The organism is Amycolatopsis sp. NPDC048633 (genome assembly GCF_040650695.1).
Lineage (GTDB): Bacteria > Actinomycetota > Actinomycetes > Mycobacteriales > Pseudonocardiaceae > Amycolatopsis.
Genome location: NZ_JBEZHS010000031.1, coordinates 61,937 through 118,575, shown reverse-complemented (window position 1 = coordinate 118,575; position 56,639 = coordinate 61,937). Strand labels below are relative to the sequence as shown.

Here is a 56,639-nt window from a genome sequence, read left to right as displayed (position 1 = left end):
CGGTCGGTCAGAACACACCAGCCGAGACCCGGATCAACTACGGTCAGGTCTCAGCTGCCTGAAAAACCGGTGTCCGTCTCCCGGGGGCAACTCCATCAGAGGCGGGACAGCAGGCGGTCCCGCGCCACCTCGAGGTGGTCCGTCATCGCCTTTCGGGCCTTCGCCGCGTTCCCCGCCACCAACGCGTCCACGATCACCCGGTGCTCGGCGATCGTCTGCTCGCCGAACGGCTGGTTGTAGTTCAGCCGGAAGAAGTGCAGGTGGCAGTGGGTCCGGGCGAACGCCTGCTCGACCGCCACGTTCCCCGCCAGGTGCAGGATCAGCTCGTGCAGCCGCGCGTCGTGCGCCGTCAACGCCTTGTAGTCGCTGTACGCGTCCTCCACCGGGGCCGCCGGGCACGTCGCCAGCTCGGCTTCGAGCAAAGCGACGTTCGCGTCCGACATCGCGGACGCCGCGCGGGCCGCCGACGGGGGCTCCAGCAGCAGCCGCAGCGCGTACATGTCGTCGACTTCCTTGCGGTTCAGCAGTTCCGTCACGCGGTAGCCGCGCAACGGCAGCCTGCTGACCAGTTCCTCCGACTCCAGCCGCGCCAGCGCTTCCCGCACCGGCGTGCCCGAGACGCCGAGCTCCCGCGCGATCTCGTCGATGTTGACGCGGGCGCCGGGCTCGATGCCGTCGTTCATGATCAGCGCCCGGATCTGCTCGTAGACGCCGTCGGCCAGCACCTGCCTGCTCGGCAGGGCTTCGAGGCGTCGACCCGCCACCATGACTCCCCTCACACGTCGTGACTACAGGCTACTGCTTGCCCAGCACAGTCCGGCTCTTCGACGCCATCTCGGCGAACACGTCGTCGTCGCGCTGGTGGGCGAAGTACGCCTCGAACAGCGGCCGCTCCGCGTCCTGCAGCGCCGCGCCGTTGCCGTAGACGACCGCCGGGACCAGCGTGCCGTCCTTCAGCATCGACGTGAACACCGACAGGTCGACGCCCTGGCTCTTCATCGCCGCGGCCGAAGCGTCCATCGACGCCGGGATCGACGGGAAGAAGGTGCCGCTCGCCCCGGCCGCCGACTGGCACTCCGGCGATCCCATGTACGAGACCCACTTCCAGGTCAGGTCGGGGTTCTTGGTGCCGGCCCAGACGTTGTTCCCGTTCGAATTGGACAGCACCGCGCGCTTGCCGGACGGCCCGAGCACGGTCGGCGCGATCACGACCTTCAAGGGCAGCTTCGCGAACGTCCCCGCCGTCCACGAACCCGCCGTCTCCATCGCGACCTTGCCCGAGCCGAGCAGGTCGGTGTCGCTGATGGTCGCCTGGCCGCCGGTGGTGAACGTGCCGATCTTCGGCGCGAACCCGCGGTCGGCCAGCGACCGCACCCAGCTCAGCGTCTTGGCGAACACCGGGTCGTCGTAGGTGAACCTCGTCGGCCACGACTGCTTGTCGGCCATCCGCCAGCCGGTCGTCATCGCGAACGAGCTCCACGTCGACTCGCCGATGAAGTCGCGCGAAGCGAGCTGCCCGGTGCCGTAGGTGGCGACGTGGTCCTTGTCGAACCCGGGCTGGTCGCCGCGGACGCCGTTCTTGTCCACGGACAGGTGAGCCGCGACCTTCTCGAACGTCCCGCCGTCGTCGGGGTTCCAGGTCAGCTTGGCCAGGTCGGCCGGGGTGTAACCGGCCTTCGTGATCGCGTCGGTGTTGTAGAACAGGCCGGTCGCGGACCAGTCGAGCGGGAGGCCGTACTGCTTGCCGTCGGTGAACTTCCACGCGTCGACGCCGACGGAGAACCGCTTCAGGTCGAACTTGTCGCGCGCGATCAGGTCGTCCAGCGGCAGCAGCTGGTGCTGGGACGCGTAGGCCTGGAAGTACTGGACGCTGTTCTGGAACGCGTCCGGCGCGGTGCCCCCGACGAACCCGGCGGTCAGCTTCGTGAAGTAGTCGTCCACGTTGTACTGCGTGATCTTCACCGTCGTGCCGGGGTTGGCTTTCTCGAACGCCGACGCGCACGTCTGGTAGGCCGCCGCCTGCTTGTCGTCCCAGGTCCACCAATTGACGGTGTTCCCACTGCCGCTGGCCGACCCGCCGCCACAGGCCGCGACCAGTGCTCCCAACGTCGCCGCCAGTCCGGCGGCCGCCACTACGCGAAACTTCATGTCAACTCCCTTGTGGACGCATGATGGGCTGAAATCCTTCGAGCACGGCCTGAACGTCGTCGGCGCCACCGGCATCGTGGCCGTTGTACTCCCAGACGGCGAGCTGTTTCTGTCCCTTGTAGACGCGGTAGGCGCCGAACACCGTCGACGGCGGCACGATGCCGTCCATCAGCCCGGCGCTGAACCACGCCGGTGCGGTCGCGCGCGCAGCGAACCCGACACCGTCGAAATAGGACAACACTTCGAACACTCGCGAGACCGCGTCACGGTGGTCGGCAAGGTATCGGGACAGTTCGACGTACGGCCGTTCTCCCCCGATCAAGCTGGCGCGCCGGAAGTCGCAGAGGAACGGCGCTTGCGCGTGCAGAGCCGCCACGTCCGGGACGAGCCCCGCCACGGCGAGCGCGATGCCGCCACCCTGGCTGTTGCCGAGCACCGCGACCCGCGCCGGATCGACGCCCGGAAGCGCCCGGGCGGCGTCGACCGCGCGCGCCGCGTCGGTGAAGATCCGCCGGTAGACGTAGGTTTCGCGGCTCTCGATGCCGCGGGTCAGGTGGCCCGGGTACGCCGGTCCGCTACCGACCGGGTCGGGCGTCACCCCGCCCTGGCCGCGCACGTCGACCTGCAGGTGCGCGTACCCGGCGGAGGCCCAGGTCAGCTCCTGCAGCGCGCTGCCCCGGCTGCCGCCGTAGCCGTGGAACTGGACGATCGCCGGCAGCGGCTCTTCGCTGCCGCGCGGCAGCCGCAACCAGGCCCGTTGCGGGTGCCCGCCGAAGCCGGCGAACGTCACGTCGAACACGTCGAGCGTCCGCAGGGGCGTGTCCACCGGTGTACACCGGACCCCGATGTCGTGCGCCCTGGCCTCGGCGAGGGTCGACGTCCAGAATTCGTCGAAGTCCGGCGGTGCTTCATAGGCGCTGCGGTACTCCCACAGCGCGTCGAGGCCGAGGTCGGTGAGCATCACAGTCCTTTCAGGACGGTCGATTCGCCGGTCCGCAGTCGCAGCTCGGTTTCCCGGCCGCGGTAGCGCACCCGCACCGGTTCGGCCGGATCACCCGACAACCGCCGCAGGACGGCGTACCGCAGCTCGCCGTCGCGCCACTCGACGTCGGCCGCGAGCCCGCCACGGCACCGCAGCCCCCGCGCTTCACCGGCAAGCCAGTCCGCGGGCAGCGCCGGCAGCAGCGTGACAACGCCGTTCTGGCTCTGCAGCACCAGTTCCGCGAGCCCGGCCGGGAAGCCGTAGTTGCCGTCGATCTGGAACGGCGGGTGCGTACTGAACAGGTTGGGCAGCAGCCCGCCCCACTCGGAGCCGTCGACCGGCGCGTCGCGGTGGCGGTCGCCGGTGAACGGCTGGACCGCCTCGCCGAGGAGTTTTCGCGCGGTCTCGCCGTCGCCGAGGCGGGCGCGCAGCGCGATCTTCCAGGCCCACGACCAGCCCATCGCGCCCGGCCCGCGCCGCTCGAGCAGGGCCCGCGCGGCGGCCGCGAGCTCGGGCGTCGCGACGGCGTCGATCTGCCCGAGCGGGTAGAGCGCCACCATCTGGGACATGTGCCGGTGCGCCGGATCCTCTTCCGGGGAGTCCTCGGCCCATTCCCGCAGCCAGCCGCCTTCGGTCAGGGCGAGGGGACGCAGGCGTGGCAGCGCGGCCTCGATCTCCGCGTACAGCGGGTCGTGGACGGCAAGCGCGTCCATCGCCGCGAGACTCCGCTCGAACACCGCCCCGATCAGCGCGATGTCCATGGTCACGGAGTACGTCAGCGACTCCTTCGTCCCGGCTTCGGAGAGGAACAGGTTCTCCGGGGACGTCGACGGGCACGTCTCGAGGTAGCCGTCTCGTTCCACCAGCCAGTCGAGGCAGAACTCCGCGCAGCCGCGCAGCAACGGCCAGGCCGTCGACGCCAGGAAGCCCAGGTCGCGGGTGAAGTCGTAGTGCTCCCAGGCGTGCTGGACCAGCCACGCGCCGCCCATTTGCCACAGCGCCCACGACGGGTTGCCGTGGCCCATGCCGACCGGCAGCGCCCAGCCCCACGGGTCGGTGTTGTGGTGGGTGACCCAGCCCCGCGCGCCGTACAGCTCGCGGGCGACGTCGGCGCCGGTGACCGCGAGCTTGCCGAGCAGGTCGAACAGCGGGAGGTGGCACTCGCCGAGCCCGGTCGTCTCGGCGGCCCAGTAGTTCATCTGGGTGTTGATGTTGACGGTGTAGTTCGACGACCAGGCCGGGCGGAGGTCGTCGTTCCAGATGCCCTGCAGGTTCGCCGGCGGCGCACCGGGCCGGGACGCGCTCGCCAGCAAGTACCGGCCGTACTGGAACAACACGGTCGCCGTCAGCTGTTCGTCCTGGCCGGACAACAGCTCGGCGACGTCGTGGGTGCCGCCTCGCCGCTCTCCAATCCGGAGCGAAGACGCGCTGAGGAGCGGCCGCAAGTCGGCCTCGTGGGCCCGGCGCAACTCCGCTGCGCCGGTCTCGATGGCCTGCTCGGCGAGCACGGCAGCCCGGCGCCGGTGCTCGTCGCGGGTGTGCTGGCGGTCGCCGATCCAGGCGTCGTACGCGCTGGTCGAACTGGCCAAGACGATCAAGACGCCGGACTCCGTCCGGGCGACCCGGACGGAAACCGCGCCGAACGGGTCGTATCCCTCGACGGTCCCGTACCGAAGTGGCTCCGCGGCCTGAGGCTCGTGCCGCGGCGCGCCGTCGATCGGGATCTCGATGCCGAGGTCGAGGCCATCCCGCGAGACCTCCCGCAGCGGTGTCGACACATCGACATCGACATCGGTCGTGCCGGACAGCGCGACGCACAACACCTGCGCGGGCCGGCTCACCCACGTCGTCCGTTCGACCTCGTGGCCGCCGATGGTCAGCTTTTCGGTGGTGACGCCGCTGTCGAGGTTGAGCGTGCGGCCGTGCGAGGTGCCTTCGGGCAGCGTCAGCCAGAGGTCCGCATAGGGCAGGAACTCCTGGCTGTACGGCCCTTCGAACGTCATCAGGAGTTCTTCGGCCCGCCGGAAGTCCTGCGCGAACACCGCCTCGCGCACCTCGGCGAGCCGGTCCGGCCCGGCGTCGATGTCCTTCAGAGCGGACGCGGGACCGTTCGGCGTGCCTGACCAGACCGTGGCGTCGTTGACCTGGACCCGCGTGCGGCCGGCGCCGCCGAAGACCATCGCGCCCAGTCTGCCGTTGCCGACCGGCATGGCCTCGGTCCAGTCGACGGACGGGTGCGGCCAGGAGAGCAGGAGATCCGTCATTTCAACCCCGTGAAGCCGAGGGAATTGACCAGCCGGCGGCCGAACACCACGAACAGCAGCAGCATCGGCAGCGCGGCGACGAGCGTGGCGGCCATCAGGCCGGCCCAGTCCAGCGCCGCCTGCGGCGAGGACTGCTTGAACACCGCGAGCGCCAGCGTCAGCGGGCGGACGGTGTCGTCGTTGGTGACCAGCAACGGCCACAGGTAGTCGTTCCAGGTGTTGATGAACGTCAGCAGACCGAGCGTCGCGATCGGCGCGGCGCTCATCGGCAGCACGATCCGGAAGCAGACACGCAGCGGGCCGGCGCCGTCGATGATCGCGGCCTCCTCGATCTCGGTGCTGAGTCCCTGCATGAACTGGCGCAGGAAGAAGATGTTGAACGCGGAGAAGAACGCCGTCGGCAGGATCATCCCGCCGAAGCTGTTGAGCAGGCCGAGGTCCTTGATCAGCACGAAGTTCGGCAGCAGCGTCAGCACCTGCGGCACCATCAGCGCGGTCAGCAGCACCGCGAACACGGCGTTGCGGCCCTTCCACCGCAGCCGCGAGAAGGCGAATGCGGCCAGCGCGGAGAAGAACACCGTGCAGACGGTGAGCAGCACCGCGTAGACGATCGAGTTCCGCAGAGCGGACAGCAGGTCGATCGACGCGGCCGACCCGCCTTGCGCGGCGGCTTCGGCGGGTGACGCCAGGCCGAGGGCGCGTTTGAACGCACCGAGCGTGAAGCCCACCGGCCCCGGCGAGGAAGGGTCCGTCGCGAGCGCGTAGTTGTTCGACAGCGCGGTCCGCACGATCCAGTAGAACGGGAAGATCGTGACGACCAGGACGAGCACGAGGTACGCCCAGGCGACGACCCGGCCCGGGGAGATCCGGCGCACGGTCCCTCCTAGTTGGTGTCGGACTCGCCGGCGCGAGCCATCCGGAGCTGGGCGAAGGTGACGGCGGCCAGCAGCACGAACAGGGCCAGCGACATGGTCGCGGCGTAGCCGAAGTCGAACTGGCCGAACGCCTTGTCGTAGATGTACATCTGGAGCACCTTCGACGCGTTCGCCGGACCGCCCTTGGTCGTCACCTGCACGATGTCGAAGATCTGGAACGAGCTGATCACGGTGAGCACCACGACCATCACCAGGATCGGCCGCAGCAGCGGCACGGTCAGGCGGCGGAACATCTGCAGCTCGCTCGCGCCGTCGATCCGGCCGGCTTCGTACACAGTGGACGGGATGGTCTGCAGCCCGGCGAAGATCAGCACCGCGTTGTAGCCCATGGACTTCCAGATGTTGAGCCCCGCCAGCGTCGGCACCGCCCAGCCACCCGAGCCGAAGAACAGCACCGGCTCGCCGGTGAGCTTCGTGATCAGGATGTTGACGATGCCGAGCTGCGGGTCGAGCATCCACGACCACACGAGCGCGGTGACCACGCCCGAGATGAGGAACGGCAGGATCATCAGCCCGCGCACGGTGGCCGACACCGCGAGCCGGTGCAGGATCACCGCCGTCACCAGCGAAACCAGCACGCCGAGGACCACCGACAGCGTGACGAAGTAGATCGTGACGAGCAGCGAGTGCCAGAACTCGCCGTCCCGGACCAGTTCCTGGAAGTTGCCCAGGCCGATCCAGCGCGGCTCGGTGAGGACGTGGAACTCGGTGAAGCTGAGGTAGAGCCCGCGCAGGGTCGGGTAGGCGAAGAACACCGCGAACCCGGCGACCGCGGGGCTGATGAGCAGCCACGCGATCGGCGCGTCCCGGCCCCTAGACGGTGATCTTGTCGACGTCATAGACGTAACCGGCCTGGTTGCCGATCTGGATGGTGTTGGCCCCGGCCCGCAGGTACACCGGGACGGTCACGGTCTGTGGCGTGTTCCAGTCGTTGTCGTTGCTCCCGGCGACCGGCAGCGGGAACGAGGTCCCGTTCACCGTGACGATGCCGGTCCGGCTGGAGTCGGCGTCCACATAGGACAGCTGCATCAGGTAGGTACCGGCCTTGGCGGCGGTGACGGTCGGCAGCACGATGTAGCCGCTGCCGCCGAGGTAACCGACCTTCTTGCCGTTGCTGCACGCGCAGTCGTAGACGGTCGCGCCACCCTGTGGACTGCCGTTTTCGGCCTCGTACGCCTTGGGTCCGTCGGCGGCCGGGGTGGTCACGCTGATCTTCTTGCTCGCCGCCGAGGGACGGCCGTAGCGCTGGTTCGCGACCACCGTGAAGTCGTACGACGTCGACGGCTTGAGACCGGCGACCGTCACGCTCGCGGTGTTCGTCGTGGCGACCTTCTTGTTACCTGCGAAGACGTCGTAGCTCTGCGCGCCCTTCGAGGCGTCCCAGGCGAGCGAGACGCTGGTGCCGGTGGCCGCGGTGCCGTGCACGACCGCCGGGGCCTGCAGCGCGTTGCGGTCGCGCGGGGTGATCTTGAACAGCCGCGAGCCGTGCGCCGGCAGGTCGCCGGCCGCGTCGCGGACGTCCTGGTGCGCCCACAGATCGCGGACCTGCACCGGGCCGGTGATGCCAAGCTGCGCGAGGTCCGCGGTGACGCGCGCCGGCGTCGCGGCGAGGTTGAACAGCGCGACCGTGTAGCTGCCGTCGGCGTTGCGGTTGTACCAGACCTGCTGGTCGGTCGTCTGGCTCACCGGCTTGGCCGGGACGCCGGCCTGGTTGAGCGCGATGACCTCGTCGTTGGTGAGCAGCTTGACGCCGTAGTCGTCGAGCTGGGTCAGGTCGTCGCCGATGTAGAGCGGCGCGGCTTCGATCGCCCAGAGCGTCATGTAGCTCTGCCGCTCGGCCGGGGTGAGGCCGTCCATCTTGCCGCTGCCGACGTCGACGGAGTCGAGGTTGTTCCAGTGGCCGGGGCCGGCGTCGGGGATCCACTGCACGACGTCGTTCCAGCGCTGCTTGACCGAGTTGTCCCAGGTCACGAGGGTGTCGCAGTAGCACTCGACGTCAGTGTCGACGCGCCAGCCGTTGGTGTTGGCCTTCCAGACGCCGGCCTGGCGGTGGCTCAGCGCCCAGGAGACGACAAACTCCATCGGGCGGCCGGTCTTGGCGATCGCTCGGTGCCACGCTTCGACGTCGGTGGTGTTGGTGTAGTTCTCGCCGCCCTTGAAGGAGCCGGGGCCGACGCCGTCGAGCTTGAGGAAGTCGACGCCCCAGCCGGCCAGCAGCGTTGCGACGGAGTCCACGTAGGACTGGGCGCACGGGTTCGTGAAGTCGATCTTGTAGGCGGAGTCCCAGCCGTTGGTCTTGCGCAGGTCGGAGTAGACCAGGTCCTTGGTGTGGCAGTTCGTGGTGCCAGCGATCGGCGAGTTACCGTCGTTGTAGGCCTTGAGGTCGAGACCCACGGCCAGGTACGAGCCGAGCTTCAGGCCCTTCTTGTGGACGTAGTCGGCGACGTACTTCATGCCGTCCGGGAACGTCGTGGGGTTCACGACCGGGCGGGCGTACTGGTCGAAGGCGTTCGACCAGCCGGCGTCGATGTTGACGTAGGTGTAGCCGTGCTGCTTGAACTTCGCGGCGAGGACGTCGGCCTGCTGGAGGACGTGCTGCTCGGTGAGCCAGCTGGCCGGGCCGGTCGGGTTGACGCCCGGGTAGTTCGTCGACTCGAGGCTCCAGCTGCTCCAGCCCATGTACGGCTTCTGAGCTACCGGCTTCGGCGCTTCCGGCTGGGCATCCGCCGCGGGGGCCGTGAGCAGGCCCGCGGCCACCATCAGTCCGGCGAGGGCACCCAGGGCCCGTCTGCCGCGTGCTGCCATGACCACTCCTTCGAGGTCGGTTGCGTCAAACATCAGAGGATCACGGCGTCGCTTGCGCAAACCGTAGATCCTATAGGATCGACGACTGGAGATTCTGGCTGCTGGAATCGGTGGATGTCAACGGCTTCGCCGGACAGAGATCGGACGAATCCGAACTGTCGGGGGTGGCGGTTAGGTTCGGGGCATGTTGACCACGCTGGCCGTCGAGAACTACCGCTCCCTGCGCGACCTGGTGCTGCCGCTGTCCGGGTTGACCGTCGTGACGGGGCCGAACGGCAGCGGCAAGTCGAGCTTGTACCGCGCGCTGCGGCTGCTGGCGGACGCGTCACGCAATGGCGCGGTGGCGGCGCTGGCGCGCGAAGGCGGACTGCCGTCGACGCTGTGGGCGGGCCCGGAGAACGGGGTGCGCCCGGGTGCGCGCGTCCAGGGCACGGTGCGCACGAAGGCGGTCGGGCTCCGGCTGGGGTTCGCGGGCGACGAGTTCGGCTACGCGCTCGACCTGGGGCTGCCGGTGCCGAACCGGGAGACGATGTTCAACCTGGACCCGGAGTTCAAGCGGGAGGCGGTGTGGGCGGGTGCCTCCCTTCGGCCGGCTTCCTTGCTGGCCGACCGAGCGGGGCCGTCGGTGCGCACGCGGGTCGCGTCCGGCGGGTGGGGTTCGGATGTCCATCAGATCCGGCTGTCCGACAGCATGCTGAGCGAGTTCGCGGACCCGCGGGCGTGCCCGGAGCTGCTGGTGGTGCGCGAGCGGATCCGGTCGTGGCGGTTCTACGACCACTTCCGCACGGACGCGTCGGCCCCGGCCCGCCAGCCCCGCATCGGAACGCGCACGGTCGTCCTGTCCGACGACGGCGCGGACCTGGCGGCGGCGTTGCGCACGATCATCGAGATCGGGCGCGCGGCGGAGCTGGCTTCGGTGGTGGACCAGGCGTTCCCGGGCTCGACGGTGGAGGTGCTCTCCCAGGACGGCGTGCTGTCGGTCCAGTTCCGCCAGCACGGTCTGCTGCGTCCGTTGTCGGCGGCGGAGCTGTCGGACGGGACGCTGCGGTTCCTGCTGTGGGTGGCGGCGTTGCTGACGCCCCGGCCGCCTGAGCTGCTGGTCCTGAACGAGCCGGAGACTTCGCTGCACCCGGACTTGCTCCCGGCCCTGGCCGGGTTGATCGCGACGGCGGCGAAGGAGACCCAGCTGGTGGTGGTCTCGCACGCCGCCTCCCTGACCCGCGCGCTGTCCGAAGTCGCCGAAGTGGGTGCGCTGGAGCTGGAAAAGGAGAGCGGGGAGACAAAGCTGGTAGGCCAAGGCCGCCTGGACCGGCCCTCGTGGCACTGGCCCACACGCTGACTCACGTATCCAGACGGTCGGCTCACGTACCCAGAGGGTCGGCTCGCGTATCTGGAGGGTCGGCTCACGAACCGACTGGCCAGGTACGTGAGCCGACCGCCTGGGTACGCGAGTTGGCTGTCTGGGTACGCGAGTTCGCCGGTTCGTGTCGGGTCCAACGGCCCTGGTGACCTTGCTGTCCGGGGCGGATCGTGGGTGGATCGTCCGCCGCGTCCGAAAGTGCTGATCATGCGTCCGTTCGCCATCGCCGGTCTGTTCGCCGTCGCCGTGCTGGCCGGCGGCTGCACGACCGCGCCCGCCGCGCAGACTCCTCAGCCGGTGCCGACCACGATCACCGCCGAACCCGTCACCGTCACCTCCACCACGACCGAAACCGTGCCCACGACAGTGACCAGCGTGGTCACCAAGGCAAAGTCCGCACCCAAGACCACCCGGCCCAACGCCGAGCACTGCCAGACCGGTAGCTGCCTGAACGCCGCCCGCGGACTCAGCCAAGAGCAAGTGATTCGCGAGCGGGACGCCTGGCTCGCCACCCACCCTGGCTGGTGCGCGGCCGGCGAAACCGGTGCCGTCGCGCCCTGCTGAATCCTCAGCGGCCCTTCGTGCTCTCCCGGATCTCCAACGCGAACGGCGTCTGGATGTCCTGCGCCGGCAACGTCTTGTCCCCCGTGATGCGCCGGTGCACGAGATCGATCGCCGCCTCGGCCAGTGCCGTCTTGTCCGGGGCGATCGTCGTCAACGCCGGCAGCGAAAACGCGCTCTCTTCGTTGTTGTCGAAGCCCACGATCGCCACGTCTTCCGGCACCCGCAGCCCCAGCTCCGCCACCGCCCGCAACGCGCCGATCGCCAGCAGGTCGTTGAAGCAGAACACCGCGTCCGGCGGCGAATCCAACGCCAGCAACGACCTCATCGCCGCCGCCCCCACCGAGCGGTGCCACTTCTCCGCGGGCGCCACCAGCGCGTCCGAATAGGACAGTCCAGCCAACGACAACGCCGTGCGATACCCGGCCAGACGCTGGGAAGACGTCCCGCGAGCGGGGTTGCGCCCGATCGCCGCGATCCGCGTCCGACCCAAGGACGCCAGATGGGACACCGCGGTCTGCGCCGCCAGGACGTTGTCGATCGCCACGTGGTCGATCGGCACGTCCACCGCGTGCTCGCCCAGCATCACCAGCGGGATCTCGCCCGGCGACGGGAAGTCCGCGGCCTCCAGCGCCTCCGGGTGCACCAGCGCGCCGTCCACCAGGTGCGGCCCCAGCGACGACAGCGTCTCCCGCTCCCGCGACCGCGTCCCCTGCGTCTGTTCGATCAGGACGCTCCAGCCGCGCTTCTGCGCCGCCGTGATGACCAGGCCGGCCAGCTCCCCGAAGTACGGGATCGACAGTTCCGGCACCATCAGCGCCAGGAACCCCGTGCGGCCGCGACGCAGGTTGCGCGCGCCGACGTTGGGCCGGTACCCGGTCGCCGCCAGCGCCTCCTCCACCCGCCGCCGGTTTTCCGGCTTGACGAAGGCATAGCCGTTCACCACGTTCGACACCGTCTTCACCGACACTCCGGCGAGCGTGGCGACGTCTTTGAGCGTCACGGTCACGGGCGGCTCCTTCTCAGGTGGTGAGCACGCAGCATAGCGACATTTTGCCGGTTTACAACGTTGTTCCAACGATGTAAAAAGTACCTCAAGGCTCCCGTGGTGACTCCGATCACCCCGGTGAGCGGGCCCCACCGTCGCTGCCCGAGGAGTCACCGTGCCGCTGTCCACCCGTCCCCGCCTGGTCCTGGTCACCGCGGCCGCCGCCGCGCTCACCCTCACCTCCTGCACCAGCCGGGAAGAGACCCCGGCCGCCCCCTCCAGCGGCGGCGGGCCGGCCGCGTCCGCCCAGTCCGTCGCCCCGTCCGCCGACGGCTGCACCCTCGACAAGACCGGGTACGCCAAGGTCGACCTGAAGACCGCGGTGGTCGGTTTCTCCCAGTCCGAAAAGGAAGCCAACCCGTTCCGGATCGCCGAGACGCAGTCCATTCGCGACGAAGCCGCCAAGCTCGGCATCGCGGGCGACAAGCTGCTCGTCACCAACGCCCAGAGCGACCTGAACAAGCAGATCAGCGACATCAAGTCGATGCTCGACCGCGGCGCCCAGCTGCTCGTCGTCGCGCCGCTGAACTCCGACGGTCTCCAGCCCGCGCTCGACGCGGCGAAGGCCAAGAAGGTCCCGGTCGTCACCATCGACCGCAAGGTGACGTCGCAGCCATGCACCGACTACCTGACCTTCATCGGCTCGAACTTCGTCGAACAGGGCAAGCGCGCCGCGCAGGAGATGGCGCGGGTCACCGGCGGCACCGGCAAGGTCGCGATCCTGCTCGGCGCGTCCGGCAACAACGTGACCACCGACCGCACGTCGGGCTTCAAGGACGAGCTGGCCAAGACCCCCGGCCTCTCCGTGGTCGCCGAGCAGACCGGCGAGTTCGACCGCTCCAAGGGCCAGGCCGTGATGGAGCAGCTCATCCAGAGCCACCCGGACATCACCGCCGTCTACGCCGAAAACGACGAGATGGGCGTCGGCGCGGTCAACGCGCTGAAGACCGCCGGCAAGGCGCCGGGCAAGGACGTCAAGGTCGTCTCGGTCGACGGCACCCGCAACGCCGTGCAGCTCATCGCCGACGGCAGCTACAACGCCGTGATCGAGTCCAACCCGCGCTTCGGCCCGCTGGCCTTCCAGACGCTGCAGAAGTTCGGGAACGGCGAGCCGATCCCGGCCAGCATCGTGATCACCGACGACCAGTACGACGAGACCAACGCCGCGCAGAAGGTCGGGAACGCGTACTGATGACGGCAGCCACCGAAGAGGACGTCGCCATGACGACCGCACCGGTGCTCGAGGTGGCCGGGGTGACCAAGCGGTTCCCCGGCACCCTCGCGCTCGACGACGTCAGCTTCGCGCTGCGACCGGGTGAGGTGCACGCGCTCGTCGGCGAGAACGGCGCCGGGAAGTCGACGCTGATCAAGGTGCTCACCGGCGTCTACCAGCCCGACGAGGGCGAGGTGCGTCACCTCGGCGAGCCGGTGACGTTCAAGCGCCCGATCGACGCTCAGCGGGCCGGGATCTCCACGATCTACCAGGAGGTCAACCTCGTCCCGCTGATGAGCATCGCCGGCAACGTCTTCCTCGGCCGCGAGCCACGCACCAAAGCGGGGCTCGTCGACTGGTCCCGGATGTACGCCGACGCCCGCGAGCTGCTCAAGGGCTACGGCATCGACGACGACGTCAAGCGCCCGCTGCACACCCTGGGTGTCGGCGCGCAGCAGATGGTCGCCCTCGCCCGCGCGGTCTCGACCGACGCCAAGGTCGTCATCATGGACGAGCCGACGTCGTCGCTCGAGCCGCGCGAGGTCGAGACGCTCTTCGAGGTGCTCAACCGGCTGCACGCCGAAGGCATCGCGATCGTCTACGTCAGCCACCGGATGGACGAGCTGTACCGGGTCTGCGAAAGCGTCACCGTCCTGCGCGACGGCCGGGTCGTCCACAGTGGACCGTTGAAGAGCCTGCCGCGCATCGAGCTCGTGTCGAAGATGCTCGGCCGCGAGATCAAGCAGATCCGCGAAGAGGGTGTCACGGCGTTCGGCGAGGAACACGACGTCGAGCGCGAGCCGCTGCTCAAGGCGGAGCACCTGGCCGGCATGCGGAAGCTGCACGACGTCTCGGTGAGCATCCGGCCCGGCGAGGTCGTCGGCCTCGCCGGCCTGCTCGGCTCAGGCCGCAGCGAAACCGCGAGGGCCATCGTCGGCGCGTTCCCCCTCGACGGCGGAAGTGTCTTGCTCGCGGGGAAACCGCTCAAGAAGGGCAAGATCGCCGCCGCCATGCGGGCCGGGATCGCGCTGCTGGCCGAGGACCGCAAGACCGACGGCATCATCCCCAACCTGTCGGTCCGCGAGAACATCGTGCTCGCCGCACTGCCGACGCTCTCGCCGTTCGGCCTGGTCAGCAAGGCCAAGCAGGACAAGGTCGTGAAGATCTTCATGGAACGCCTGCGGATCAAGGCGTCCAGCCCGGAGCAGAAGGTGTCCGAGCTCTCGGGCGGCAACCAGCAGAAGGTGCTGCTCGCCCGCTGGCTGGCCACCGGACCGAAGATCCTGCTGCTCGACGAGCCGACGCGCGGCATCGACGTCGGCGCCAAGGCCGAGGTCCAGGCGCTGATCGACGAGCTCGCGCAGGAAGGGCTCGGCGTGCTGCTCATCTCGTCCGAGCTGGAAGAGCTGATCGACGGCTCCGACCGCGTGGTCGTGCTGCGCGACGGCTCGGTCGTCGGCGAGCTGACCGGCGACCGCATCACCGAGGAGAACGTCCTGACCGCGATCGCAGCCGAGGCTGACAACGATGTCTAGCGCCACCCTGACCAAGACCCCGGACCGCGCGAAAGTCACGGCGTGGCTGCAGAACTACGGCGTCTACCTGGCCGTCGTCGTGCTGCTGCTGTTCAACGTCTTCTTCACCGAGAACTTCCTGTCCGCGGCCAACTTCCGCACCCAGTTGGTGCAGGCGGCGCCGGTCTGCATCGTCGCGCTCGGCATGGCGCTGGTGATCGGCACCGAAGGCATCGACCTGTCGGTCGGCTCGGTGATGGCGATCTCCGCCGCGCTCATCCCGCTCTACCTGGGCGCGGGCCCGCTGATGGCGATCATCGTCGCCGTCATCGCGGGTGTGGTCTCCGGCCTCTTCAGCGGATACCTGGTGGCGTACCTGGGGATCCAGCCGATCATCGCGACCCTCGCGTTGCTCGTCGGCGGCCGGGGACTCGCCCTGGTGATCGCCCACGGCCAGCTCGTCCAGGTGCGCAACCAGGAGTTCCTGGAGCTGGGTACCGGCGACCTCCTGGGCGTGCCGATCATGGTCATCGTCGCGGGCGTGCTCGCGGTGCTGGCCGGGCTGGTCGTGCAGCGCACGACGTTCGGCAGGCACCTGGTCGCGGTCGGCGGCAACCGCGCCGCCAGCACCCTGGCCGGGCTGCCGGTGAAGCGCGTGCTCATCAGCGTCTACGTCATCTCCGGGGCGCTGGCCGCGATGGCCGGCGTGCTGGCGACGTCCCGGCTGGCCGCCAGCGACCCGAGCGACGTCGGCCTGCTCATGGAACTGTCCGCGATCACCGCGGTCGTCGTCGGCGGCACCCCGCTGACCGGCGGCCGGGTCCGCGTGCTCGGCACCGTGTTCGGTGCCCTGCTCATGCAGCTCGTCCAAGCCACCCTGATCAAGCACAACCTGCCGGACTCGACCGCGCAGATGGTCCAGGCGGCCATCATCATCGTCGCGGTCTACGTCGCCCGTGAGCGGAGCAGCAAATGACCGCGACCCAGACCCAGGCCCGCAACGCGGCGTTCGCGGGCGTCCTGCAGCGTCAGGGCGCGGCTGTCGTGCTCGTGCTCGGCCTCGCCGCGTCGTGGTTCGCGTTCCCGCACTTCGGCACCGCGGACAACCTGCGCAGCCTGGTGCTGCAGGGTTCGTTCCTCGCGGTGATCGCGCTGGGCATGACGTTCGTGATCATCTCCGGCGGCATCGACCTGTCGGTCGGCTCGAACTACGCGCTCGGCGGCGTCCTCGCCGCGTACGGCGCGCAGTACGGGCTCATCGTCGCGATCCTGTTACCGCTCGCGGTGTGTTCGCTGATCGGGTTCGTCAACGGCATGCTCATCGCGCGCACCGGGATGGCGCCGTTCATCGTCACGCTGGCGTCGCTGTTGTTCGCCCGGGGTCTGTTGCTGGCCCTCACGTCCGAGGGTGCGACGACGTACAAAGTGGACCCCGGATCGGCGTTCCTCTGGCTCGGGCAGGGCACGATCTTCGGCATCGGCGTCCCGGTGTACCTGACACTCGTCCTGTTCGCGCTCGGCGGGCTGCTGCTGCGCCGCACCCGGTTCGGGCAGTCGGTGTTCGCCATCGGCGGCGCCGAGCAGTCCGCGCTGCTGATGGGCCTTCCGGTGGCCCGCACCAAGATCAGCCTCTACACGCTCAGCGGCGCGCTCGCCGGGTTCGCCGGCGTCCTCACCGCCGCGTACCTGCAGTCCGGCGTCACGGTGATCGGCGTCGGCACCGAGCTCGACGCGATCTCCGTCGTCGTCATCGGCGGCACGCTGCTCACCGGCGGCGCCGGGACGATCATCGGCACCCTCGTCGGCGTGCTGCTGCGCACGCTGATCCAGAACGTCATCAACCAGATCGGCACCCTCGACTCCAACTACCAGACGGTGGTGAGCGGGGCTTTCCTGCTCGTCGTCGTGGTGATCCAGCGCCTGCTGGCGCGTTCCCGAACCCGCTGAGCCCCGTCCCCCACCAGGAGGTCTCAACGATGTTCCGCCCTGCCCGAAAAACCCGGAGATGGCTGACCGCCGCCGCCGCGTTCGCCGTCGCGGTCGCCGGTCTCGGCACTGTGCCGGCGGCGGCGAGCGCCGCGCCCGCTGGACCCCAATGGCAACGGCTGACCCCGCCGCTGTCGACGCCGTGGACGAAGGACGTCTCGCCGTCGAACGCCCTCCCCGACTACCCGCGGCCGCAGCTGACCCGCGACAAGTGGCAGAACCTCAACGGCGTCTGGGAGTTCGCCAAGGCGACCCCGGGTGAGGCCGCGCCGATCGGGAAGACGCTCGGCGAGCGGATCCTCGTGCCGTACCCGGTCGAGTCCGCGCTGTCCGGGATCATGCGCCACGAGACGAACATGTGGTACCGCCGCACGTTCGAGGTCCCCAAGAACTGGCAGGTCGGCAAGGGCCAGCGGCTCCTGCTGCACTTCCAGGCCGTCGACTACGACGCCACGATCATCGTCAACGGCAAGACCGTCTCCCGCCACACCGGCGGCTACGACGCGTTCTCCGTCGACGTCACCGACGCGCTGACCACCGCCAAGAACCAGGAGCTCGTCGTCGGCGTCGCCGACCCGAACGACCAGGGCGGGCAGCCGATCGGCAAGCAGCGCCAGCCCGGCGACGGCATCTTCTACACGCCGTCCTCCGGCATCTGGCAGACCGTGTGGATGGAGCCGGTGGCCTCGGCGCGCGTCGACCGGCTCGACATCACGCCCGACGTCGCTTCCGGCTCGGTCACGGTGAACGCCGTGGTCGGCGGGCCGGTGAAGCAGCGCGTCGAAGCCGTCGCCTACGACCACGGCCGCCCGGTCGGGCGGGTCAGCGGGGACGCGAACAAGCCGTTGAAGCTCAAGGTGGACCGGCCGCACCTGTGGTCGCCGGACGACCCGTTCCTCTACGACCTGCGCGTCAAGCTGTCGGGCGGCGACGAAGTGGGTTCGTACTTCGGCATCCGGTCGATCAGCGTCGGCAAGACCGCCGACGGCAAGCAGCGGATGCTGCTCAACGGCAAGTTCGTCATGCAGGTCGGCCCGCTCGACCAGGGTTTCTGGCCGGACGGCATCTACACCGCCCCGACCGACGCGGCGCTGAAGTTCGACCTGCAGCAGGAGAAGGCGCTCGGCTTCAACATGGTGCGCAAGCACATCAAGGTCGAGCCGGACCGCTGGTACTACTACGCCGACAAGCTCGGGCTGATGGTGTGGCAGGACATGCCGGCGATGAAGGACGACGTCGAGCCGTCGGCCGCGTCGCGCGTCAACTACGAGTCCGAGATGAAGCGGATGATCGACCAGCACCGCAGCTTCCCGTCGATCGTCACGTGGGTGCCGTTCAACGAGGGCTGGGGCGACTACGAGGTCGGCCGCATCGCCGACGAGGTCAAGTCCTGGGACCCGTCGCGGCTGGTGAACGCCGAATCCGGCGTCAACTGCTGTAGGTCCGAACCGGACAGCGGCAAGGGTGACATCTACGACGACCACACCTACACCGGGCCCGGAACACCGGTGCAGACCGGGACGCGTGCGGCGGTCGACGGCGAGTACGGCGGCCTCGGTCTGAAGGTCGCCGGGCACGAGTTCGACCCGGCGGGCAGCTTCGCCTACGAGATGGAGCCCGACAGCGCGACGCTGACCCGGCGCTACGGCGAGCTGCAGCAGCGCCTGCTGCTGGTCGCCCAGCGGTGCGGCGTCTCGGCCGGCGTCTACACGCAGACCACCGACGTCGAGAAGGAGGTCAACGGCTTCTTCACCTACGACCGGCAGGTGAAGAAGATGGACTTCGCGGCGGTCCGCGCGGCGAACCTCGCGGTCATCAAGGGCGCCACCGGTGCCCCGGTGTCCGGCCCCTCGGTACCCGCGGGAACGCCGGGCATCGACGGCATCGCGGCGTACCCGTTCGACGAGAACACGGGCACGGTGGCCGCGGACGCGGTCGGCGACCACGACGCGACGCTCGTCGGCGGCGCGTCCTGGACCGAGGGCAAGAGTGGTTCGGCCTTGGCCGTCAACGGTTCCGGCCAGTTCGCCGACACCGGCGCGTCCCTGGTGAACACCGAAGGCAGCTACAGCGCGGCCGCGTGGGTCAAGTTCAACGCGGTCGGCGACGGCTTCCAGACCGTGGTGAGCCAGGACGGCGACAGCACCAGCGCGTTCTTCCTGCAGTACTCGGGCCAGGACCACCGGCTGGCGATGAGCTTCGTGGGCACGCGGGCCCTGGCGCCCACGGCACCGGAGGCGAACCGCTGGTACCACGTGGTCGGCGTCCGCGACGCGGCTGCGGGCACGCTGAAGCTGTATGTGGACGGGCAGTTGGCGGCCACGAAGAGCGTCTGCCTCGGCGACGCATCGACGGGCCACACGGTGATCGGCCGCGGCAAGTACGGCGGCGGCCCGGTCGACTACCTCGACGGGGCGGTCGACCAGGTCCACGTCTACGACCGGGCTCTGTCCGACGCGGACGTGAGCGCGTTGTACTCCAGCGGGAAGTAGGCAACCGGAAGCACTCCTGAAGCGTGTTGGGCCCGGGGACCGCGATCGCGGTCCCCGGGTCTCGCATTTCAGGGGGTGAGCCTTTTGGGCTCTCGAAGATCGTTCCTGCCCGCCAGAGCGGGCGTCCTCACACTCGTCACAGCGCTGGTCGCGACCGGCACGGCGGTGCTCACCGCGGCCCCGGCCTCGGCGCAGACGGTCACCGAGACCACGGCGTCGTCGTGGGCCTACGTCGACTCGGCGGCGCCGAAGGCGAGTTTTGTCAACCAGCCAGGGAACGCGCCGGTCGGCGCGCACACCTACGCCGGCGGCACGAACCACGTGTTCAAGTCCTACGTCACCTTCGACATCTCCGCGTTGAAGGGCAACCCGCTCGAGCGCGCGTACGTGAGCACCGGCGAAACCGCCGTCACTGACTGCGCCCACCCTCGCTCGACCGAGGTCTGGCTGACCGACCCCGCGAAGAAGCCGACCTGGAACAACCAGCCGGCGGAGCTCGTCAAGGCCACCGGCCCGTACATCGACTCTTCGTGCCCTTCGCGGCAGGTGACCTGGACGGTCACCGCGGCGATCCAGGCCGCGATGGACGCCGGGCGCACCACGGCGACCTTCGTCCTGCGCCTGCCCGAGGACCAGCAGAACGACCCGGCGTCCGGCCGTGAGTACAACCCGCGCGCGGTGCTCGGGCTCACCTTCGACAAGACACCGGGCAAGCCGTCCGGGCTCTCCGTCAACTACCAGGCGTGCACGGCGAAACCGACCGTGGTCTCGCGCCAGGCGCACCTGAGCGCCACGGTGCCCGACGGGGACGACTCCATCATCAACGGGGAGTTCGCGTTCTGGCCCGCCGACGCGCCGGACCAGCGCAAGACCGTCGGCACCATGGGCGCCGGCCTGAACGGCGAGATCTGGACCGACGCGGACTCGTTCCTCACCGAAGGCGTCACCTACGTCTGGCAGGCACGGGGTAAGGACTACCAGGGCGTCTGGGGACCGTGGAGCGGGACCTGCAAGTTCACCACGGACTTCACGCCGCCCGCGGCCGCCCCGGTGATCACCTCGGCCGACTACGCGGCCCAGGCACCTCCGGGCGCCGGCGGCACCGGTGTGCCCGGCACGTTCGTGTTCGACGCCAAGGGGGACAAGGACGTCGTCGGCTTCCGATGGGACGGCGGGTACGTCGCCGCCGACCGCAAGGGCGGCAAGGCGACCGTCCGGTACGCGCCCAAGACCAGCGGACCGGTGAGCATCGGCGCGGTGTCCGTCGACGCGGCGGGCAACCAGTCGCCGTCGGCCGGCTACCGGTTCTGGGTCGCCTCCAACCAGCCCGGAGTCACCTGCGCGCCGTTCGACGACTTCGTCGGTGTGGCGCGGACGTGCACCTTCACGCCCGTCGGCAGCACGCCGGTCACTGCGTACGTCTACCACCTGGGCAACCAGCCGGACGACACCGTGGCGGCCGGCCCGGACGGCACGGCGACGGTGCAGGTCACCCCGACCGACCCGGACCTCACCTACCTCCAGCTGTCCGTGCGGGCCCAGCTCGCCACCGGGTACCTGACGTCGGAGAGCAGTGAGACGGTCGTGAGCGAGCCCGGCGAGCCGGAGGTCGAGTCGCTGACCGCGAACCCGACCCAGGGCCTGCCCGCGCAGTTCCGGGTGCACGCCGTCCTGCCCGGGTCGGTCTCGTTCACCTACCACTGGAACGACGGCGAGATGAGCACCGTGCCGCTCGATGCGGACGGCACCGCGACCGTCACGCTCACGCCGGCGACGTCGTCGTGGGGCTCGTTCTACGGCTACACGACCACGGCTTCGGGCCAGAACTCCGGCTGGGGCGGCCTGAACGTCTCGGTCGCCTCGAACAAGCCGAAGGTGACGAGCGCGGAGTACCCGGAGGGCGGCGGCATGACCGGGGCGGTCGGCGTCCCGGGCACGTTCGTGTTCTCCTCGCCCGTGCCCGGCGCGGTGAGCTACACGTACGAGTTCGACAACGGGGTGCACGGCACGGTGGCCGCGGGACCGGACGGCACCGCCAGTGTCGTGTTCACCCCGACCGAGCCGTACATCAACAGCATCTACGCGACCACGAAGTTCGCCGACGGCAGCGTTTCCGAGCAGGGCGGCTACACGTTCTACGTCAACTACTCGGCGCCGCGGTTCGAGTGTGACGCCACCGGCTGGTCGGTGGCGCCGGGGCAGCACATCCAGTGCACCCTGTCGCCGGTGCAGGCGAACCTCGCGTCCTACGGGTACGCGGTGGACTCGGGTCCGGAGACGACGGTGGCCCCGGGGCCCGACGGCACGGCGACGATCGGCTTCGACGTGCCGGCCGACCGGACGAGCGGTTCGTACGTGCAGCTGCGGCTGTGGAGCACGAACACGGCGGGCACCCGGACGGACGAGACGGGGACCAGCTTTTACGTCTACGTGAACACGGGCACCTCGGCCCGCACCGCGCACGCGGTCTGACACCCGCGACGGCCACCCGGCGGGGTGGCCGTCGCGGTTTGACCTGGAGCCCGCTCCAGCCGCTACCGTCGCCGACATGACCGAAGATCGCTTCGAACGCGGCCACCAGGCACTGATTGACCTCAACGGCGAGGAGACCGCGCAGCGCGTGCTCGACGGCCTCGCCGACATCTCGCCGAAGCTGGCCGACAGCCTCGTCGCCTGGGGGTTCGGCGAGATCTACACGCGGCCGCAGCTCGTGCCGCGGGATCGGCAGCTCGTCACGCTCGGCATGCTGACCGCGCTCGGCGGGTGCGAGCCGCAGCTGGAGGTGCACGTCAACGCCTCCCTCAACGCCGGGCTCACCCCCGAGGAGATCGTCGAGGCGCTGCTGCAGTCGGCCGCCTACTGCGGGTTCCCGCGCGCGCTGAACGCGACCGCCGTGGCGAAGAAGGTCTTCGGCGAACGCGGCTTGCTGCCCGTGGCGGACCGATGAGGGCCGTGGTGTTCGGCGCGACTGGCATGGTCGGGCGGGGCCTGCTGCGCGAGTGCCTGCTCGACGAGCGGGTCGAGGCCGTGCTCGCAATCGGCCGGTCCGCCCTCGGCGAGGAGCACCCGAAGCTCACCGCACGCGTCGAAAAGGACCTGTTCGCCCTCGAGCCGATCACCGGGTACGACGTGTGCTTCTTCTGCCTCGGCGTGTCCTCGGTCGGCATGGCGCCGGAGGAGTACGAGCGGATCACCTACCAGCTCACCCTTTCGGTGGCCGGGAAGCTGCCGGCGGACACCACTTTCGTGTACGTCTCGGGTGCCGGCAGCGACAGCACCGAACGCGGCCGGGTGCGCTGGGCGCGCGTCAAGGGCGCCACCGAGAACGCGCTGGCGAGGCTGCCGCTGCGGACGTTCTCCGTCCGCCCCGGCTACATCCAGCCGCTGCACGGGGTCACGTCGAAGACCACGCTGTACCGAACGCTCTACCGCGTCGCGATGCCGCTGTACCCGGTGCTGCGGCGGCTGCTCCCCCGCTTCGTGACGACCAACCGGGAACTCGGCCTGGCGATGCTGGAAGTCGCCGAGAACGGCTACGAGAAGCCGGTGCTCGAGAACGCCGACATCGTCACCGCCGCCGCGCGACGAGCCCGGCCAGCAGGTTCGTGAGCCCCTCGGCCAGCCCGGCCGCGAATTCCGGAGTCAGCCCCACCTCGGCCGCCGCCGTCGCCACGACGTCGGTCGGGTTCGCGAGCGGCCACGCGCCCGACACCAGGACCACGACCCCGAGGGCGAACTGCCGGGCGCCGTCGGCCGACAGCTCCGGCACCCGCGTCCGGACCAGCGCGCCGAGCCGTTCGGTGCTGCCGGCCGCGCGGCGTTTGAAATCGCGGGCGAACTCCAGCGAGATGTTGCGCTCCAGCACCGGCGCCATCGAGCTGATCAGCTCGCACAGCAACCGCCGCTCGGCGAGCGTCGAGGCGATCTTCCCCGCGACACGCTCTTCGCGCGCGAAGCCGGGATCCGCCGGCGCCGGGTCGCCGAGCTTTCCTTGGAGGTCGTCGAGCCACGCCGTCCACGCCGTGTCGAGGACCTCGAGGAAGATCGCCTCTCGGCTGTCGAAGTAGCGGAGCACATTGGACTTCGCGAGCCCGACGTGGCAGCTGAGCTCCCGCAGGCTGATGTCGGCGACCGGGCGCTCGGCCAGGAGCTCCCGTGCGGCGGCGAGGATCGCGGTGCGGCGCGCCTCGATCTGCTCGGGCCGCCGGGCTCGCTGGAATCCGGCGCTCATGGCGCCGACAGTATCCGGTCAGCCGTGGTGGGCGGTCTCCCGCCGCGTCTTGACCCGCCGATAGCTCCAGCCCAGCAGCGCGAAGAGGATCACCGACGACAGGATCAGGCTCGACCCGGTGCTCCAGCCGCTGAACGGCAGCCACTTCACCGTGCCCCAGACGATGCCCGCCGCCAGCAACGCCAGGCCGGCCACGACCGAGCCGGCGATCCGCAGCGGCGACGACACGCTGTCTTCGGCCGCCTTCATCGCGCGGTCGCGCACCGGGTCGACGTACTTCTCGAGCGCCGGGAACTCCGACGCCAGCACGAGGAGCCCCGCGAGCACGAGCAGCAGCCCGGGGCCGGGCAGGACGAGCAGCAGCACCCCGACCACCAGCAGGACGCCACCCGCCACCACGATCAGGATCCGCTTCGCCTGTTTGCCGATGCCCACTGGGCGTCTCCCCTCGTTTCGTCCGATTCTTCCTGGTTACGGCTCCGCGTGCCACTCACGAGCACCCGGACCCGCGCTGCGGCGACGGCCAGGCCCGCCAGCGCGACCACGCCGAGCGCGGCCACGAGCCCCGGCCAGACGTAGAGCACCTGGGCGTAGGTACCCCGCCGGCCGGCGAATACCACCCCGAGCAGCTGCGGCAGGAACGCGAGCGGGACGAGCGGCAGCAGCGGCGGCACGACCCGCCACCACCGGGGCTTCCGCCGGGCCCGCCGGACGCCCAGCACAGCTAGCCCCACGGCGAGCAACGCCAGCGCCGCGAGGACCCGGTCCGCGATCACCCCGGCCGGCAGCGCGGGCTCCGGAGAACCACCCTGGACGAGCGTGACCAGGCCTTGGGCCAGCGACTCGGCGTCGTTGTCCAGGGCGAGGCCGGTGCCGGCCAGCACCGCGATGCCGTAGCCGCCGGGCAGCAGGATCTGCGCGGCGGTGTGGGTGAACCACTCGCCGTTGTGGGAGAGCTGGCCCGGCCGGTAGCTTCCCCAGCCCAGTGCGTATTCGCGGCCGGGGGCCGGGGTGTGCGCCAGCGCGACCGAAGCCGGGGACAGCACGCCGCCGCCGCTCTGCTGCGCCATCAGCCACTTCGCCAGGTCCTCGGCGGTGGTGACGACGCCGTGGCTGCCGCCGGTGAACCAGTCCGGCTCGGCCGCCGGGACCTCGAACCCGAACGCCCGGACGTACCCGGTGGTCCCGGCCGGCGGCTCGTCCACGCTGGTGCTCGACGTCATCCCGAGCGGGGCGAACAGCCGCGTCCGGAGGTACTCCGCGAACGGCTGCCCGGCCACGACCTCGACGATTCGCGCGGCCACCTCGTAGTTCGGGTTGTGGTAGTGGAACTCCGTCCCGGGCTCGCTCGCCAAGCCCGCGTCACGCAGGCGCTCAACCGCTTCGGCGAGGGTGTGCGGCTGCGACAGCCGGAGGTCGGGGAACGCGGAGTCGGCCATCCCGGACGTCTGGTCCAGCAGCATCCGGACGGTGATCCGCGCGCCGCGCGGGTCGGCGAGCCGGAAGCCGGGCAGGTAGCGCGGCACGGGCTCGTCGAGCCCGATCCGGCCCGCTTCGACGAGCTGCAGCACCGCGAAGGCCGTCATGGACTTGCTCAGCGACGCGATCGGCAGCCGGGTCGACGCGGTGATGGGCGTGCCCGAGGCGTCGTGGCCGTAGCCCGCGACGCGGACGACGTCGCCGCCGTGCGTGACGGCGACCGCGGCGCCCGGCAGGTCCGTGTGGTCGAGGTAGGCGCGGACGTACCCGTCTATGTCCGGCGCCGCGGCGGCGGTGGCCGGGGTCGCGGTGCCCAGCAGGAGGGCCGCGAGCACGAGGAAAAGCCTGGTCATGGGGGTCAACGTAGGTACTGGGCGGGGTCGACGGCCGCTGCCGGACGACGTCGGTCACCCCCGACTTTCGGCAGGACCTTGACAGCGCGGCTATATTCAACTCATCAGTTGATAAACAGATTGGTTGATAAAGATGGCGGTTGACGAGGAGGCGCTGGACCGGGCGTTCACCGCCCTCGGCGACCCGGTGCGCCGGGCGTTGATCGCGCGGCTGTCACGCGGCGAAGCGACGGTCAACGAGCTGGCCGAGCCCTTCGCGATCACGAAGCAGGCCGTGTCCCGGCACATCCAGGTGCTGGAGCAGGCCGGGCTGATCACGCGCAGCCGCGACGGGCAGCGCCGGCCGTGCCACCTCGTGCCGTCCGCCCTCGAAGCCCTCACCGGCTGGATCGACACCTACCGGCTGGCCACCGAACGCAGCTACCGGCGGCTCGACGCCGTCTTGGACACCCTGGAGGAAACGCCGTGAGCACCACGATCACCGCGCAGCCCGGAACGCCGTTCATCGAGGTCACCCGCGAGTTCGCGGCCCCGCCGTCGGCGGTGTTCCGCGCGCACACCGACCCGGAGCTGATCGTGCGCTGGCTGGGCCCGCACGGCATGGAGATGGAGATCGTCGAGTTCGACGCCCGATCCGGGGGCACCTACGACTACATCCACCGCGACGAGCGTGGCGAGTACCGCTTCCGCGGCGTCTACCACACGGTGAGCGCCGACCGGATCGTCCAGACTTTCGAATTCCTCGGTGCGCCAGGCGAAGTCACGCTCGACTCGATGGCACTGACCGACCTCGGCGGCCGCACGCGCATGGTGACCCACTCGGTGTTCCCGTCGATCGAGGCGCGCGACGCGGCTCTGGAGAGCGGGATGAGCCGCGGGATGACGGAGTCGTACGAGCGGCTCGACAAAGTGCTGGCGGGCTGAGATGGCTGTCGTCGCAAGCTTCTGCATGTCATTGGACGGGTTCGTCGCGCGGCCCGACGACTCGGTCGGGCCATTGTTCGACTGGTACACCGCGGGCGACGTCGAGGTGCCGATGGTGGGCTACCCGATGACGTTCCGCGTTTCCCCGGCCAGCGCGGACTACTTGCGTTCCTTTTTGGACACTGTTCGCCACGGCGCGTTCGTCTGCGGGCGGCGGGTGTTCGACTACACCCATGGCTGGGGCGGGAATCCGCCTGGTGGGGGTGCAGCTTTCGTTGTCACTCACCAGCCTCCGCCTTCGGACTGGCCCGCTTCTCATCTTGCGCCGTTCACCTTTGTCTCTTCCGTCTCGCGTGCTGTCGAGCTGGCTGTGGCTGCCGGGGATGGCAGTGCTGGGGTCTCCGGGCCGAATATTGCTCAGCAGTGCCTGAATCTTGGGCTTCTCGATGAGGTGCGGATCGATCTTGTGCCCGTTCTGCTCGGGTCGGGGGTTCGGTACTTCTCCGATCTTCATACTGACGCTTCGCTTGAGCAGGTTGAAGTTGTTGCCGGGGTTGGGGTTACTCACTTGCGTTATCGGGTTCGGTACCCACAGTCTTAAAGATGCGGCTTCGCCGGGGCGTGGGAAATCGGCGCTTCCTGTGGTTGCTTGCTGCTCGGTGCCGGAGCGCCGATTCCCCACGCAACGGCGCCCCTGCCGAACTTATAGTGGATCACCCTGTCGTGTGATGACCGTGCGTTCGACTGCCGGTAATCTTGGTGTGTGGACAGCGAAACGGCGTGGAAAGCGGATGCGGCGGCCTTGGCCGACTGCATCTCCGCGCTGCTCACCGTTGTGCGGTCTGCCGAGGCTGAGATCGGTTCTCTGCTCGCGGAAATCGAGTCCCGCGGCGTGATGGAGTTGTTCGGATACCGGTCTGTAGCGCGACTTTTCGAGCACCTCGCCGATGTTCCCAAGTCTGCCGCTGAGACCGTGGTCAAACGAGCCCGAGCCCTTACGCCCGGCCGCAACCTCGGCGGCACGCCGATCCCCGCGGTTGCTCCCGCCACCGGCCTTGTTGCCTTGGATGGCCGGTTGAGCAATCCGATGATCGACACCATCGTCGGCGCGCTCATCCAGGTCCCGCCTGAACATCGCGACGACGCCGAACGCGATTTGCTGACCTTCGCCGAAGACGCCGGCTACAAGCAGGTCGCGGCGTTGGGTGCGCGAATCGTGGCCCACCTCGACCCTGATGGCGCCGAGCCCGACGAGGCTGAACCGGCCACCCCCAGCCGCGAGCTTTCCTTGCGGCGCAAAAGAACCGGGATCTGGGAACTGAACGGCCGCTTCGACGACGAGACCGGCACCCGCGCCAACGCACTCTTGGACTCCCTGGCCCAACGCCGCACCACCGACGAGGGCCCAGACCTCCGTTCCCCACAGGAACGCTACGGCGACGCCTTCTCCGACACGATCGACCTCGCCCTCAACACCCCAGACCTGCCGATGCAAGCCGGGGAACGAGCCCACGTGATGATCGCGGTGTCATTGGCGGACCTGAAGTCCGGCATCGGCCAGGCGACCCTCGGCGATACCGACACCACGCCCAACGCCGGCATCGGCCGGGACACCCTCGGCGACTTCGGCAGTTTACCCAAGGCCAGCGCCGGCCGAGCCACCCTCGGCGACCTCGGCACCATGTCAGCGGCCGAGGCCCGAATCCACGCCTGCGACTGCAAACTCATCCCCGCAGTCCTCGGCACCAAAAGCGAACCCCTCGACCTCGGCCACCAACACCGTCTGATCTCCACCCCACTCCGCCGAGCGCTCTACCTGCGCGACCGCGGCTGCGCCTTCCCCGGCTGCCACCGCCCACCCCGGCACTGCCAAGGCCACCACATCCGCCACTGGGCCGACGGCGGCCCCACCAACCTCGGCAACCTGGTCCTGATGTGCGCCCACCACCACCGACTACTGCACCGCTCCGGCTGGCAAGTCCGCATCGCGGCCGACGGATTGCCTGAGTTCCTGCCACCGGCGTTCCTGGACCGCCGCCGAAAACCCAGGCGCAACAACCTCCACCAGCCGTTGCCCTTCGCAGCGTGACCAATATGGGAAAGGCCCGCAGCCACCGGCTACGGGCCTACACCCACGCCCCAAGCTATCCGCAACGACGAGCGGCGGGTCGCCACTCCGGCCCACACCTCAGGCCATCGGCACCACATAAGCGGCCAGCCATCTCTGCCTGCTCAGACCCCACACCACCAGGCAACAGCTCCAGGCCGCACCCCACGCTCAGCCGCATCCTCAGCCCACGCCCAGCGCGCCCAGCTCCAGGCAGCCGGTCACGCCCAGCCCACGCCGACCGGCCCCAGCGAGAGCGAGCCGCTACCCATCCGCCCCAACAGGTCAGAACCTCAGTCGAGACAGAACTCGTTGCCTTCGATGTCCCGCATCCCGATGCACGACTCATTGAAACCATCGGCCAGCAGCACCCGCTCCTGCACCGCCCCGAGCGCGATCAACCGCGCGCACTCCGCCTCGAGCGCCGCCAAGCGCTCCTCCCCCACCAACCCAGTCCCGACCCGCACATCAAGGTGCACCCGGTTCTTCGCGACCTTGCCTTCCGGCACCCGCTGGAAGAACAGCCGCGGCCCCGCACCCGAGGGGTCAACGCAGGCGAACGCCGAACCCCGGCGCTCGGGCGGCAACGAGCTGTCGAACTCGTCCCAGCTCGCGAATCCCTCCGGTGGCGGCGGGACGACGTACCCCAGCACCTCGCACCAGAACCGCGCCACGCGCTCGGGTTCCGCACAGTCGAACGTGATCTGGACCTGTCTGATCGACCCCATCCGCCCACTTTAGCGGGATCACTCGCCCGCGCCCGCCAGAAGCTGGTCGAACGGGATGAACGCCGGCTCCTCAGCCGCCGCGGGGCGGCCGGCGGTGAGTGAGGCCAGCTCCGCTCCCGCCTTCTCGATCCGCCGCTGCAGCGCTCCCTCTCCGCTCCCCCAGTCCGACGAAGCCGCGTACACCCCCGTCGCGACCGGGTCCGCCTTCAAGTACCCGAACAACGGCCGCAGTTGGTAGTCGAGGACCAGTGAGTGCCGCTCTGTCCCGCCCGTCGCTGCGAGCAGCACCGGCTTGCCCGTCAACGAGTCCGCGTCCAGCACGTCGAAGAACGACTTGAACAGTCCGCTGTACCCGGCCGTGAACACCGGCGTCACCACGATCAACGCGTCGGCGTCGACCACCGAAGCGATCGCCGAACGCAACGCCGGGCTCGGGAAGCCCGTCAGGAGGTTCTTCGTCACGTCCAGTGCGATGTCGCGCAGCTCGACCACCGAGACCGACACCGGCTCCGGCGACGCGGCGACCGTCGCCGCCGCCAGGCGGTCCGCCAGCAGCCGGGTCGACGACGGGACCGACAGCCCCGCCGTCACCACCGCGAGCTTCATGCCGGCACCGCCGCCGAAGCCGCAGCCGCCAGCGACGCGTGCGTCGGTGCGTCCGGAACATGCGCCGGCCGCAGCGAGTCCAGCTCCTTGCGCAGCACCGGCACCACCTCCGAGCCCAGCAGGTCCAGCTGCTCCAGCACCGTCTTCAGCGGCAGGCCCGCGTGGTCCATCAGGAACAGCTGGCGCTGGTAATCACCGAAGTGCTCGCGGAACGTCAGCGTCTTGTCGATGACCTCCTGCGGGCTGCCGACGGTCAACGGCGTCTGGTCGGTGAACTCCTCCAGCGTCGGGCCGTGGCCGTACACCGGCGCGTTGTCGAAGTACGGACGGAACTCGTTCCACGCGTCCTGGGACTTGGGGCGGATGAACGCCTGCCCGCCCAGGCCGACGATCGCCTGGTCCGCCGTCCCGTGGCCGTAGTGCTCGAAGCGCTGCCGGTAGAACGCGATCAGCTGCTGGAAGTGCGAAGTCGGCCAGAAGATGTGGTTGGCGAAAAAGCCGTCTCCGTAGAACGCCGCCTGCTCCGCGATCTCCGGGCTGCGGATCGACCCGTGCCACACGAACGGCGGGACGTCGTCCAGGGGCCGCGGGGTGGACGTGAAGCCCTGCAGCGGCGTGCGGAACTTGCCGGACCAGTCGACGACGTCCTCGCGCCAGAGGCGGCGCAGCAGCGCGTACTTCTCGATCGCCAGCGGGATGCCCTGGCGGATGTCCTCGCCGAACCACGGGTAGACCGGGCCGGTGTTGCCGCGGCCCATCATGAGGTCGACGCGGCCGTCGGCGAGGTGCTGCAGCATCGCGAAGTCCTCGGCGATCTTCACCGGGTCGTTCGTGGTGATCAGCGTCGTCGACGTCGAGAGGATGATCTTCGACGTCTGCGCCGCGATGTGCCCCAGCATCGTCGTGGGCGACGACGGCACGAACGGCGGGTTGTGGTGCTCGCCGGTCGCGAAGACGTCGAGCCCGACCTCCTCGGCCTTGAGCGCGATCCGGACCATCGCCTTGATCCGCTCGTGCTCCGTGGGCGTGGTGCCGTTCGTGGGATCGGTCGTGACGTCGCCCACCGTGAAGATTCCGAACTGCATGACCTTGCTCCCTTCGCGACCCCCATCTTACATGCGCGTTCAACTACTTCCAAGCAAGAGATATTCCGGCCGTCAACGCCGTAGGGGGCACCCAGTAAGGTCAAGGACATGGACGCGGAGCTCGGTCGGCTGGGTCTGGCAGAACGTTCGGTACGACTTCTCACGGGCCGCGACATCTGGGGTTCGATCACCCCACTGCTCGCGCCTCGCCGGAACCTGGTGGCCGCCTTCGGCCACGTCGGTCCCGGCGCGGCCGCGCTGCTGCCTCTGGAACCCGGTGACACGGTGATCACGGACGCGAGCCTGGACACTGTGCTGTCCGGTGCGACGAGTCCGCACGCCCTGCTGCACTGGGTGAAGGCAGGTGTGATCGTGCACTCGCTGCGCGGGCTGAACGCGAAGCTGGTGATCGCCGAGGACGATCCGTCGTTCGTGGTGGTCGGCTCGGCCGACGTCACCGCCGCGGGCCCGCGGCAGCTGTTCGAGGCGGTGACCGTCTCCCACGAGAAGAACACCGTCGAGGAGGCCCAGGAGGCCTGGCTCGAGTGGTGCGACCTGGCGGGACCTTCGCTGACGGCGAGTGATCTGGAGCCCCTCCTGGAGCAGTACGGCGCCGGCAAGCTGGTCACCGCGCAGCGCCCCGCCACCCCCACCCGCTCCGCGCCGGCCGCCCGGCCCGTGGTGACGAGCCGCCCGGCGACGCCCGTCCGGCCCGCCGCCGCGACACCGGCGCCCTCCCCGGTCCGCCCCGCACCGACTCCGCCGCCGCCGCCGTCGCCGTCGCCGGTCCGGCCCGCGGCACCCGCCCCGGCCGTTCCGCAGGTAGCCGATTCCCCACCGCCCACCGCAGCCGACCCGGTGGAGCCGGAATCCCCCGCCGTCACCGTGCCGACAGCCGAAGTGGCGGAACCGGTTGCGGCGGAGACCGAGTCCGACACACCCGAAGCCGTCAACGTGCCCCGCCCCCCTTGGCCGCGGCCGGCCGAGCTGTACCTCGTCAGCCTCGTCGAGGGCGGCGAGCCGTCGGCCGAGGCCGAGTACCGGCTCGAAGAGCTGACGCGCGAGTACACGCACCCCGGCGAGAACGGCGAACAGCCGTTCCGCGTCGAGCTGTTCTGGGCCGACGACGGCCAGGGCCAGGACCCGCCGCGCACGCTCCGCACAGGCGTGCACGTGATCCGCGTCTACAGTCAGAAGCAGGGGCGCGCCCTGGTCGGGTCGCGGATCGAGGCCCCCGGTCTCGTGCTGCAGGCGTACACCGACGAGTTCGCCTACCCGCGCCGCACGTACTGCTACATCCTGACCCGGGAGACGGCCGCGAGGCCGGCGTTCGGCGACCTCCGCAAGGGCCTCGCCACGATCGGCGAGAAGCCGAACTTCCGGAACAGCTTCCAGGTCCCGCGGAAGATCGAAGCCCTGCTGGGCCTGTGGCCCGACCTGGGCTACGACCCCCGTTAGCGGGCGGCGCGCGCCACTCCGGGACAGGGAGCGCGCGGAAGTTGTCGGGGTGGGCGGATATCCTGCAGTACGGTGCAGGCCGAGTCCGTACCACCACCAGCACTTTCGCGAGCCACGATCCGGGAGAACGACCCTGTGACTGCCGAGACCTTGTACGGGGCCGACGACCTCACCCACCTCGAGGGTCTCGAAGCCGTCCGCAAACGCCCCGGGATGTACATCGGCTCCACCGACAGCCGTGGTATCAACCACCTCTTCTCCGAGGTGGTGGACAACTCCACGGACGAGGGTGTCGCCGGGTACGCGACGAAGATCGTCGTCACACTGCACGCCGACGGCAGCGTCCAGGTGGACGACGACGGCCGCGGCATCCCCACCGGCACCCACGCGAAGTCCGGTTTGTCCGGCGTCGAACTGGTGCTGACCCGGCTGCACGCCGGCGGCAAGTTCGGCGGCTCGGGCTACAAGACCTCCGGCGGCCTGCACGGCGTCGGCGCTTCGGCGGTCAACGCGCTGTCGCACCGCTTCGACGTCACGGTGAAGCAAGACGGCAAGGTCCACCAGATGTCGTTCAAGTACGGCGTCCCCGGCACCTTCGACGCGCCCGGCCCGAAAGCGAAGTTCACCCGCCGCTCCGGGCTGAACCTCGTCGGCAAGATGAAGCGCGGCGAGCGCGGCGGCACGTCGATCCGCTACTGGTACGACGCGCGCTACTTCGAGTCCGGCGCGGCGCTGGACGTCGAGGGCGTGCGCGCGAAGATGCGCAACACCGCGTTCCTCGTCCCGGGCGTCACGTACGTGCTGCGCACCGCCATCGAGGACACGATCAACGAGGAGACCTTCCACTTCCCGCACGGGCTGGTGGACATGGTCGACTTCCTCACGCCGTCGGGCGAGAAGCCGGTCTGCGGCACGCTGCTGATCACCGGTGAAGGCACGTACAAGGAGAACGCGGCGGACGCGGCGGGCGTCATGCAGTCCAATGTGGAGCGCCGCGCCGAGATCGAGGTGGCGCTGCGCTGGGGCACCGGCTACGAGCGCACGGTGGAGTGCTTCACCAACACGATCCGCAACGTCCACGGCGGCACGCACCGCCGCGGCTTCGACCGCGCGATGGCGAAGGCGTTGCAGGACGCGATCTCCAAGACCCGCGGGCTGCTCAAGCCCAAGGAGGACATGCCGACGATCGAGGACGTCCTCGAGGGCATGACGGCGGTCGTGCACGTCCGGCTGCCGGAGCCGCAGTTCACGTCGCAGACGAAGGACGAGCTGTCGACGGCCGGTATCACCCGCGTCATCCAGGGCATCGTCGACAAGCACGTCAAGGCCTGGACCGAGGACCGCAAGACGAAGTCCGAGGCCAAGGTCGTGCTGCAGAAGGTCGTCGACGCCTCCCGCGTCCGGCTCACCCAGAAGCAGCAGAAGGACGCCGCCCGGCGCAAGACCGCGCTGGAAGGCGCGGCGATGCCGCCGAAGCTGGTCGACTGCCGCACCACCGGCGTCGCCCGCAGCGAGCTGTTCCTGGTCGAGGGTGACAGCGCGCTGGGTTCGGCCCGGATGGCGCGCGTGTCCGAGTACCAGGCGCTGCTGCCGCTGCGGGGCAAGATCCTGAACGTCCAGAAGGCGTCGCTCGGCGACACGCTGAAGAACGCCGAGATCGCGTCGATCGTGCAGGTCCTGGGCGCGGGCACCGGGCGCACGTTCGACCTCACGACCATGCGCTACGGCCGCGTGATCCTGATGGCGGACGCGGACGTCGACGGCTCGCACATCCGCACGCTGCTGATCACGCTGTTCGCCAAGTACATGCGTCCCGTGATCGAGGACGGCCGGCTGTACGCGGCGATGCCGCCGCTGCACAAGCTCGTCACGAAGGGCCGCAACCCGGAGACGCACTTCACCTTCACGCAGCAGGAGATGGAGTCGAAGTTCGCCGAGCTGGAGCGGGCGGGCAAGAGCATCGTCACGCCGGTGCCGCGGTTCAAGGGTCTCGGCGAGATGGACGCCGACGAGCTGTGGGACACCACGATGAACCCGGCCAGCCGCTCGGTCCGCCGGATCACCATGGACGACGCCGAGGCCGCCGAGAACGCGCTGGAGCTGCTGATGGGCGAGAAGGTCGAGCCCCGGCGCAACTGGCTGGTCGCCTCCTCGGACCGGATCGACCGCGACGCCATCGACGCTTGATTTTTTCGTAGCTACCAAGGAGTTCTGCCGTGGCACGCCGCAAGGGCACCACCACCAAGGTCGATCCCAGCGCGTTCGACTCCGCCGGTGCGAACGTCTTCGACAACTCGCTGAAGACTGAGATCGAAGACTCGTACTTGGAGTACGCGTATTCGGTCATCCACTCGCGCGCCCTCCCGGACGCGCGGGACGGGTTGAAGCCGGTGCACCGCCGGATCCTGTACTCGATGAACGAGAACGGCTACCGCCCGACGCACGCGTACGTGAAGTCGTCGCGCGTGGTCGGCGACGTCATGGGCAAGTACCACCCGCACGGTGACGTCGCGATCTACGACGCGATGGTGCGCCTGGCGCAGGACTTCTCGCTGAACGTGCCGCTGATCGACGGCCATGGCAACTTCGGCTCGCCCGACGACGGCCCGGCCGCGTCGCGGTACACCGAAGCGCGCATGTCGCCCGAGGCGATGCAGCTGGTCGGCGAGCTCGGCGAAGACACGGTCGACTTCCGGCCGAACTACGACGGTTCGCTCGAAGAGCCGACAGTGCTGCCCGCGGCGTTCCCGAACCTGCTGGTCAACGGCACGTCCGGGATCGCGGTCGGGATGGCGACCAACATGATCCCGCACAACCTCGGTGAGGTCGTCGCGGCGGCGCGGTGGCTGATCACGCACCCGACCGCGACGCTCGACAAGCTGATGGAGTTCGTCCCCGGCCCCGACCTGCCGACCGGCGGCAGCCTGCTCGGCCTCGACGAGGTGCGCCGCGCGTACGAGACCGGCCGCGGCGTGGTCCGGATGCGCGCGAACTGCGAGACCGGGCCCCTCGAAGGCAGCCGTGGGCGGCAGGCGATCACCGTCACCGAGCTGCCCTACGGCGTCGGCCCGGAGAAGGTGATCGAGAAGATCACCGACGAGGTCAACAAGTCCAAGCGGCTCACCGGCATCGCCGACGTCAAGGACCTCACTGACCGCGAGAACGGCACGCGGCTGGTCATCGAGTGCAAGGTCGGCGTCAACCCGCAGGCGCTGCTCGCGGACCTATACCGGCTGACGCCGCTGGAGCAGTCCTTCGGCATCAACAACCTGGTGCTCGTCGACGGCCAGCCGCAGACCCTCGGGCTGAAGGAGCTGCTGGAAGTCTTCCTCCGGCACCGCTACGAGGTCGTCACGCGGCGCACGAAGTACCGGCGCCGCAAGCGCGAAGAGCGGCTGCACCTGGTCGACGGCCTGCTGGTCGCTCTGCTGAACATCGACAAGGTGATCAAGCTCATCCGCGAGAGCGAGAACGCGCAGGCCGCGAAGGACGGCTTGATGACGCGCTTCAAGCTGTCGGAGATCCAGGCGACGTACATCCTCGACACCCCGCTGCGCCGGCTGACCAAGTACGACCGGCTCGAGCTGGAGTCGGAGCAGGATCGGCTGCGCGAGGAGATCGCCGAGCTGTCCAAGATCCTCGACGACGAGTCGGTGCTGAAGAAGCTCGTCTCGGCGGAGCTGGCGAAGATCGCGAAGGACTTCCCGACCGAGCGCCGCACGTCGCTGATCGACGGCGACCTCAAGGAGGTCCTGGCCGCGTCGAAGCCGTCCGGTCCCCTGGAGGTCACGGACGACCCGTGCCAGGTGATCCTGTCGGCGACCGGGCTGGTGGCGCGCACCGCGGCCGAGTCCGAGGAGTCGACGGAGACCCGCCGCCGCAACGGCCGCGTGAAGCACGACGCGGTGTCGGCGGTGGTCCACACGACCGCACGCGGGCAGGTGCTGCTGGTGACGAGCCGCGGCCGCGCGTTCAAGACGGACGTCCTGCCGTTGCCGGTGCTGCCGGAGCAGGCGGGCACGGTCTCCCTGCGCGGCGGCATGGCGGCCCGCGAGCTGGTGCCGCTGGAGAAGGGCGAGACGGTCGTCGGGATCGCGCCGCTGGGTGAGCAGGCGGCCGGTTCCCCGGGCCTGGCGCTCGGCACCCGGGGCGGCGTGGTGAAGATCTGTTCGCCGGAGTGGCCGGTGCGTTCGGACGAGTTCGAAGTGATCTCGTTGAAGGACGGCGACGAGGTCGTCGGCGCGACGTGGCTTCGCGACGGCACGGAAACGCTGGCGTTCCTGACGTCCGAGGCAGCACTGCTGAAGTACGCGGCCTCGCTGGTCCGCCCCCAGGGGTTGAAGGGCGGCGGCATGGCGGGCATCAACGTGGGCGCGGGCGCGGCGGTCTTCTTCGGAGCGGTCCGCACGGACGACGACGAGCACGGCGAGCCGATGGTGATCACGGCGACGGGCGTGAGCGTGAAGGTGACCCCGTTCAGCGAATACCCGGCCAAGGGCCGTGCGACGGGCGGGGTCCGGGCCCAGCGGTTCCTCAAGGGCGAGACGGCTCTCCGAGTGGGCTGGATCGGCCCGCGCCCGGCAGGCGCGGCCCGCAACGGCGACCCGGTGGAGCTCCCGGAGATCGACGTCCGCCGCGACGGCTCGGGTCACGCGCACCCGGGCCCGGACGTGGTCGGTCACCTCATCGAACGAGACTGACGGCTTCCGGGGTGACTCGGCACCGAGTCACCCCGGACCGCCTCAGGCCAGCAGGGCCTTCGCGATGTGGGTCACCTGGATCTCGTTGCTCCCGGCGTAGATCATCAGCGACTTCGCGTCCCGCGCCAGCTGCTCCACCCGGTACTCCGCCATGTAGCCGTTCCCGCCGAACAGCTGGACCGCCTCCATCGCGACCTCCGTCGCAGCTTCGGACGAGTACAGCTTCATCGCCGACGCCTCCGCCAGCGAAGGACGTTTACCCGCCCGCAGCTTGGCCACCGTCTGGAACACCATGTTCTGGACGTTGAGCCGCGCCACCTCCATCTTCGCCAGCTTGAGCTGGATCAGCTGGAAGCGGCCGATCTCCTGGCCCCACAGCTTCCGCGACTTCGCGTACGCGATGCACAGCCGCTGGCACTCGTTGATGATCCCCAGCGACAACGCCGCCACGCCGACACGCTCCGCCGCGAAACTTTCCCGTGCGTCCGAAGAGCCCGACGAAGACAGCAGCCGATCCGCACCCAACCGGACGTCGTCGAAGAACAGTTCGCCCGTCGGGGACGACATCATCCCCATCTTCTTGAACGGCTTGCCCTGCACGAACCCCGGCATGCCGCGGTCCAGCACGAACGCCAGCACCGGCCGGTCCCGCACCGGCGAACCGTCGTCCAGTTTCGCGTACACCACCACGACGTCCGCGTGCGGGCCGTTCGTGATGAACGTCTTCCGCCCGTTCAGCACGTACTCGTCGCCGTCACGACGGACCGTGGTCTGCATGCCGCCGAACGCGTCCGACCCCGAGTCCGGCTCCGTGATCGCCCACGCGCCGATCTTCTCGAACGTCGCCAGCCCCGGCAGCCAACGCTCCTTCTGCTCCTGAGAACCCTTCGAGAGGATCGTCGCTGCCGTCAACCCCAGGGAAACACCGAGAGAAGCCACGATGCCCAGGCTCACCCCGGCCAGCTCGCTGATCGCGATCAGCGCCAAAGTCTCCTGGCCACCCAACGACGACGAAGAAGGGCTCGAAGAGCGAGACAACAGCTTGGAAACCGACTCAGCCGCCAGCACATCCAGGCCGAACGCCTTGAACAGCTTCCGGATGATGTCGTACGGCGGCAGCGCCCCGCTCTCCAGCGCGTCCAGCTGCGGCCGGATCTCCTTGTCGACGAACTCCCGGATCGAGTCGCGGACCAGCAGATCCGTCTCGGACCACTCGATCACGGCAGCCTCGCCGCGATGTCGTCGATCGCCCACGCGCCTTCGGTTTCGATCACCTTGACGTCGTGCCAGCCGGCCAGCTCCGAGATCGCGCCGCCCTGGACCGCGAACACCTTGCCGGTCACCGCGCACTTCTCCGTCGCCAGGTAGGCCACCAGCGGCGAGATGTTCGCCGGCGAGAACGCGTCGAACTCGCCCTCCGCCACCGGCGCCGCGAAGATCGCGCCCATCCCCGGCGTCGCCAACGTGAGCCGGGTGCGCGCGATCGGCGCGATCGCGTTGACGCGCACGCCGTAGCGCTCCAGCTCGGCCGCCGCCACCAGCGTCATCGCCGCGATGCCCGCCTTCGCCGCGCCGTAGTTGAGCTGCCCGGCGTTCGGCAGGGTCACCCCGGACGCCGACGCTGTGTTGATCACCGACGCGGCCACCGGAGTACCCGCCTTCGAACACGACTTCCAGTACGCCGCCGCGTGGTGCAGGACCGCCGCGTGCCCCTTGAGGTGCACCGCGATCACCGCGTCCCACTGTTCCTCGGTGACGCTCGCGACGAACGCGTCGCGCAGGATGCCCGCGTTGTTCACCACGACGTCCAGCCGCCCGAACTCCGCCACCGCCTGCTCGACCAGCTCCGACGCGCCTTGCCACGACGTCACGCTCGACGTGTTGGCCACCGCCTCCCCGCCGAGCGCGCGGATCTCCGCGACGACATCGGAAGCAGGCCCGGCGGAAGAGCCGCTCCCGTCGTTGTCCCCGCCCAGGTCGTTGACGACCACACGCGCGCCCTCGCGAGCGAACAAAAGCGCGTGCTCACGCCCGATCCCGCGGCCCGCGCCGGTGATGAGCGCGACGCGCCCGTCGAGTGCACCCATCAGCTGTCTCCGATCTCGGCGAGGCCGTCCTTGATGACGACCTGGTCCCCCACGGACGTTTCGAAGGCGTAGCGACCCGGGCCCGCCGCCCGGATCGATGTCGACAGGTCCTGGCCCGGCAGCACCGGCGCCGCGAACCGCACGGCCAGCCGCCGCAGTCGGTCCACCGAGGACCCGCCGACCTCGGTCAGCAGCGCCCACGACGTGAACGCCATCGTGCAGAGGCCGTGCGCGATGATCCCCGGCAGTCCCGCGGCCCGGGCGACCTCCTCGTCGAGGTGGATCGGCATCGGGTCGCCGGCGGCCGGGCCGTAGCGGAACGTCTGGTCGTCGTCGACGTGCTGGCTGACCTTCGCGACCGGAGCCGAGGAGCGCAAGGAGTCGTCGAACCGGTGCGAAGGCCCGAGTGAACCCTCCTTCGAGCCGGTGTCGAAGCCGCGCACGAAGAACGTCACGTACTGCTCGTTCACCAGCTCCCCGGAAGCCGCACGGCATTCCAGGTAGACGGTCGCGCGCGTGCCCTTCGGCAGGCCTTCGTAGCCGGTCATCTTCGCCCGCGACACCAGCGCGTCGCCGGGCCGGATCGGGCGGTGGAACCGGAAGTCCTGCTCACCGTGCAGCACCTTGCCGAACAACGACGTCGGCACGACCTCCAGAGCCGGTTCCAGCAGCGACTGGAACACCGGCACGATCGCGAACACCGGGCTCGCGACGTCGCCCGCGCGGTGTGCCGGGATCGGGTCGTTGGTCGCCGCCGCGTACTCCGCGAGCCGCTCGCGCGTGACGTCGAACGGCACCGGCTCGGTCCACTTGTCCAGGCCGGCGGGGTCGAACTTCATGCGACCAGGGCCTTGAACTTCTCGAGGGACTCGTCGAGGTTCTTCTTGCCGTCCTTCTCGACGGCCTTCCCGAGCGCGCCGACGATCATCTGGCCGGCGAACTCGGCGTCGATGGTGGCGGCCGACCCCTCGCCGGTCGCCGCCACCGACAGCGCGAACCTGATCTTCACCCCGGCCATCCCGGTTCCGGAGATGACCAGCTTGCGGGGAGCGTCGTACTCGTCGACGGTCCAGGTGATCGTGTTCGCCATGCCGAGCATCGTGACCACTTCGGACACCTGCGAACCCTGCGAGAACTCCGCCGGGACGTCACCTTTCCACTTGGTGTGGATGGTCAGCCACTTCTCGAAGTTGTTGGGGTTGGAGAACTCCGCCCACACCTTGTCCGGCGCGGCGGGCAGTTCGACGGACGCGCTGATCTGGCCCATGTTTCTCCTAGGCTCGCTGGTAGGCGGTGACGACGGCGGCGCCACCGAGTCCGATGTTGTGCTGCAACGCGGCCTGCACGTTGTCGACTTGCCGCTTTTCGGCGTCACCGCGCAGCTGCCAGGTCAGTTCGGCGCACTGGGCGAGCCCGGTCGCGCCGAGCGGGTGGCCCTTCGAGATGAGCCCGCCGGACGGGTTCACGACCCAGCGCCCGCCATACGTGGTGTCGCCGGAGTCGACGAGTGAACCGCCTTCGCCCTCTTCGCAAAGCTCGAGCGCTTCGTACGTCAGCAGTTCGTTGGCGGAGAAGCAGTCGTGCAGCTCGACGACCTGGAAGTCTGCCGGCCCCAGCCCGGCCTGCTCGTACACCTTCACAGCGGCCTGCCGGGTCATGTCGTAGCCGACGATGTTCTTCGCGCTGCCGTCGAAGGTGCTGCGGAAGTCCGTGGTCAGCGCCTGCCCGACGATCTCGACAGCCCGCTCGGCGAGCCCGTTCGTCTCCACGAATGCCTCGCTCGCCAGGATCGCGGCGCCGGAGCCGTCCGACGTCGGTGAGCACTGCAGCTTGGTCAGCGGGTCGTAGATCATCCGCGACGCCAGGATGTCGTCGAGCGAGTAGACGTCCTGGAACTGGGCGTACGGGTTGTTCACCGAGTGCCGGTGGTTCTTCTCGCCGATCTTCGCGAAGTGCTCGGCCGTGGTGCCGTACTTCTTCATGTGCTCGCGGCCGGCGGCGCCGAACATCCACGGCGCGGGCGGGAACAGCACCTCCGAGATCTCGGCGAGCGCCTGCATGTGGTTGCCCATGGGCTGTTCGCGGTCGTCGAAGGTCGAACCCAGCGAGCCGGGCTTCATCTTCTCGAAGCCCAGCGCCAGGACGCAGTCCGCGCGCCCGCCGCGGATCGCCTCCGCGGCCAGGTACAGCGCGGTCGAGCCGGTGGAGCAGTTGTTGTTGACGTTGACCACCGGGATCCCGGTCATCCCCAGCTCGTAGACGGCGCGCTGACCGGACGTCGACTCGCCGTAGACGTACCCGACGTACGCCTGCTCGACGGCGTCGTAGCCGAGCCCGGCGTCCTCGAGGGCATTGGTGCCCGACTCGCGAGCCATCTGTGGATAGTCCCAGTTCTCGCGCCGCCCGGGCTTTTCGAACTTCGTCATCCCGACGCCGACGACGTACACCTTGTTCGCCATGCAACAAACATACAGACCGGCATGTATTTATCAAGACCGGACCGCAGGCCCGCAGGTCAGCGGCACAAAATCAGCCCAGCGGCGCCAGCGGGCCCGGGTAGCGAGCCGGGTCGAGGCAGCTGCCGAGGCCGTCGACGACCGAGCAGAACCCCGGCGGCCGCACCGGCGTGTAGCCGGCCGGCACGCCGTGGCCCGCGATCAGCTGCCGGTACGCCGCGACGGCGTCGGTCGGCCGGCGCGTCAGCGTGGCGTCCGAGCGGGCGTCCACTGTGTACAGCCCGAACCGCGGCTGGTAGCTGCCCCACTCGTAGTTGTCCGTGAGGCTCCAGTAGTTGTAGCCGATGACGTTCATGCCGTCGGCCTTGGCGCGCTGCACCCAGTAGATGTGGTCGCGCAGGTGGTCGGAACGCGTGTAGCCGTCGGGCCGCGCGTTGCCGTTGTCGGTCGGCATCCCGTTTTCGACGACGTAGAGCGGCAGGCCCGGGAACTTCCGCGCGTAGTACCGCAGCGCGTAGTAGATGCCGTCCGGCTGCGGCGTCACCTTCCAGAACTCGCCGCCCGCCGCGTGGATCGCGCTGAGGTTGTCGAGGCTCGCGCCGTAGTAGTAGTCGAGGCCGGCGAAGTCGAGCTTGTCGCGCACCTGGTCGAGGAACGACGCGTCGAGCACCCCTTGGACAGCGGGGATGTAGGCCGTGTTGCTGGAGACGAGCGCACCCGGATCCAGCTGGTGGATGAGGTCGTACGCCGCGCGGTGCACCTTCACCAGCCGCGCCTGCGCCCACGGCAGCTTCCACCCGGCGAGCCCGCCGTTGGCGGTCTCGTTCTGCAGGTAGACGGTCGGCTCGTTGATCGTGATCCAGATCGCGCCGAGGCCCTTGTAGCGGTCGACGACGCGGCGAGCGTTGACGAGCCAGGCGTCGACCGTGCGGTCGCTGTCCCAGCCGCCCTGGTCGGCGACCCAGCCCGGGTAGACCCAGTGGTCGAGGGTGATCATCGGCCGCATCCCGGCGTCGAGGACGTGCCGCACGACGTCGTCGTAGTACGCCAGCTCGGCCTGGTCGACCTGGCCGGGCCGCGGCTCGACGCGGGCCCACTCGACGCTGAAGCGGAACACGTTCACGCCGAGCTGCTTCGCGCGGTCGATGTCCGCGACGTAGTTGTGCCGGAAGTCGACGGACTCGAGGTAGGGCTCCTTGATCGACGACGTCTTCGCCTGCTCGTAGCGGCGCCAGTTGCTGTCGGGCGCCGAGCCTTCCGCCTGGTAGCCGGAGGTGGCCACGCCCCAGAAGAACGGCGTCGTCGCGACCGCCGGGGACACACCCGCCACCAGGCCCGCCAGCAAGGCCACGACCAGGAGGATCGCTCGTTTCCCGCGCACCACGGCATCCTCCTCAGCCAACGTGAAGGGTCTTCACGTTACCGACCGGTACCGCCCGGCGCATCCGCCGTTGGGCGGAAAGCCGTGAAGGGCACCTTCAGGGCGTCATAAGCCCTGAAGGTGCCCCTCACGACCTTCCCCCTAGGCGACCTTGAACGACTGAGCGGCGCTGCCGTCACAGGTCGACTGGACCAGCTGGACGCTGTCCGCGGTGGACGCTCCCGGCACGGTCAGGCACTTGCCGCTGTGGCGGGCGACGAAGTGGTAGTACCCACTGCCCTCCGACACCGGCTGCCACTGCTGGTTGTTCCCGCCGCTGTAGGACCACAGCTGCAGGCCGGCGTTGTCCGTCGTCGCCACGTTCGTGACGTCGATGACCTGCGCGGGGTTCGTCCGGTTGTTGATCCGGTCGAAGCCGCCGCTGGTCGCGGCGAACTGGAACTGCTGCGCCGTGGTGCCGTTGCACGCGTACTGCTGGATCACGGTGCCGTTCGCGCTGGCCGCGGCCCGCGCGTCGATGCACTTGCCGCTCGCCTTGTTCGCCACGGCGTACCAGGCCGACGGGTCGATCGTGCCGTCCGGCGGCGGGGTGGTCGTGCCGCCGCCCCCGAGCCACTTCAGGCCGTCGAGCAGGAAGCGGTTCTGGTCGGCGCTCTCGAACGTCGACGACAGCGCGGTGTTCGTGTCGTAGTTCATCGCGTTGTGGCCGAAGTTCGAGTAGATCATCTTGTAGCTCTTGTTCGTCCACGAGATCGGGTAGTACCCGCTGTTCCAGGTCTGGCTCGGGTCGGTGCCGATCGGGAAGGTGGACTGGTCCATCGACGCCAGGATGGTGATGTTCGAGTTCTGGCGCAGGTCGTTCTGCCAGGCGTACCACTCGGACGTCGACGACTTGATCGTCGCCGGCAGGTTCACTGTCGAGGGGTGCGTCCGGTTCTCGATCTTCAGCGTCTCCGGCGTCGGGCCCCACGTGTTCGTGGTGAAGCGCCCGGTGCCGAGGAAGTCGTTGTGGAACCAGTTGGCGTACGACGGCGTCGAGCTGTCGTTGTACGCCGTCACGTGGAAGCCGTAGAACGCGCCGCCGGCCTGCATGTACCGCTGGAAGCCCTGGAACTGCGCCTGCGACTGCGGCTGGTCGTCGAGGAACATCACGACCTGGTACTGGCTCGGCGTGATGCTGGTGAGCTGGTTCCAGTTGGTCGTCGCGGTGTAGGTGAAGCCGTTGGCCCCCGCCTGCTGTGGGAACCAGACGTTGGCCTCCTTCTCGAAGCTGATGTGCGCGGCGTCGTAGGTGCCGCTGTAGAAGGCCAAGACCTTGAACGGCGTCGCGGCCTGCACGGCCGGAGCGCCCAGGGTGAGCCCCAGACAGGCGGCGAAGAAGGCCAATATCCGGATCAGGGGGCGGCGGAATCTGGACGACATGCGGGTTCCTTCCGGTGGGGGACGGGGATCACCAGTGGCGCGAGTAGTGCAGGCCGTAGCCGAACGGGAACAGCGCGGGCTTGCCGTCGCCGACGTTGATCGGCTGCTGGTCGGCGCTGCGCATCCAGGTCACCGGCAGCTTGCCGGTCGGGTTGTAGTCGCCGAAGAGGACGTCGGCGACACCCTGGCCTTCGCTGCCCGGCAGCCACGACTCGACCAGCCCGGCCCAGTCCGGCAGCTGCGCCGCGATGTCGAGCGGGCGCCCGGACACCAGCACGACCACCGTCGGCACGCCGGAGTCCTTCAGCTTCTGCAGCGTGGCGAGGTCGGTCGCGTCCAGTCCCATCCCTTGTGGACGGTCGCCCTTGGTCTCGGCGTACGGCGTTTCCCCCACGACGGCGACAGCGACGTCGTAGCTCTTGTCGATCCCGGTGCCGTCGTTGGCGTAGGTCACCTTCGAGGACGTGCTCTTGATGCCTTGCAGGATCGTGGTTCCCGGGATGACCGGGCCGCTGGTGCCCTGCCAGCCGACCGTCCAGCCGCCGGACTGGTTGCCGATGTCATCGGCGCTCTTGCCCGCGACGAAGATCTTGTCGCGCTTCGACAGCGGCAGCACGTGGTTCTCGTTCTTGAGCAGCACCTGGGACTCGCGGACGGCCTGACGGGCCAGGTCACGGTGCTGCTTGCTCCCGATCGTGTTCAGGAACCGGCGGTCGGTCAGCGGGTGCTCGAACAGGCCGAGCTCGAACTTCTTCGTCAGGATGCGCTTGTTGGCGTCGTCGATCCGCGAAATCGGCACGCGGCCGTCCTGCACCAGCGTGCGCAGCGTGTCGATGAACTTCTGCCACTCGTAGGGCACCATCACCATGTCGATGCCCGCGTTGATCGAAGCCTCGACCTCTTCGGGGGTGAAGCCGGTCTTGCCGTCGATCTTGTCGACGCCGTTGTAGTCCGAGACGACGATGCCCTTGAAGCCGAGCTCCTTCTTCAGGACGTCGTTGATCAGGTACGAGTTCGCGTGCAGCTTCACGCTGTTCCAGCTGCTGTAGGAGATCATCACCGAGCCGACCCCGCGCTGGACGGCAGCCTTGAACGGCGGCAGGTGGATCTGGCGCAGCTCCTGCTCGCTGATCTCGGTGTTGCCCTCGTTGACACCGCCGGTGGTGCCGCCGTCGCCGACGTAGTGCTTGGCGGTGGCCATGACCGAACCCGGCTGGTCCAGCGAGTGGCCCTGCAGGCCGGTGATGACCGTCGACATCTCAGTGGCCAGCTGCGGGACCTCGCCGAACGACTCGTAGGTGCGGCCCCAGCGGTCGTTGCGGGCGACGCACAGGCAGGGCGCGAAGTCCCAGTCGATGCCGGTGCCGGAGACCTCTTCCGCGGTGGCGCGCCCGATCTTCTGCACCAGCTGCGGGTCGCGCGTCGCGCCGAGCCCGATGTTGTGCGGGTAGACGGTGGCGCCGTAGAGGCCGTTGTGGCCGTGGACGGCGTCGACGCCGTAGACGAGCGGGATGCCCAGCGGCGTGGCGAGGGCGGCCTTCTGGAAGCCGTCGTACATGTCGGCCCAGCTGACGGGCGTGTTGGGGGTCGGCTGCGAGCTGCCGCCGGAGAGCAGCGAGCCGAGCCGGCCGGTGGTGACGTCGGCTGGGCTTTTGACCCCGAGCCGTTCGGCCTGCATCATCTGGCCGAGCTTGTCGTCGAGGGTCATCCGGGACATCAGGTCGGCGACCCGGACCTTCACCGGGCGCCAGGAATCCTTGTACGCCGGGCCGTTTCCGGCGAGGGCGGGGGTTTCCGACGCCAGCAGCATCCCCACCGCCAGTGCGCCGATGCCCAGTCTGCGTCCGAGACCCATCCGGGTCCTCCTCGTCGAGAGACCGAAATTCACGCCTTGAATTAAGACACAGGCTTTCTGCGTTGGTCCAGACCTCTGACCGAACTCGGTTTCCGCTCAGCGGGATTGTGGATTGCGGCCACCTCCTGGCCTAATTCGGTCCTACGGTCCTTCCATGACTCGCGAACACGAAGACCTCCTGGGCCTGCTGGCGGAAGTGCGGAAGCGCTTGCTGATCCCGGTCCGGGACATTTCGGACGCCGACGCGGCAAAGCGGACGACGGTCAGCGAGCTGACCTTGGGAGGCCTGATCCGCCACCTGGCGACGGGCGAGCGCATGTGGCTCCAGGTGCTGAAGTCCGCGGACGGCTCGCTGCCCGACGGCATGCTGGACACAGGGCAGTACTCGATGAGCGAAACGCTGTCCCACTGGCTCTCGGCCTACGAGGCCGCTGCTGCGGAGACCGATGCGTACGTGACTTCGCTGCCTTCGCTGGATGTCGAAGTCCAGCTGCCGATGACCCCGTGGTCGCCGCCCGAGCCGCAGTTCTGGTCGGCCCGCCGGATCGTCCTGCACCTGATCCACGAGACGGCCCAGCACGCGGGCCACGCGGACATCATCCGCGAGACCCTGGACGGCGCGAACTCGACCGCCCAGCTGAACTGAGCCACACGGACGCGATGCCGGTGTCCCACAAGGACTTCCCGATCAACCGCCGGACGTTGACGACCCCCGCCGGCCGCGTGGAGCTGACCTCCGCCGGCACCGGACCGGCCCGGGTCAACCTGGTTCCGGGCACCGGCTTCACCGCGGCCGCGGCCGCGGCCCACCTCGACGAGGTCGTCGCGCTCGTGAGCGAGCTGGCTTGGCCCCGCGAAACTGTCGGTGGCCGCCGGTAGCGTGGATAAACGGGGGCGGCTCAGCGGTCCGAGCGCAACGAAGCCGGGTCGAAGGACTCCCAATACGCGTCCTCGTCCTCGGCACTCGTCACCGGTTCGGGTGACTCCGGCGGCGCGGACGCGAGCCGCTCGGCCCGCTGCCGCTGGAACTCCTCGACCGTCATCCCCGGGTCGTCGTCCTCGGCGCGGGCCGGTGCCGGCATCCCCGTCATCTGCTCGATCATGGCCGTCATGTCTTCGCCGAGCAGCAGCGCGACCTTGTTGTAGCCGTCCTGGGTCGCCTCGCGCATGGCCGCCTGGGCGATCTCCACCACCAGCGGCCCCAGGCTTTCGCCGAGGTTCACCGCCGACGGGGCCAGCCACAGCCGCAGCAGCTTGCCGCGGCCGTCGACCGTCGCTTCCACCTGGCCGTCGATGTCGTGGGCCGTGCCGGACGCCGACGCCAGGAGCTCGTCCACCCGGGCCATCGCCTCTTCGCGCGCCCGCGCCTGGGAAATCAGCTCACGCGTCGTGGGCATCGCGCTCACCTTCCGTACGAGTAGGTGTCGGCGTCCGGGTCGTCGTCCGGGATCGGTTCATAGCCCAGGACTTCCAGCTGCGACGCGTCCACCACCGGCGCCAGCGCGTGGTACATCTTGTCGCCCGCGCGGCGGGTCGCGCGCTGGGCCAGCTCGACGATCTGGTCGGCGATGACCGACGACCCGTGCCGCAGCGCCGACCGGTGGATGGTGAGCCCCGTCAGCAGCCCGCCGGGCGCCACCTGGACCTCGATGGTGCTGTCCGGGGAGGACGCCTTGCCCACCACCGGACCCGAGCGTTCGAAGCGCGCTTCCGCTTCGGCACCCGCCCGGTCCGCCTGTTCGGCGACGCGTGCCGCCGCCAAGTCCACGTCGAAGTCAGCCACGATGCGAAGTTACCCCGTCGGCCGGTAGAAGCCGATGAACGTCTGTCCCGCGTTCGTGGTGCGGATCTTGCTGATCTGCACCGGATCGCCGGCCTCGACCATCTGGCCGTCGCCGATCACCATCGCCACGTGCCCGGACCAGACGACCAGGTCGCCGGGCAGCAGCTGGTCGATCGAGGGCACCTCGGCCCCGACCGTCTGCTGCTTCGCCGTCCGCGGCAGCTGCAGCCCCGCGTCCTGGTACGACGTCATGGTCAGGCCGCTGCAGTCCAGCCCCTGGCCGCGCGCCGTCCCGCCCCACACGTACGGCACGCCGAGCTGCGAAAGCGCGTTGCGCACGGCCTTGGCCGCGGTCTCGTTGGGCGCCATGACCTGCTTGCCGCCGGGCAGGTTGATCGCGACGCCGGAGCCGGGCTGCGGCGGGATCGCGACCGGCAGCCGCGGCTTGTTCACGGCGCCGCCGCCACCGCCACCACCGCCTCCCCCACCGCCGCCGCCTCCGGAGTCCCCACCACCGGAGTAGCCGCTGCTGCTGTTGAAGGACGAGGCCACCTTCGTCGAGGACGCGCTGCTCGACGACGTCGTCTGCTCGGCGCCGCCACCCAGCTTGGTGCCGATGTCGGTGAGCTGGTTGATCGTCTGCTCGCTGAAGGTCGCGGCCTGGCCGGTCAGCTGGCTGATCTTCGTCTGCAGCTTCATCAGGATGTCGCGCGACGCGGCGGCGCGGCTCTCCGGCGGCTGGATCGTCTTCACCGCCGCCAGCGCCTTCATCGCCGCCGAGATCTCTTTGATGATCTGGTCGCGGACCTGGTCGTTCTTGATCTCGCCCAGGTTCAGCGTCTCGGCCGCCTCGGCGACCGCTTTCTCGATCTCGGCGCTCTCGTCGAGGAGGTCCTGGACCTCCTTCTCGAGGCTCTGCGACGTCGCGGTGGCGCGGTCGGTCGTCGAGCCGGAGCTGGCCGAAGTCAGGTTGACGCGCTGGTCGGCCGCGGCGTCGCGGGTCTGCCCCACCGACGTCTGCAACGCGACGTGCGCGTCGCGCGCGCCGCCGATGGCGGCCGGGTCGTGGCGCAGCTTCTGCGCGAACTGGTTCGTCGGTTCCAGGCTGTGCCGGACGAGCTGGTCGGTGTGCTCGGTCACGGGCGGTCCTGCCCGAGGTCGCCGCCGAGCCGCCGGACGACGTCGCCGTGGTCGGCCTCGACGGCCGTGTAGTTGCGGTCGGTCTGCCGGGCGGCTTCGCCGACCTGCCGCCAGCCGCCGCCGACGCGGTGCATCCGCTCCTGCAGCGCCCGCATCCGGCCGCTGTAGGCGCCGGAGAAGCCGGACTCGCCACCCATTTCGGAGAAGCCGTGGCCGCCGAGCGTCACGTGCGGGCCGACATGGTTGTCGGCCGCTCCCTTGACGTCGTCACCGAGCGGATCGACCTCACGGGCGTACCTCGCGTACGCGCCGTCGTCGACGTGAAACCCCTGATGCGAACCGTCCACTGGCCCCTCCCCTGTCACCGGGGTGCGACGTGCGCGCGCCTCCCCCGGTTCCCCTGGTGCGGGATTCAGCCTAGTCCACGGTCCGTACCCGAGTGGGCGAATTGCCCGGACTCAGCCGGTGACCTTCGCGAGCCAGTCCGGGTCCTGCCAGTTGACGATCGCGCCGTTCGCGGCGACCGTCGGCGTGCCGAAGCCGCTCTGCCCGTTGCCGAAGTCCTGCGCCAGCTTCGGGTCGTTCTCGATCTGCTGGAAAGCGGCGTTGACCTGCTGGTCGTACGTGCCGGCGTTGATCGTCTGCGCGAACGCCGGGTCGGTGATGCCGACGTCGTTGCCGAGCTTGATCAGCTGCGCCTTGTCGTAGCCGCGCTTGCCCTCCTCGGGCTGGTTCGCGAACAGCGCGTCGTGGAACTGGAGGAACTTGCCGGCGTCGGCCGCGGCCAGCGCCGCGTTCGCCGAGTCGAGCGAATAGCCGGGCGGGTCGGAACGGTCGTTGAGCAGCGGCACCATGTGGTAGCGCACCTGCAGCTTGCCGTCGTTGATCGCCTGCTCGACGCCGGTCTTGTAGGTCTTCTCGAACTGGCCGCAGATCGGGCAGAGGAAGTCGGCGTAGACGTCGATCGAGGCCTTCGCGCCCGCCTTGCCGACGGTGACGACGACGCCGTCGCGCTTCTGCGTGACGTCCCCGGCCAGCGAGCTCGTGGTCGTGCCGGGGTTGATGACCTGGCCCTCGGTCTTGTTCTTGTCCGAGATCGTCCAGATCACGCCGCCGATCACGAGCGCGGCCACGACGACCACGGCGGCGATCCCGATGATCCACTTCCGCTTGTCGGTCGATGCGCCCCTGGCCTGGGCCACCGCCTTCGCTCCCCCGGCCTGTGCGGCCTGACGACGCTTCCGAGCGGTCCGCTCAGCTCCACCCACTGTGTATCAGTTCCCTTCCGCGATACCCGAGTAGTCGGGCTCGGGTTCGTCAGAGTTCCCGCGACCTCGCGCGAGCCAGCCGTCGAGCGACAGCAGCGTGCGCGGCCGCGCCAGCAGCCAGACGGCCAGCAGCGCGAACCCGGAGTCGCGGAGGATTTCCTGCGGGTATTCGGTCTGCCCCGCCGCCACCTGGCCGCCGCCGCCGAAGCACCCGCAGTCGATGCTCAGCCCGCGCGCCCACGACTGGGCGATGCCGGCGATGAGCACGACGAGCAGCACCAGCGCGGCGCCCGCGACCCACCGGGTCGCCAGGCCCGCGAGCAGGAACAACCCGAGCACGAGCTCGACGAGCGGCAGCGCGATGGCCACCACGTTGGCGAGTGCGTCCGGCAGCACGTCGTACGCCTTCACGGCGATCAGCGTCTGACCCGGATCCGCCAGCTTGACCGCACCGGAAACGAGCCAGACGGCCGCCAGCCCGACCCGGGCGAGCGTGCCGACGGCGTCCAGTACGGGTTGGGACGGTCGCACCACGCACTTAGGCTAACGGGAGGACCTGAGAACTACGTGAGGGCACGGCGACGGCGGAGGGAGGGGCGCGATGCGGTGGCGGACGCTCCTCGGTTCGGTGTTGCTGCTGGTCACGGTGGCGGCGTGCGGCCCGTCGAAGGTCTCGCCGACCGACTCGCTGGTCACCCGCGCCAGTGCGACGGATCACCTGACCATCGGCATCCGGTTCGACGCCCCGGGGCTTTCCGAGCGCACCGTGGACGGCCGGTTCGTCGGATTCGACGTCGATGTCGCGACTTTCGTCGCGTCCGAACTGGGGGTCACCGCGAAGGACATCACGTGGCGCGAGACGACGCCCGCGACGCGCGAAACGGACCTCACCTCCGGCGCGCTCGACCTGGTCGTCGCGACCTACTCGATCACCGACAAGCGCAAGCAGCAGGTGTCGTTCGCCGGGCCGTACTTCACCACCGGGCAGGACCTGCTGGTGCGGCGCACGTCGCCCGACATCACCGGGCCGGAGACGCTCAACGGGCGGCGGCTGTGCTCGGTCACCGGTTCGACGCCGGCGCAGCAGGTCAAGGACAAGTTCGCGCAGGCGGTGCAGCTCGTCGAGTACCCGCGCTACCCGGACTGCGTGACCGCGCTGCTCGCCGGTCAGATCGACGCGATGACCACCGACGGGGTGATCCTCGCGGGCTACGTCACCCGCGACCCCGAGCTGCTGAAGGTCGTCGGCAAGCCGTTCTCGAAGGAGAGCTACGGCGTCGGCCTGCGCAAGGGCGACACCCAGGGCGTGAACGCGGTCGACGACGCGATCCGCAAGATGATCTCCTCCGGCGAATGGCTGCGCTCGCTCAACGCGAACATCGGGCCGTCCGGTTACCAGCTGCCCGCCCCACCTGAGGTCACCGAGAAGTGAAACTGCCCGACCTACCTGTTCGCGCGGTCCTGCCGGACGTTCTTTCCGCCCTGGACGCCCACGGCACCGCGGTCCTCGTCGCGCCGCCCGGGACGGGGAAGACGACGCTGGTGCCGCTGGCGCTGGCCTCGTCCGGCGGCCGCGTCGTCGTCGCCGAGCCGCGGCGGCTGGCCGCCCGTGCCGCGGCGGCGCGGATGGCCGCAATACTGGGTGAACCGGTCGGCGAGACCGTGGGCTACGCGGTCCGCGGCGACCGGAAGGTGTCGGCGCGGACCCGGATCGAGGTCGTGACGTCGGGGCTGCTGGTGCGGCGCGTGCAGGGCGACCCGGAGCTGCCCGGGGTGTCGACGGTGCTGCTCGACGAGTGCCACGAGCGGCACCTGGACGCGGACCTGCTGCTGGCGTTGCTGCTCGACGTCCGCGCGGGGCTGCGCGACGACCTGCGGCTGCTGGCGACGTCGGCGACGGTGGCCGCGGGCCGGCTCGCCACGCTCCTGGGCGACGCCCCGGTCATCACGGCCACGGCGGTCACTTATCCCGTGGCCTTTTCTTATGTCCCGCCCGCGCGGGGTGAGCGGGTCGAGGCCTGTGTCGCCCGGGCGGTGCGGACCGCACTGTCCTCGGGGGACGGTGACGTGCTCGCCTTTCTCCCCGGCGCGGGCGAGATCGCGAGGACGTCGGGACTGCTGTCGATGTCCGAATTGGACACTGTGGACGTCCTGCCGCTGCACGGGCGGCTCTCGGCGGCGCACCAGGACGACGCGCTGCGGCCGCGCTCACGTCGGCGCGTCGTGCTGGCGACGGCGGTGGCGGAGTCGAGCCTGACCGTCCCGGGTGTGCGCGCGGTGGTGGATTCGGGGCTGGCGCGCGTGCCGCGGGTCGACCACCGGCGAGGCCTGCCCGGCCTGGCCACGGTGCGGGTCTCGGCGGCGGTGGCCACGCAGCGGTCCGGGCGCGCGGGGCGCGAGGGGCCCGGGCGGGCGTATCGCTGCTGGGCCGAGAACGAACAGTCTTTGCTCCCGGCGTACCCGGAGCCGGAGATCAGGACGGCCGAGCTGGCGCGGCTGGCGCTGGAGCTGGCGTGCTGGTCGACTCCCGACGGCAGCGGGCTGGCGTGGTGGGACCCGCCGGGCGAGGGTGCGCTGGCGGCGGGGCGGGCGTTGCTGGCGACCTTGGGCGCGACGGACGCTGCCGGCTCGGTGACCCCGCGCGGTCGCCGGATGGCGGAGCTGGGTCTGCACCCGCGGCTGGCGCGGGCGTTGCTGGACGGCGCGGAGGCGGTGGGCGCGCGAAACGCGGCCGAGGTGGTGGCGCTGCTGGACGCGGGCGCGACGCTGACCGACGTGCACGCGGAGCTTCGACGCCTACGCAGTTCGAACGACGAGTCCGCGCGGCGCTGGAAGCGCGACGCTCGACGGCTCGAGGGACTGGCCGCAAAGTCTTCAGTGACTAAATCCAGTTCAGCGACTGAATTGAGTTCAGCGACTGAAGTTAGTGCAGCTGCCGCAACTCGTGCAGCCGGTGAAGTTCGTACGGCTGGTGAAGTTCGTGCAGCCGGCGAAGCTCGTGCAGCCAGTGGAGCTCGTGCAGCCAGTGGAGCTCGTGCAGCCAGTGGAGCTCGTGCAGCCGGCGAAGCTCGTGCAGCCAGTGGAGCTCGTGCAGCTGGTGAAGCTCGTGCAGCCGGTGGAGCTAGTGCAGCTGGCGAAGTTCGTACTGCCACCCGAGAAAGGCGCCCTGATCCCGCGCTGGTCGTCGCGCTCGCGCATCCCGAGCGGCTCGCGCGGCGACGTCCCGGGGGCGCGCCCGTCTACCTCATGGCCGGGGGCACGGCCGCCGAGCTCCCACCGGGCAGCGGCCTCGACTCCGAGTGGCTGGCCATCGCCGAAGCGACCCGCGACCCCGGCCGCGTCCACGGCACCATCCGCCTCGCCGCGGCCGCCGACGAGACCCTCGCCACGCACGTCGGCCCCGTGTCCGAAGTGGACGAAGTCACCTGGGACGGCGACGTCGTGGCCCGGCGCGTCCGCAAGCTCGGCGCCATCACCCTGTCCGAGAAGCCCCTCCGGAACCCGGACGTCCACGACGCCCTCGTCACCGGCCTTCGCGAGAACGGCCTCGGCCTCCTGAAGTGGAACCAGGACGCGACCCGCCTGCGGGAGCGGATAGCGTTCCTGCACCGCGTCCGCGGCGAGCCGTGGCCCGCGGTGGACGACGCCGCCCTCCTGTCCGATGTGGACAGGTGGCTCGACCTGTCCGGAGCCCGGCGGAAGGCGGACCTCGCGGCCATCAACGCGGGCACCGCCCTCAAGGCCCTCCTGCCGTGGCCGGAAGCGTCCAAACTGGACGAACTCGCCCCGGACCGGCTCGAAGTCCCGTCGGGGTCGCACATCCGCGTCGACTACCACGGCGACCAGCCGGTGCTCGCCGTCAAGCTGCAGGAGACCTTCGGCTGGACCGACACCCCCACGCTGTCCGGCGTCCCGGTGGTCCTGCACCTGCTCTCCCCCGCCGGCCGCCCGGCGGCGATCACCGCCGACCTCGGGTCGTTCTGGACCACCGGCTACCCGGCGGTGCGCGCCGACCTGCGCGGCCGCTACCCGAAGCACCCCTGGCCCGAGGACCCGGCCACCGCCGTCCCGACCCGGCACACCCGCCGCCGCACCTGACGAAAGTCGGGGGCCGGTCGCGACCGTCGGCCGATGCCCCCAGCACCACCGAAACCCGAGACTCCCGGTACAGGCGAACCACCGGGAGGATTCATGATCACGCTTCGAGGACTGACGAAGCGCTACGGGGAGAAGACCGTCGTCGACGGGCTCACCTGCGACATCGCATCGGGCCAGGTGACCGGCTTCCTCGGCCCCAACGGCGCCGGGAAGTCGACGACCATGCGGATGACCGTCGGGCTCGACCACCCGCAGGAAGGCGAGGTCCTGGTCGGCGGCCGCCGCTACGCCGAGCTGCGGCACCCGCTGCGCGAGGTCGGCGCGCTGCTCGACGCGAAGGCGCTGCACCCCGGCCGCAGCGCCGGGAAGCACCTCACCGCCATGGCGCGCAGCAACGGGATCGCGACGAGCCGCGTCGAAGAGGTCCTCGCCACCGTCGGGCTTTCGGACGTCGCCGGCAAACGGGCCGGGCAGTTCTCACTCGGCATGGGCCAGCGGCTCGGCATCGCCGGCGCGCTGCTCGGCGACCCGGGCACCCTGATGTTCGACGAGCCGGTCAACGGCCTCGACCCGGACGGCGTCCGCTGGGTCCGGCAGCTGATGCGCTCGCTGGCCGCCGAGGGGCGGACGGTGTTCGTCTCCAGCCACCTGATGAGCGAGATGCAGCTGACCGCCGACCACCTGATCGTGATCGGCAAGGGCAAGCTGCTGGCCGACGCGCCGGTCGCGGAGTTCATCGCGGGCAACTCCCGCACGACGGTCTCGGTGCGCGTCCCGGCCGAAGGCGAACGCTCGAAGCTCGACGCGCGGCTGCGCGCCGAGGGCGCATCGACGCACCCCGGCGACCCGGACGAGCTGGTGGTCGACGGCCTCGACGTCACCCGCGTCGGCGACCTGGTGCACGAGCTGGGAATCCGGGTGCACCGGCTCGCCGAGCGGACGGCGTCGCTCGAGCAGGCGTACATGGAACTGACCGCTTCTTCGGTGGAGTACGGGGTGTCGGCATGACGACGACAGAGGTGCGTGGCGGCGGCCTGTCCGGCGCGGTGGCCGCGGAGTGGACGAAGTTCTGGTCGGTCCGGGCGACGTGGTGGTGCCTGATCGCGGGAACGGCGCTGATGCTGTTCTACGGCACCCTGTCCGGGATCGCCCAGCGCTTCGACGACGACCCGCAGGCGGCGAACACCATCGCCCTCGGCGGCGGCTTCTACCTGACGCAGTTCGCGGTGATCGCGCTCGCGACGCTGTTCGTCACGAGCGAGTACGCCGGCGGCGGCATCCGGTCGACGCTGCTGTGGACGCCGGTCCGCGAGCGGGTCGTGCTCTCGAAGGCAGCGATCCTCCTGCCGGTGCTCTTCGCTTACGGCGTGGTCCTTTCCTGCGCGGGCATGGCACTGTCCGGCGCGGTGATGGCCGGCCACGGCCTGCCGACGACCCTCGAAGGCGGCTTCACGACGACGTTCGGCATGGGCGGATACTTCGCACTGCTGGGGCTGCTGTGCACGGGCATCGGCTGGGCGCTGCGCAGCGCGGCCGGCACGCTGGTGACGGTGATCGTGCTGCTGGTGCCGCTGCCGCTGATCGTGGCGTCGCTGGGGCTGCCGGAGCTGGTGTCGTACTTCCCGGGCATCGCGGGGGTGAACGCGATGGTCGAGGCCGGGCAGCTGAACCCGATCACCCAGGCGGCGGCACCGTACGCGCCGTGGGTGGGGCTGCTGATCTGCGCGGCCTGGGCCGCGGCGGCGCTGGTGACGGGCGCCGCGGTGCTGCGCCGCCGGGACGCGTGAGGCGGCGCTTTCCCAGGATCGCGGCGGCCGCCGATCGGCAGAAGTGCTGCGCCGCAGGGCCGGTCCCCGCTGAGGCGGTGCCACACCACGAGGGCAGCGCTTGCCGAACCGGCGCCACGCCACCAGGGCAGTCCCCGCCGAAGCAGCGCCGCACCACCGGAGCGGTCACTACCGAGGCGGTGCCGAGGCACCGGGGCAGTCCCCGCTGAGGCGGTGCCACGCCACCGGAGCAGTCCCGCCGAAGCGGCGCGGGGATGGGCGCGGTTCGGGCGGCCACCACGGCCCGACGGCGACAATGGTCCAGCCGCAATGGCCCAGCCACAACGGCCCAGCCACAACGGCCCAGCCACAACGGCCCAGCCACAACGGCCCAGCCACAACGT

General features: G+C 69.7%; 51 protein-coding genes. 23 read left to right on the top strand and 28 right to left on the bottom strand.

What is annotated here, in order from left to right:
* Positions 1-95 precede the first annotated feature (95 nt).
* From AB0C38_RS38295 to AB0C38_RS38265, 7 genes are read right to left on the bottom strand one after another with little or no spacing between them, the layout of a single operon-like run.
* On the bottom strand, positions 96-764 hold the full coding sequence (locus tag AB0C38_RS38295; RefSeq protein WP_360682675.1) for a GntR family transcriptional regulator: 669 nt from the start codon (positions 762-764) through the stop codon (positions 96-98).
* A 31-nt stretch (positions 765-795) separates the two neighbouring features.
* On the bottom strand, positions 796-2,148 hold the full coding sequence (locus tag AB0C38_RS38290; protein ID WP_360682674.1) for a sugar ABC transporter substrate-binding protein: 1,353 nt from the start codon (positions 2,146-2,148) through the stop codon (positions 796-798).
* A gap of 1 nt (position 2,149) precedes the next feature.
* Positions 2,150-3,109 carry an alpha/beta fold hydrolase gene (locus AB0C38_RS38285; RefSeq protein ID WP_360682673.1) on the bottom strand — a complete coding sequence of 320 codons (960 nt, stop codon included), beginning with the start codon at positions 3,107-3,109 and terminating at the stop codon, positions 2,150-2,152.
* Positions 3,109-5,394: a glycoside hydrolase N-terminal domain-containing protein gene (locus AB0C38_RS38280; RefSeq protein ID WP_360682672.1), complete on the bottom strand. Its 2,286-nt coding sequence runs from the start codon at positions 5,392-5,394 to the stop codon at positions 3,109-3,111. The genes AB0C38_RS38285 and AB0C38_RS38280 overlap by 1 nt, the downstream gene beginning before the upstream one ends.
* Entirely contained in the window at positions 5,391-6,269 is an 879-nt protein-coding gene (locus AB0C38_RS38275) for a carbohydrate ABC transporter permease (RefSeq protein WP_360682671.1), read from the bottom strand. Before AB0C38_RS38275 ends, AB0C38_RS38280 begins: the two co-directional genes overlap by 4 nt.
* A gap of 8 nt (positions 6,270-6,277) precedes the next feature.
* Complete coding sequence (locus tag AB0C38_RS38270) at positions 6,278-7,168, bottom strand: sugar ABC transporter permease (RefSeq protein WP_360682670.1); 891 nt, start codon at positions 7,166-7,168, stop codon at positions 6,278-6,280.
* Entirely contained in the window at positions 7,143-9,134 is a 1,992-nt protein-coding gene (locus AB0C38_RS38265) for a CBM35 domain-containing protein (protein WP_360682669.1), read from the bottom strand. Before AB0C38_RS38265 ends, AB0C38_RS38270 begins: the two co-directional genes overlap by 26 nt.
* Positions 9,135-9,318: 184 nt before the next feature.
* Between AB0C38_RS38265 and AB0C38_RS38260 the strand changes: the two genes are divergently transcribed.
* Both AB0C38_RS38260 and AB0C38_RS38255 read left to right on the top strand, forming a co-directional pair.
* Positions 9,319-10,473: an AAA family ATPase gene (locus AB0C38_RS38260; protein ID WP_360682668.1), complete on the top strand. Its 1,155-nt coding sequence runs from the start codon at positions 9,319-9,321 to the stop codon at positions 10,471-10,473.
* A gap of 228 nt (positions 10,474-10,701) precedes the next feature.
* Positions 10,702-11,058, top strand: a complete 357-nt coding sequence (locus tag AB0C38_RS38255) for a hypothetical protein (protein ID WP_360682667.1) — start codon at positions 10,702-10,704, stop codon at positions 11,056-11,058.
* A 4-nt stretch (positions 11,059-11,062) separates the two neighbouring features.
* Here AB0C38_RS38255 and AB0C38_RS38250 read toward each other — a convergent pair whose 3' ends face one another.
* Positions 11,063-12,064, bottom strand: a complete 1,002-nt coding sequence (locus AB0C38_RS38250; protein WP_360682666.1) for a LacI family DNA-binding transcriptional regulator — start codon at positions 12,062-12,064, stop codon at positions 11,063-11,065.
* A 154-nt stretch (positions 12,065-12,218) separates the two neighbouring features.
* Between AB0C38_RS38250 and AB0C38_RS38245 the strand changes: the two genes are divergently transcribed.
* From AB0C38_RS38245 to AB0C38_RS38210, 8 genes are all read left to right on the top strand, one after another.
* Entirely contained in the window at positions 12,219-13,295 is a 1,077-nt protein-coding gene (locus AB0C38_RS38245) for an ABC transporter substrate-binding protein (protein WP_360682665.1), read from the top strand.
* Positions 13,295-14,851: a sugar ABC transporter ATP-binding protein gene (locus AB0C38_RS38240; protein ID WP_360682664.1), complete on the top strand. Its 1,557-nt coding sequence runs from the start codon at positions 13,295-13,297 to the stop codon at positions 14,849-14,851. Before AB0C38_RS38245 ends, AB0C38_RS38240 begins: the two co-directional genes overlap by 1 nt.
* The gene (locus tag AB0C38_RS38235; protein ID WP_360682663.1) at positions 14,844-15,806 is read left to right on the top strand and encodes an ABC transporter permease; all 963 of its coding nucleotides are present in this window, start codon (positions 14,844-14,846) and stop codon (positions 15,804-15,806) included. The genes AB0C38_RS38240 and AB0C38_RS38235 overlap by 8 nt, the downstream gene beginning before the upstream one ends.
* Entirely contained in the window at positions 15,803-16,777 is a 975-nt protein-coding gene (locus AB0C38_RS38230) for an ABC transporter permease (RefSeq protein ID WP_360682662.1), read from the top strand. Before AB0C38_RS38235 ends, AB0C38_RS38230 begins: the two co-directional genes overlap by 4 nt.
* A gap of 29 nt (positions 16,778-16,806) precedes the next feature.
* Entirely contained in the window at positions 16,807-19,308 is a 2,502-nt protein-coding gene (locus AB0C38_RS38225) for a LamG-like jellyroll fold domain-containing protein (RefSeq protein ID WP_360682661.1), read from the top strand.
* Positions 19,309-19,392: 84 nt separating this feature from the next.
* Positions 19,393-21,780, top strand: coding sequence for a DNRLRE domain-containing protein (locus AB0C38_RS38220; protein WP_360682660.1), 2,388 nt, complete (start codon positions 19,393-19,395; stop codon positions 21,778-21,780).
* A 76-nt stretch (positions 21,781-21,856) separates the two neighbouring features.
* Positions 21,857-22,255 carry a carboxymuconolactone decarboxylase family protein gene (locus tag AB0C38_RS38215; protein ID WP_360682659.1) on the top strand — a complete coding sequence of 133 codons (399 nt, stop codon included), beginning with the start codon at positions 21,857-21,859 and terminating at the stop codon, positions 22,253-22,255.
* A gap of 8 nt (positions 22,256-22,263) precedes the next feature.
* A complete protein-coding gene (locus AB0C38_RS38210; RefSeq protein ID WP_360682658.1) occupies positions 22,264-22,917 on the top strand; it encodes an epimerase in 654 nt (217 codons plus the stop codon).
* On the opposite strand, the gene AB0C38_RS38205 is transcribed toward AB0C38_RS38210, so the two are convergent.
* From AB0C38_RS38205 to AB0C38_RS38195, 3 genes are read right to left on the bottom strand one after another with little or no spacing between them, the layout of a single operon-like run.
* Entirely contained in the window at positions 22,877-23,539 is a 663-nt protein-coding gene (locus tag AB0C38_RS38205; RefSeq protein WP_360682657.1) for a TetR family transcriptional regulator, read from the bottom strand. The genes AB0C38_RS38210 and AB0C38_RS38205 overlap by 41 nt on opposite strands.
* Positions 23,540-23,557: 18 nt before the next feature.
* Positions 23,558-23,974 (bottom strand): PGPGW domain-containing protein, encoded by a 417-nt coding sequence (locus AB0C38_RS38200; protein WP_360682656.1) that lies wholly within the window; start codon positions 23,972-23,974, stop codon positions 23,558-23,560.
* Positions 23,941-25,371, bottom strand: a complete 1,431-nt coding sequence (locus AB0C38_RS38195) for a serine hydrolase domain-containing protein (protein WP_360682655.1) — start codon at positions 25,369-25,371, stop codon at positions 23,941-23,943. Before AB0C38_RS38195 ends, AB0C38_RS38200 begins: the two co-directional genes overlap by 34 nt.
* Before the next feature lie 133 nt (positions 25,372-25,504).
* Between AB0C38_RS38195 and AB0C38_RS38190 the strand changes: the two genes are divergently transcribed.
* The 4 genes from AB0C38_RS38190 (at position 25,505) to AB0C38_RS38175 (ending at position 28,384) form a co-directional block, all read left to right on the top strand.
* Positions 25,505-25,840, top strand: coding sequence for a metalloregulator ArsR/SmtB family transcription factor (locus tag AB0C38_RS38190; protein WP_360682654.1), 336 nt, complete (start codon positions 25,505-25,507; stop codon positions 25,838-25,840).
* Positions 25,837-26,295: an SRPBCC family protein gene (locus AB0C38_RS38185; RefSeq protein WP_360682653.1), complete on the top strand. Its 459-nt coding sequence runs from the start codon at positions 25,837-25,839 to the stop codon at positions 26,293-26,295. The genes AB0C38_RS38190 and AB0C38_RS38185 overlap by 4 nt, the downstream gene beginning before the upstream one ends.
* 1 nt (position 26,296) lies before the next feature.
* Positions 26,297-26,896, top strand: coding sequence for a hypothetical protein (locus AB0C38_RS38180; protein WP_360682652.1), 600 nt, complete (start codon positions 26,297-26,299; stop codon positions 26,894-26,896).
* A 162-nt stretch (positions 26,897-27,058) separates the two neighbouring features.
* Positions 27,059-28,384, top strand: a complete 1,326-nt coding sequence (locus AB0C38_RS38175) for a DUF222 domain-containing protein (RefSeq protein ID WP_360682651.1) — start codon at positions 27,059-27,061, stop codon at positions 28,382-28,384.
* A gap of 311 nt (positions 28,385-28,695) precedes the next feature.
* Here AB0C38_RS38175 and AB0C38_RS38170 read toward each other — a convergent pair whose 3' ends face one another.
* From AB0C38_RS38170 to AB0C38_RS38160, 3 genes are read right to left on the bottom strand one after another with little or no spacing between them, the layout of a single operon-like run.
* A complete protein-coding gene (locus AB0C38_RS38170) occupies positions 28,696-29,130 on the bottom strand; it encodes a VOC family protein (RefSeq protein ID WP_360682650.1) in 435 nt (144 codons plus the stop codon).
* An 18-nt stretch (positions 29,131-29,148) separates the two neighbouring features.
* The gene (locus AB0C38_RS38165; protein WP_360682649.1) at positions 29,149-29,736 is read right to left on the bottom strand and encodes an FMN reductase; all 588 of its coding nucleotides are present in this window, start codon (positions 29,734-29,736) and stop codon (positions 29,149-29,151) included.
* Positions 29,733-30,821, bottom strand: coding sequence for an LLM class flavin-dependent oxidoreductase (locus AB0C38_RS38160; RefSeq protein WP_360682648.1), 1,089 nt, complete (start codon positions 30,819-30,821; stop codon positions 29,733-29,735). The genes AB0C38_RS38165 and AB0C38_RS38160 overlap by 4 nt, the downstream gene beginning before the upstream one ends.
* 108 nt (positions 30,822-30,929) lie before the next feature.
* On the opposite strand from AB0C38_RS38160, the gene AB0C38_RS38155 reads away from it, so the two are divergent.
* The 3 genes from AB0C38_RS38155 to AB0C38_RS38145 all read left to right on the top strand — a co-directional run bounded on the left by AB0C38_RS38155 (position 30,930) and on the right by AB0C38_RS38145 (position 36,979).
* The gene (locus AB0C38_RS38155; protein ID WP_360682647.1) at positions 30,930-32,279 is read left to right on the top strand and encodes a hypothetical protein; all 1,350 of its coding nucleotides are present in this window, start codon (positions 30,930-30,932) and stop codon (positions 32,277-32,279) included.
* Positions 32,280-32,414: 135 nt separating this feature from the next.
* The gene (locus tag AB0C38_RS38150; protein ID WP_360682646.1) at positions 32,415-34,466 is read left to right on the top strand and encodes a DNA topoisomerase IV subunit B; all 2,052 of its coding nucleotides are present in this window, start codon (positions 32,415-32,417) and stop codon (positions 34,464-34,466) included.
* Between the two features lie 29 nt (positions 34,467-34,495).
* Positions 34,496-36,979, top strand: coding sequence for a DNA topoisomerase (ATP-hydrolyzing) (locus AB0C38_RS38145; protein WP_360682645.1), 2,484 nt, complete (start codon positions 34,496-34,498; stop codon positions 36,977-36,979).
* A gap of 42 nt (positions 36,980-37,021) precedes the next feature.
* Here the strand turns inward: AB0C38_RS38145 and AB0C38_RS38140 are convergent, their stop codons facing one another.
* The 8 genes from AB0C38_RS38140 to AB0C38_RS38105 form a co-directional block, all read right to left on the bottom strand.
* Positions 37,022-38,200, bottom strand: coding sequence for an acyl-CoA dehydrogenase family protein (locus tag AB0C38_RS38140; protein ID WP_360682644.1), 1,179 nt, complete (start codon positions 38,198-38,200; stop codon positions 37,022-37,024).
* Entirely contained in the window at positions 38,197-39,066 is an 870-nt protein-coding gene (locus AB0C38_RS38135) for an SDR family oxidoreductase (protein WP_360682643.1), read from the bottom strand. The genes AB0C38_RS38140 and AB0C38_RS38135 overlap by 4 nt, the downstream gene beginning before the upstream one ends.
* Positions 39,066-39,905 (bottom strand): MaoC/PaaZ C-terminal domain-containing protein, encoded by an 840-nt coding sequence (locus AB0C38_RS38130; RefSeq protein WP_360682642.1) that lies wholly within the window; start codon positions 39,903-39,905, stop codon positions 39,066-39,068. Before AB0C38_RS38130 ends, AB0C38_RS38135 begins: the two co-directional genes overlap by 1 nt.
* On the bottom strand, positions 39,902-40,333 hold the full coding sequence (locus AB0C38_RS38125) for an SRPBCC family protein (RefSeq protein WP_360682641.1): 432 nt from the start codon (positions 40,331-40,333) through the stop codon (positions 39,902-39,904). Before AB0C38_RS38125 ends, AB0C38_RS38130 begins: the two co-directional genes overlap by 4 nt.
* Before the next feature lie 7 nt (positions 40,334-40,340).
* Positions 40,341-41,525 carry a lipid-transfer protein gene (locus AB0C38_RS38120; RefSeq protein WP_360682640.1) on the bottom strand — a complete coding sequence of 395 codons (1,185 nt, stop codon included), beginning with the start codon at positions 41,523-41,525 and terminating at the stop codon, positions 40,341-40,343.
* Positions 41,526-41,595: 70 nt separating this feature from the next.
* The gene (locus AB0C38_RS38115; protein WP_360682639.1) at positions 41,596-42,903 is read right to left on the bottom strand and encodes a family 1 glycosylhydrolase; all 1,308 of its coding nucleotides are present in this window, start codon (positions 42,901-42,903) and stop codon (positions 41,596-41,598) included.
* Positions 42,904-43,044: 141 nt separating this feature from the next.
* The gene (locus AB0C38_RS38110; protein WP_360682638.1) at positions 43,045-44,325 is read right to left on the bottom strand and encodes a ThuA domain-containing protein; all 1,281 of its coding nucleotides are present in this window, start codon (positions 44,323-44,325) and stop codon (positions 43,045-43,047) included.
* A gap of 28 nt (positions 44,326-44,353) precedes the next feature.
* Positions 44,354-46,180 (bottom strand): glycoside hydrolase family 3 N-terminal domain-containing protein, encoded by a 1,827-nt coding sequence (locus tag AB0C38_RS38105; RefSeq protein ID WP_360682637.1) that lies wholly within the window; start codon positions 46,178-46,180, stop codon positions 44,354-44,356.
* A gap of 154 nt (positions 46,181-46,334) precedes the next feature.
* Between AB0C38_RS38105 and AB0C38_RS38100 the strand changes: the two genes are divergently transcribed.
* Both AB0C38_RS38100 and AB0C38_RS38095 read left to right on the top strand, forming a co-directional pair.
* On the top strand, positions 46,335-46,826 hold the full coding sequence (locus tag AB0C38_RS38100; RefSeq protein ID WP_360682636.1) for a DinB family protein: 492 nt from the start codon (positions 46,335-46,337) through the stop codon (positions 46,824-46,826).
* Positions 46,827-46,840: 14 nt separating this feature from the next.
* Positions 46,841-47,059 (top strand): hypothetical protein, encoded by a 219-nt coding sequence (locus AB0C38_RS38095; protein ID WP_360682635.1) that lies wholly within the window; start codon positions 46,841-46,843, stop codon positions 47,057-47,059.
* A gap of 20 nt (positions 47,060-47,079) precedes the next feature.
* On the opposite strand, the gene AB0C38_RS38090 is transcribed toward AB0C38_RS38095, so the two are convergent.
* The 6 genes from AB0C38_RS38090 to AB0C38_RS38065 form a co-directional block, all read right to left on the bottom strand.
* Positions 47,080-47,577 (bottom strand): YbaB/EbfC family nucleoid-associated protein, encoded by a 498-nt coding sequence (locus AB0C38_RS38090; RefSeq protein WP_360682634.1) that lies wholly within the window; start codon positions 47,575-47,577, stop codon positions 47,080-47,082.
* Between the two features lie 5 nt (positions 47,578-47,582).
* Entirely contained in the window at positions 47,583-47,963 is a 381-nt protein-coding gene (locus AB0C38_RS38085; protein ID WP_360682633.1) for a YbaB/EbfC family DNA-binding protein, read from the bottom strand.
* A 9-nt stretch (positions 47,964-47,972) separates the two neighbouring features.
* Positions 47,973-49,103, bottom strand: a complete 1,131-nt coding sequence (locus tag AB0C38_RS38080; protein WP_360682632.1) for an NlpC/P60 family protein — start codon at positions 49,101-49,103, stop codon at positions 47,973-47,975.
* Positions 49,100-49,450 (bottom strand): hypothetical protein, encoded by a 351-nt coding sequence (locus AB0C38_RS38075; protein ID WP_360682631.1) that lies wholly within the window; start codon positions 49,448-49,450, stop codon positions 49,100-49,102. Before AB0C38_RS38075 ends, AB0C38_RS38080 begins: the two co-directional genes overlap by 4 nt.
* Before the next feature lie 111 nt (positions 49,451-49,561).
* Complete coding sequence (locus tag AB0C38_RS38070; RefSeq protein WP_360682630.1) at positions 49,562-50,305, bottom strand: thioredoxin domain-containing protein; 744 nt, start codon at positions 50,303-50,305, stop codon at positions 49,562-49,564.
* Between the two features lie 72 nt (positions 50,306-50,377).
* On the bottom strand, positions 50,378-50,905 hold the full coding sequence (locus AB0C38_RS38065) for a MauE/DoxX family redox-associated membrane protein (protein WP_360682629.1): 528 nt from the start codon (positions 50,903-50,905) through the stop codon (positions 50,378-50,380).
* 67 nt (positions 50,906-50,972) lie between these two features.
* Here AB0C38_RS38065 and AB0C38_RS38060 point away from each other — a divergent pair, with 67 nt between their 5' ends.
* The 4 genes from AB0C38_RS38060 to AB0C38_RS38045 all read left to right on the top strand — a co-directional run bounded on the left by AB0C38_RS38060 (position 50,973) and on the right by AB0C38_RS38045 (position 56,256).
* Positions 50,973-51,803, top strand: a complete 831-nt coding sequence (locus AB0C38_RS38060; protein WP_360682628.1) for a glutamate ABC transporter substrate-binding protein — start codon at positions 50,973-50,975, stop codon at positions 51,801-51,803.
* On the top strand, positions 51,800-54,469 hold the full coding sequence (locus AB0C38_RS38055) for an ATP-dependent helicase C-terminal domain-containing protein (protein ID WP_360682627.1): 2,670 nt from the start codon (positions 51,800-51,802) through the stop codon (positions 54,467-54,469). The genes AB0C38_RS38060 and AB0C38_RS38055 overlap by 4 nt, the downstream gene beginning before the upstream one ends.
* Before the next feature lie 93 nt (positions 54,470-54,562).
* Entirely contained in the window at positions 54,563-55,477 is a 915-nt protein-coding gene (locus tag AB0C38_RS38050; RefSeq protein WP_360682626.1) for an ATP-binding cassette domain-containing protein, read from the top strand.
* A complete protein-coding gene (locus tag AB0C38_RS38045) occupies positions 55,474-56,256 on the top strand; it encodes an ABC transporter permease (protein WP_360682625.1) in 783 nt (260 codons plus the stop codon). The genes AB0C38_RS38050 and AB0C38_RS38045 overlap by 4 nt, the downstream gene beginning before the upstream one ends.
* The last annotated feature ends 383 nt before the right edge of the window (positions 56,257-56,639 follow it).

Coding starts and splice junctions, on each gene's coding strand:
- AB0C38_RS38255 (WP_360682667.1), top strand. CDS start 10,702: ATGCGTCCGTTCGCCATCGCCGGTCTGTTCGCCGTCGCCGTGCTGGCC.
- AB0C38_RS38260 (WP_360682668.1), top strand. CDS start 9,319: ATGTTGACCACGCTGGCCGTCGAGAACTACCGCTCCCTGCGCGACCTG.
- AB0C38_RS38240 (WP_360682664.1), top strand. CDS start 13,295: ATGACGGCAGCCACCGAAGAGGACGTCGCCATGACGACCGCACCGGTG.
- AB0C38_RS38180 (WP_360682652.1), top strand. CDS start 26,297: ATGGCTGTCGTCGCAAGCTTCTGCATGTCATTGGACGGGTTCGTCGCG.
- AB0C38_RS38100 (WP_360682636.1), top strand. CDS start 46,335: ATGACTCGCGAACACGAAGACCTCCTGGGCCTGCTGGCGGAAGTGCGG.
- AB0C38_RS38285 (WP_360682673.1), bottom strand. CDS start 3,109: ATGCTCACCGACCTCGGCCTCGACGCGCTGTGGGAGTACCGCAGCGCC.
- AB0C38_RS38095 (WP_360682635.1), top strand. CDS start 46,841: ATGCCGGTGTCCCACAAGGACTTCCCGATCAACCGCCGGACGTTGACG.
- AB0C38_RS38265 (WP_360682669.1), bottom strand. CDS start 9,134: ATGGCAGCACGCGGCAGACGGGCCCTGGGTGCCCTCGCCGGACTGATG.
- AB0C38_RS38235 (WP_360682663.1), top strand. CDS start 14,844: ATGTCTAGCGCCACCCTGACCAAGACCCCGGACCGCGCGAAAGTCACG.
- AB0C38_RS38125 (WP_360682641.1), bottom strand. CDS start 40,333: ATGGGCCAGATCAGCGCGTCCGTCGAACTGCCCGCCGCGCCGGACAAG.
- AB0C38_RS38050 (WP_360682626.1), top strand. CDS start 54,563: ATGATCACGCTTCGAGGACTGACGAAGCGCTACGGGGAGAAGACCGTC.
- AB0C38_RS38120 (WP_360682640.1), bottom strand. CDS start 41,525: ATGGCGAACAAGGTGTACGTCGTCGGCGTCGGGATGACGAAGTTCGAA.
- AB0C38_RS38160 (WP_360682648.1), bottom strand. CDS start 30,821: ATGCAGTTCGGAATCTTCACGGTGGGCGACGTCACGACCGATCCCACG.
- AB0C38_RS38060 (WP_360682628.1), top strand. CDS start 50,973: ATGCGGTGGCGGACGCTCCTCGGTTCGGTGTTGCTGCTGGTCACGGTG.
- AB0C38_RS38105 (WP_360682637.1), bottom strand. CDS start 46,180: ATGGGTCTCGGACGCAGACTGGGCATCGGCGCACTGGCGGTGGGGATG.
- AB0C38_RS38270 (WP_360682670.1), bottom strand. CDS start 7,168: ATGACGTCGACAAGATCACCGTCTAGGGGCCGGGACGCGCCGATCGCG.
- AB0C38_RS38195 (WP_360682655.1), bottom strand. CDS start 25,371: ATGACCAGGCTTTTCCTCGTGCTCGCGGCCCTCCTGCTGGGCACCGCG.
- AB0C38_RS38215 (WP_360682659.1), top strand. CDS start 21,857: ATGACCGAAGATCGCTTCGAACGCGGCCACCAGGCACTGATTGACCTC.
- AB0C38_RS38230 (WP_360682662.1), top strand. CDS start 15,803: ATGACCGCGACCCAGACCCAGGCCCGCAACGCGGCGTTCGCGGGCGTC.
- AB0C38_RS38205 (WP_360682657.1), bottom strand. CDS start 23,539: ATGAGCGCCGGATTCCAGCGAGCCCGGCGGCCCGAGCAGATCGAGGCG.
- AB0C38_RS38135 (WP_360682643.1), bottom strand. CDS start 39,066: ATGGGTGCACTCGACGGGCGCGTCGCGCTCATCACCGGCGCGGGCCGC.
- AB0C38_RS38155 (WP_360682647.1), top strand. CDS start 30,930: ATGGACGCGGAGCTCGGTCGGCTGGGTCTGGCAGAACGTTCGGTACGA.
- AB0C38_RS38225 (WP_360682661.1), top strand. CDS start 16,807: ATGTTCCGCCCTGCCCGAAAAACCCGGAGATGGCTGACCGCCGCCGCC.
- AB0C38_RS38165 (WP_360682649.1), bottom strand. CDS start 29,736: ATGAAGCTCGCGGTGGTGACGGCGGGGCTGTCGGTCCCGTCGTCGACC.
- AB0C38_RS38110 (WP_360682638.1), bottom strand. CDS start 44,325: ATGTCGTCCAGATTCCGCCGCCCCCTGATCCGGATATTGGCCTTCTTC.
- AB0C38_RS38280 (WP_360682672.1), bottom strand. CDS start 5,394: ATGACGGATCTCCTGCTCTCCTGGCCGCACCCGTCCGTCGACTGGACC.
- AB0C38_RS38130 (WP_360682642.1), bottom strand. CDS start 39,905: ATGAAGTTCGACCCCGCCGGCCTGGACAAGTGGACCGAGCCGGTGCCG.
- AB0C38_RS38190 (WP_360682654.1), top strand. CDS start 25,505: ATGGCGGTTGACGAGGAGGCGCTGGACCGGGCGTTCACCGCCCTCGGC.
- AB0C38_RS38170 (WP_360682650.1), bottom strand. CDS start 29,130: ATGGGGTCGATCAGACAGGTCCAGATCACGTTCGACTGTGCGGAACCC.
- AB0C38_RS38290 (WP_360682674.1), bottom strand. CDS start 2,148: ATGAAGTTTCGCGTAGTGGCGGCCGCCGGACTGGCGGCGACGTTGGGA.
- AB0C38_RS38045 (WP_360682625.1), top strand. CDS start 55,474: ATGACGACGACAGAGGTGCGTGGCGGCGGCCTGTCCGGCGCGGTGGCC.
- AB0C38_RS38090 (WP_360682634.1), bottom strand. CDS start 47,577: ATGCCCACGACGCGTGAGCTGATTTCCCAGGCGCGGGCGCGCGAAGAG.